We start from the raw sequence: 57,671 nt of genomic DNA, 5'->3' as shown, positions 1-57,671 counted from the left end.
AGGATATTTTTGGCCAGATTAACAAGGCTTCAACCATAGGCAATATCGTGCTAAACACTTACGAAAACTATCAAAAGGCTTTAAATTATGGATTTTATATTACCGAAGAGAGTTCTTTCGGGAAAAAAGTGTCATTGAGTTTCTATTTCGGACTCCGGAAAAACAGTTATACAGGTAAGGAAACTTTGAACGATGAAAATGTGGAGAATCCTATTATGACCTATGATTCGAATTTACAGCTGAATTATAAAATTACAAAAGACTATAGCGTGCAGCTCAGTGGCGATTACAAATCCGCAAGTAACTACCTCCAGGTAAAAACAAAAGGAAACGGAAGCGTTAATTTTGGGTTCAATGGCAGATTGAATAAAAGTTTCACCTATGGTTTTACGGTTCAGGATTTATTTAAAACGGCCAGAACTTTTACCGATATCAACAACAGTTCATTTAGTGGCATATACCAGAATACCTGGAGATCAAGGTATGGTATTATCAGGCTCAACTACAAGTTTGGTGGTGGAATAAAATCCAGGTCGAGGGTTGAGGTTAAAGAGAACGACCGCTATAAATCCAACTAAATACCCGGCATCATCCGGAAGAAAATAACAGTACTCAGATTAAGAACTTAATACTTCCAAAATTGGCAAATTTCATACACTATAGACAACCCGATCAGATGGACTGCGGTCCAACTTGTTTAAGGATGATTGCCCGCCATTACGGGAAACGCCTTAGTTTGCAGCGCCTGCGCGAAACATCCGGAATGAGCAGGAATGGTGTTTCGTTACTCGGAATCAGTGAGGCTGCAGAGAAAAACGGCTTTCGTACAAGTGGTATAAAACTGCCATTGGAGTTGCTGGCCGAAATAGATCTGCCTGTAATCCTGCATTGGGACCAAAATCATTTTGTTGTGCTTTACAAAATCCACAAACGAAAATATTATATCGCAGATCCAGCTAAAGGAATTATCATCTATACACACTCTGAATTTGAAAAACACTGGTTAAGTACACATAGTCAACACCGCTCAGAGGGAGTTGCACTTACATTAGAGCCAACCCCCGAGTTTTATAGTCTTGAAGATGAAGAGAAAAAAGGATTGGATCTTACTTATTTGGTTGGTTATTTAAAAAAATACAGGGCACTTGTTGTTCAGCTGTTTATAGGCCTTGGAGTAGGAAGTATTTTGCAGCTGATTCTTCCTTTTCTTACCCAGAGTATAGTAGATATAGGGATCAACACCAGGAATATTAATTTTATATATCTCATTTTGATCGCTCAAACCATGCTCTTTATCGGAAGAACCGCCGTTGAGTTTATTAGAAGCTGGATTTTGTTACATATCAGTTCAAGGATTAATATTTCGATCCTAACCGATTTTATTATCAAACTGATGAAACTCCCAATGGGATTTTTCGATACAAAGATGATGGGCGATATTATGCAGCGGATGAGCGATCAGGGTAGGATACAAAGCTTTCTTACGGGTTCAACCCTTAATATTCTTTTTTCTATGTTCAATATGCTCGTATTCGGAGCTGTATTGGCCTGTTATAGTGTAACCCTCTTTTCAATCTTTATATTCAGTAGCATTATTTATTCATTTTGGGTTATCTTGTTTTTGAAAAAACGCAGGGCGCTCGACTTCAAAAGATTTGATATTTCTTCAAAAAACCAAAGTACTGTTGTACAGCTGATAAGCGGTATGCAGGAAATAAAGCTCAACAATTGTGAGCAGCAAAAGAGGTGGGAATGGGAAAGGATACAGGCCAAACTTTTTAGATTCAACATCAAAAGTTTGTCGCTAAACCAGGTACAGCAAACCGGAACATTCATCATCAATGAAGGTAAAAATATTATCATCACATTTATTGTAGCTAAAGCAGTAGTAGATGGACACCTTACCCTGGGCGCAATGATGGCTGTACAATATATTGTTGGTCAGCTCAACAGTCCTATCGAACAGTTTGTTGCATTTATCCAGCAGCTTCAGGATGCAAAAATCAGTCTCGAACGCTTAAATGAGATCCATACAATGGATGAAGAAGAACCATCCGAAAGAAGTTTTTATAACGAACTGCCAAATGAAAGGGGTATAACATTAAACAATATCTCGTTCCGTTATCCCGGTGCCGGTCTCGAGCCTACACTTTCAAATCTGACCATCAGCATACCCGAAGGAAAAACTACGGCTATAGTTGGGATGAGCGGGAGTGGAAAAACAACTGTACTTAAACTACTTCTCCGCTTTTACAGCCCCGAATCCGGTGACCTTAAAATAGGTAGAATTCCGATTGAAACAATTGGGTACCGCTTTTGGAGGAGCCAATGCGGAACTGTAATGCAGGATGGATTTATTTTTTCCGATACCATAGCAAAAAACATTGCGGTTGGAGATGAGTATCCAAACATGTTAAAACTGCAGAATGCCATGAATGTTGCAAATATTAATGAGTTTATTGAGGGCCTTCCCCTTGGCATTTATACCAAAATTGGGCAGGAAGGTAATGGGATTAGCCAGGGGCAAAAGCAACGAATCCTGATTGCAAGGGCCGTTTATAAAAATCCAGAATATATTTTTTTCGATGAGGCAACTAATGCCCTCGATGCCAATAATGAAAAGGTAATTATGGAAAACCTCGAATCGTTTTTCAAAGGCAGAACGGTTGTTGTTGTTGCACATAGATTGAGTACCGTTAAAAATGCCGACAAAATTATTGTATTGGATAGAGGTAAAGTAATTGAACAGGGAACACACGATTCTCTTTCGCGGAGCAGGGGCGAATATTATCAACTGGTCAAAAATCAACTCGAGCTGGGAAATTAAAGCAGATATGGAACAAGTAGAAAATTTAAAAGGAAAAGAGATAATACTTCTTCAGGAAATCAGGAGTGAAGAAGTAAGCGATATCATTACAGCCGTTCCCCATTGGATTATCCGCTGCGGAGTTACATTGCTTTTTGGGATTTTGATTATAATCATCCTATGTTCAAACCTGATTTCCTATCCCGAAACCATTAATGCGGAGTTAAAGGTAAAGAGCGTAAATCCACCAATAATCATCACCGCCCAGCAATCAGGAATTGTTAAAACGGTTTTCGCAACTGATGGTGATTTTGTAAAACAAGGAAAAGTACTTGCTTGGCTCGAAAGTCCGGGGAGCCACAACGATATCCTTTACTTAGCAAAAAAAATAGATGAAATTCGGTCAGATTTCCTAAAACGCCCCCAAAGTCCTAATATCGTTTTGCCTAAAGGTTTAAACCTCGGTAGCCTAGAAAAGAGCTACCAGTACCTCAATATCAGCTATCTTAAATTTATATCTGGCCGCAACAATAGTTATTTGAGCAATAAGATCAAAATTTTAGAAAAGGATATCAACCGCTTAAGTCAGAAAATTATCCATAAACAATATAGGTCTGAAGCTGAATTTAAAACACTAGATACCGAAATTACTGAACTGCAGAAAGAATATTCAGCTTTGGCGCAACAAAGAGATGAAGAGCAATTACAATTTAGTCAATCGCTCATTAGCTTTCAGGATGAAATTGGACTGTGGAAGAGTGCGCATATTTTAACAGCGCCATCGGATGGTAAATTAAATTACATAGGGCTTATTCAAACCGGCACAACGGTGGTACAGAACCAGAAAGTTTTTATAATAAACAAAAAGGCCAAAAGCTTTTATGGCGAAATACGGATACCGGAATCAAGTATTGTAAAAATTAAAAAAGGACAACAGGTAATCGTTAAGCTCCACAGTTATCCGTATCAACAATATGGTCTGCTGCGGGGCCGTCTCTCTTCAGTTTCGGAATTTGCATATAACGATAGCCTTTACCTGGCCAGGGTCGATTTTGCTGGTGATAAGAAAGTAAACAACAAAATCATTTTAAAAAATGGCATGTCTGCCGATGTTGAGGTAATTGTACATGAGTATTCCCTGCTGGCACGCTTTATAAATAATTTACAGACAGTTATTAATCAAGATGGTAAATAAGCAGTTCCTTATTTAATGATTTTTAGAATTTTAATTTATAAATAATGAATATTACATACATTATCCTGGCTCATAAAAACCCCAGACAATTACAACGGTTGGTTAATGTTCTTTCGTCTGCAGAAGTAAAATTTGTAATACACGTTGATAAGCGTGCCGATATAGGAGACTTTATGCGGGGTTTTACCGACCTGGATTTTGAGAAAGTGTTTTTCTTGGAGCAGCGATGTGAGAGTGCATGGGGTAGCTTCGAACTGGTTCAGGCAGTTTTAAATGCACTGGGCTTTATCTGCAGTGATCTGCCCTCAACTGATAGGATTGTTTTATTAAGCGGGCAAGACTACCCCATTAAAGGTAACCGATATATCAATAAATATCTAGCTGCGAATCCGCACAGTATTTTTATGGAATACGATTCGGTTCCATATAGAAACTGGAAAGGAGGAGGAGAAGATAGATTTCCGCTTTATGCAGAAATTAGTGAACAGATAAAATTTTATGGTGGCTCGCAATGGATGTCCTTTCCTCTTCCGGTAGCGGAAATAATTCTGGATTTTCTGGCTGTAAACCCCGATTTTATCCGGTATTTTAAATTGGTAAGAATTCCGGATGAAAGTTTCTTCCAAACGTTGTTGTTAAATTGCGGAAATGAGTTTGTTGAGAAAAATCTGGTAAACCGCAACCTGCATCTTATTAAGTGGGAATTCCCTTATGCCCATCCCAAATACCTGGGTGAGGAATACCTAAACATGATGAAGAAGAGCAGGTTTTTATTTGCCAGAAAATTGGAGGCCAGTCGCCCTTCAAGGGTTCTCGACAGAATAGACTGTGAACTGCTCGATATCAAAAAGAAACCTTTAAATCTTCCGGGTTATGCAAAGGCTGCGGTAAACAAAGAAGTTGTACTTTTTTTAACAAATAAAAGCGATCCGGAAACGCTTGCCAGATATAATCGCATTAAAGAAACCCTGCCCAAAAGGTTCAGTTTAATATATCTGCGCCACGAAAAAAGGAATGAATCTGTTTTAGTTCAGGATGAGATGGAGCACTTTATCTTTGATGACGGGATTATGAAAGATCTATCCTTACAGGGAATATTCAAATCTCTTCTTCCAGGTAGCAACCATTTTCCCCTTTTCGGGTTCTATCGTAATAATCCTTACTACAAGCATTACTGGGTAATTGAAGATGATGTTTATTACCATGGCGATATTGGTCAGTTTTTCGATCATTTCAGGAGTTTTGAGTCAGATTTTATCAGCTCCCATATACGCGATTACTGTGATGAGCCGAAATGGCATTGGTGGTACAGTTTGCAAAACAATAAGGGTAAAATAATCCCCGTATCCAGAAGGTTGAGGTCGTTTAACCCAATATACCGGATTTCGAACCGGGCCATTTATTTTTTGGATGAAGCTTTCAAAGCAGGTTGGTCGGGCCATCACGAGGTAGCCATGCCAACATTGCTTAAGGAACATGGCTTTTTGGTAGAAGATTTTGGTGGAAATGGAAGTTACGTGCGTGAGGACTCCTTAGGGAAATTTTATCAAGAATCTATAGCAGCGGCAGGGGGCGAGCTCGACACAGGATCAATGAGGTACCGGCCGGTAATTAGCAAAAGTGAAATTAACAATTCGTTACTGTACCATCCGCTTAAAACCTGAGGTTTGGTAAAAAGAAAGGTATTAAAAATAGTATTATTTAAATATAGCTGCACTTAAAGAAGGATAGGTTTTTGGGGCATTTAATGTAAACAAAAAAGCCGCTTCGCATAGAAGCGGCTTTTCGTAGCCCGTAGGGGAATCGAACCCCTGTTTCCAGAATGAAAATCTGGCGTCCTCACCCCTAGACGAACGGGCCATTTCAGTATTTAAATTTCCAGTTTTCAATTCGCAGTAAACTGCCAACTGAGAACCACCAACTGAATTGGTAGCGGGGACACGACTCGAACGTGCGACCTTCGGGTTATGAGCCCGACGAGCTACCAACTGCTCCACCCCGCACTATCATGTATTTTTAAGGGAAATACCAACCTTCAATTTTGCAGTGTTGAAACTGATAAAAAAAACCGCTCAGCTTTGTAGCGGTTTCGTAGCCCGTAGGGGAATCGAACCCCTGTTTCCAGAATGAAAATCTGGCGTCCTCACCCCTAGACGAACGGGCCATTTCAGTATTTAAATTTCCAGTTTTCAATTCGCAGTAAACTGCCAACTGAGAACCACCAACTGAATTGGTAGCGGGGACACGACTCGAACGTGCGACCTTCGGGTTATGAGCCCGACGAGCTACCAACTGCTCCACCCCGCACTTTACATACAACTCGTTTTTTGTGAATTAAATCCTTAACTCTGTTTCCGAATTGGAATGCAAAGATATAATTCGTTTCTTTGTACTGCAAATTTTTTTTAAAAAATATTTTAATGGCGCATAAAGCAGGTTTTGTTAGTATAATAGGTAAACCAAATGTGGGTAAATCTACCCTTATGAATGTGCTTGTGGGCGAGCGACTTAGCATTATTACTCCTAAGGCGCAAACTACAAGGCACCGTATTTTAGGTATCGTAAATGAAGAAGATTATCAGATCGTTTTTTCCGATACCCCCGGCATAATTAAGCCAAAATACAGTTTGCAGGAAAGTATGATGAGCTTTGTTAACGGATCTTTAACCGATGCTGATGTACTTTTATTTGTAACCGACATTAATGAGGTGCATGATGAAGACGATGTTCTGGATAAAATCCTGAATAAAGATATTCCTACGATTGTGTTGATCAATAAGATAGATCAGGCTACGCAAGAACAGGTAGAAGAGAAAATTGCCTACTGGCAGGAAAAGTTAAATCCGGTTGCGGTTTATGCCATATCAGCTTTACATAAACATAATGTAGATGGATTGTTGGATCGCGTACTGGAGATGTTGCCAGAACATCCGCCATACTACGACAAAGAAGATTTAACCGACCGCTCTGAGCGTTTTTTTGTTTCGGAGATGATCCGCGAAAAAATCTTCATGAATTACCACAAGGAAATCCCTTACAGTACCGAAGTGATTGTAAAGAGCTTTAAGGAGGAGGAAATGAAAAATGGCAAAGGCACCATGATCAGGATTACTGCAGAAATTGTAGTCGAAAGAGATTCGCAAAAAAACATTTTAATCGGCACTGGCGGAAGCATGTTAAAAAAGGTTGGGACCGAGGCACGTTTAGAAATCGAGAAATTTCTAGATAGCAAGGTGTTCCTGGAAATGTTTGTAAAGGTAATTCCCGACTGGAGAAGTAAAAAGAATTACTTAAAAAGCTTCGGTTACGATAATTAATTCCGATTTTTAAGATATGAAGAGAAATCTAACTTTTGTTCTGCTGTTGATCGGTACGGTGGTTTTTGCCCAGGAATCAAACAATGGTAAAAAGTTGTGGGCCAAATCTATCCTTAACGAAAAGGCTCCGGAACTAATTGTTGAAAAATGGATTTCAAAACAGCCTGATACCAAAGGGAAATTTGTGCTGATTGATTTTTGGGCAACCTGGTGCGGGCCATGCCGGGCATATATCCCTGCATTAAACGATATCCAGAAGAAATATGAGGATAAAATTGTAATCATTGGTATTTCTGATGAAGCAGCGGAAAAAGTAGAAGCTTTTAATAATCCAAAGATCAACTATTTTGAAGCCATAGATACTAAAGGAACTGTTAAAGATTTGCTTCAGGTTAAAGGTATTCCGCATGCTATCCTTATTGATCCAAAAGGAGTGGTAAGATGGGAAGGTTTTCCGCTGTTGCAGGGAAATGAATTAACGGAAGATGTAATCAAAGCACTTTTGGAAAAGTATAAAAATTAATATTAATAGCGGTTACGAAAAAATAACCGTACCTTTGCAGCCCGAAATAAATCGGTTAGTAGTTGATAGTCAATGGCTGATAGCCAAATTTTTGAGCAGCTTGCTCAAGGCACCAGGACCGTTAACTACAGCCATTAACTATCAAAAGAAGACCATGAGTAACATTATAGCCATCGTAGGCAGGCCAAACGTAGGCAAAAGTACCCTTTTTAACAGATTAACCGAAAGCCGTAAAGCCATTGTAGACGATATGAGTGGGGTAACCCGCGATAGGCACTATGGCGTGGGCGAATGGATTGATAAACAATTTACCGTAATTGATACGGGCGGTTATGTAGCCAACTCTGAAGATGTTTATGAAGCTGCCATTCGCGAGCAGGTGATGATTGCCATTGAAGAGGCCACCGTGTTGATCTTTATGGTAGATGTAACCACAGGTATTACCGATCTGGATGATGATATAGCCCAGGTATTGCGCAGGAGTAATAAACCCGTTTTTGTTTGCGCAAATAAAGTAGATAATACTGCTCTATATAACGAAATCCATACTTTCTATGGTTTCGGATTGGGCGAAGTATATCCTTTATCATCTATGACGGGCTCCGGAACAGGAGAGTTGTTGGATGAAATTGTTAAAAATTTCGAAGATATTCCTGAAGAAGAAAATCAATTGCCTAAAGTAACCATTGCCGGTCGTCCGAATGTGGGTAAATCTTCTCTCGTTAATGCATTAATTGGTAAAGAACGGAATATTGTGACTGCAAATGCAGGTACAACCCGCGATTCCATCAAAATCCACTACAATCAATTCGGTCATGAGTTTATGTTGATCGATACTGCCGGATTACGTAAAAAGACCAAGGTGAAAGAAAACCTGGAATTTTATTCGGTAATGCGTACCATTAAAGCTTTGGAAGAAGCTGACGTAGTGGTGTTAATGATTGATGCGGTTGAGGGCATTGAAAGTCAGGATATCAATATCTTCCACCTGGCCGAAAAGAACAAAAAAGGCATTGTGATTCTGGTAAACAAATGGGATCTGATCGAGAAAAATACGCAAACAATGAAAGCTTTTGAAGAGCAGATCCATGAGCGTATCCGTCCGTTTACTGATGTGCCGATTATTTTTACTTCGGTATTAAACAAGCAGCGGATTTTTAAAGCAATAGAGGCAGCTTTAGAGGTTTATAAAAACCGCAGCAAGAAAATTCCTACATCAAAATTAAATGATGTAATGTTGCCGCTGATTGAGAAATTCCCGCCACCGGCTTTGAAAGGAAAACACATTAAAATTAAATACATCACGCAGATTAATGCAACTTCGCCAATGTTTGCCTTTTTCTGTAATCTGCCACAGTATATTAAAGATCCGTATAAACGTTTCATCGAGAATAAATTAAGGGAAAACTTCGATTTTTCCGGTGCACCGATCCAGATTTATTTCAGACAGAAATAAGTTAGGGTTGAGGGCTTGAAGGTATAAGGCTTAAGGTCCAAATTCCCATAATTAAAAACAGGGTTGTTTCTTAAAGAAGCAGCCCTGTTTTGTTTTTTTTCATTCTGAATGATCATTTTTTTGCTGATTATTGGAGCTGAATTTATAGAGAGGTCGTCATTCCCAACTTGATTGGGAATCTTAATGCACTAACCTTTAAGATTCTTTTGTTCGTCGAGATTTGTAATCTCGTCGCAATGTTCTGTGGATTTGAAATCCACCAACGATGAAATTGTAGAGCCGGGATTACAAATCCCGACTGCGGTACAGTCCAAAGTACGATTGTCCTTATCAGTGGTCAGAAAATACCCCTACCTTTACCACATGCAAACACAAATACAAAATAGCCAGGCAACAGATATCGATGTCATTTTCGAATTTTATGATTTGGCTATTGCCCACCAAAAGAAAGTATTTAACAAACACTGGCAAGGCTTCAACATGGATATGGTGCAGACCGAAATTAATGAAAACCGTCAATATAAAATCCTCATTGATGGGGTAATAGCCTGTGTTTTTGCTGTTACGTTTAACGATCAGTTGATCTGGGGAGAACGAGATCATGATGCAATTTATATCCATAGGATTGTAACCCATCCTGATTTTAGGGGTTATGCTTTTGTGAAGGAAATTATAAAATGGGCTAAAGATTATGCGGTAGGGAATAACATTAAATTTATTAGAATGGATACCTGGGCGGATAATAAAAAGCTTCTGGAATACTATACCGATTGTGGTTTTAATTATGTTGGGGTAGTAACCATGGAAAAAACAGATGAATTACCAAAACATTATGGAGGAATCAGTTTAAGTTTATTTGAGATTGTATTATAATATGTAATCTTAATATTATAGCTATACAGATAACTCATTTATCCTTCGATGCGACCAGGTTTCAATATTTTACTATCGTCCTGGTTTTTAACGAGGATGAAGGAGATCCAAATTTGTAATGTGGGAATAGGAATGGAAAGTAGATAAAATCGGCATTTTCACGGCCTCCTCTTTGCAAATGAGAATGGTAAACGCGATTACTATTCCATAATTTTCCGTGTCTTCGTTGTAACTTAATAAAGTTGCAAAAAACTAAACAATATTTTTGCAGTAGGCTAAGACTAGTGGCATTGGCCGCGAAGCTCATTTTAATTCGATTTTCCAGCTTAACATATCATCAACTTCACCAATATGGATAAAGTTATTTTTTTCTAGAATGGTATAAGAGGCCACATTGTCCTTTGTTGTGGCAGCAAAAATGGATTTTACTTTAGGCTGTTCCCTGGCCCATTCAATTAATCTTCCAATCGCTTCAGTCATAAATCCTCTGCCTCTGAATTCTTCGTTAGTGCCATAACCGATTTCGATTTCGCCATTTTGGTCGGGTTCACCAACAAAACAGATATCGCCTACCATTCTGTTGTCTGGTTTGGATATAATTGTCCATAAAGTATGGTATAGATAATCCTTGTCTTTATCAAAAACGTTAGGTAAAATCGTCTGTTCCAAAGCTTCACGTAGCGAAGGAGAAATGTTTTTCCTGGTAGGTAGAAGGCCAAATTCTTGTTCTAAAGAATGATCATCTTTAATATATTTTAAGAGCTGATCGTGCGTTAAAGGTTTTAAAATGAGGCGTTCTGTTTCTATCATACTTGGTTTTGTTAGTTAGGCTAATATAAACTTTGGGGTTTTAGCCAAGTGGATTTTTACGCTAAGTTTTTATTAAGTCATCACAGCACAGACTTTTCGAAATGTTTAAGATTACTAATAAACCTTAATCACCTCGCCTGTTATAATACCCAATACACTTTTCTCGTAAGCTTTAATTACTTTTTCCATAGTAACCGGGATTTCTCCGGGGAAAGAATCGAAAAAAGCAGGCGAATCTTCAACCACATTGGGGCTGACGGCATTTATGCGGATTTCGCTTCCGATTTCGCGGGCAGCTGCCAAAATAAATGCATTGAGGCCACCGTTTATGGTACTCAATACAGAACCGGCGGCAACAGGACGTTCAGACAGTATACCCGAAGTTAACGTAAATGAACCACCTTTGTTAATGTAATGCTGGCCAATAAGCACCAGGTTAATCTGTCCCAATAGTTTATCCAGCAAACCGCTTTTAAATACTTCGCCTGTTAATTGATTTACAGGAGCAAAGGGACCTTTTCCGCTTGTACTGATCAGGGCGTCGAAAGGACCGATCTGCTCAAACATATTCTTGATCGATGTTTCATTGGTAATGTCTACCTGAACATCGCCTTTGGTATTCCCCACACGGATGATCTCGTGCTTTGGAGCAAAAGTCTCAGTTACTTTTTTACCCAGCGTACCTGTAGCGCCTACAATGATTATTTTCATTTATCTGTTTAACGTATATACTCATCTTAAACAGCAGGTGTATAGAAATGTTTGTAGTCTCAATCCTGTAAAACCAATTCAGTTTTGAGATCGGCAACCAGAAGGTCAATATGTGATGCTGTTACATTTGGCATGCAGATAATGTGCGAATTTCCCTGCTCGGCGGCAAGCTGCCATTTTTTGCAGATTTTTGCAGATGGGGTAGGGAAGTTTACCGTGATGGCATTGGCATTTCGCCAGGCAGCAATACCCAGCGCTTGAAGTTGTTGTTCGGTATAAGCGGCAGTTGCTAAGCTATGCATGGCCCTGCTTTTCAAACCGGCTATGCCCAAACGTTTAATGGTGTACCATAAAAACAAGGGGCTATGGCCATTTCTGGATCCGGTAATCGTCGTGTCAACGCTCCCGATATAAGCTACCGAACGGGCGATCCGATCGCGGTTAGATTTTTTGGCCACCACCACGCCACAAGGCATCGGAGAACCCAAAAACTTATGGCCGCTAATGGCGATACTGTCTGCGCCATCTTCAAAATCGAATGCTGGCCTGGGCTCAATCAGTGCGCTATAGGTACCAGAAAGCGCTGCATCAGCGTGGATATAATAATGCTGGATAGCCAGTTTTTTTAAAATGGCTTTGATTTTAGACACATCATCACGTGCTTCAGTCATGGTGGTCCCAATATTGGCCATAATAATAACAGGCATGTGGCGGTTCATTCTAATGGTGTACTCAAGATCTTCATAGTCGATTTCTCCGTTTGTCTGCGTGCGGATTACGATATTCGACATATTCAGCAAATGCAGATTCTTCTGCACACTATAATGCGTAGCTTCTGAGTAATAAACCATTGCTTTTGGATGTAGCTCGCGGGCCAGGTATAATCCATATAGATTCCCCTCCGAACCGCCATTGGTTACATAACCCCACCAATTATCGGCGGGTGCACGAAAAAGTTCGGCAAAAAACTGAACCACTTCTTTTTCCAGTTCGCGCGATCCGACACCATAGGTGGAAGTAACAAAAGGATCACCCAGATTATTCATCGGATATTTTAAAAAGCCGGAAAGCGCCTGGTAATCAAAATCCTTGGCTACCGGATAACCTAGAAATAGCTCAGTTTGTTCCTTTACGTTCTCTAAAAGATCGTTTAATGCTTCCTGGTCTTTTGCTTCTAATCTGCTCGTTTCCATAAATGATATGTTTACCGGCAAAATTAATAAAAACAGAATTTAGTATTAATATCTGATTTAAAATCAGAATATTATGTTGTTTTTTAATAATTTAAAGAAATTTAAAATTGATTTATTGTGTTCATTTTACTTTGGAAGCATATAAAATATGGCTATTGAAGGTTAAGGAGTGCCTGCCTTACCGCATTGTCATTCTGGTTTACAGCTTTATAATAGCCCACATCGCCTAAATAATAGCGGCAGAGTAAAGCTTTGAGATCATTTAAGATCACATTCTTTGAATTGTACAATTGAAACCGGTCAATCGTTATGTTTTTGCGTTGCAGGAATCCGATAAAATCTTTGAAGTCATTATCGTTTATGGTAAAGATATTGATGTTCTGTTCTACAAAGCTGGCACTGTACCTGTTAGTCAGTACATTAAATACATAATCAGAAAGCACTTTTTTGTTCACTAAACCAGTGTAAAACTTATTATAGCCTGTAGTGTCTAATTTTACGAATACGTCTGGCTGGATACCACCAACCGGTTTAGCTTTTCTATTGTGTTGAATTACCCCTTCCGTTTTCTCAATAGAATCCTGAAAAGAAGTACGGTCTCCGGTAAGTTCTCCATCCATCATCCGTTCGTCCAACTCATGTTTATAAGCATCATAGCCTTTCTTGTATGATTTTTGGATACTTCTGCCAGAAGGGGTGTAATATCTTGCGATGGTTAAGTTCAATGCAGAGCCATCGCCAAAAGCAAATTGTTCCTGTACCAAACCTTTGCCAAAAGAGCGGCGGCCAACAATAATCCCACGGCCCAGGTCCTGGATAGCTCCTGCAACAATTTCGCTCGCTGAAGCCGTATTTTCATTAATCAAAACAGCCAGTTTGCCATTTTGAAAAGATCCGGTGCCGGTAGAAAAGTAATCAGTTCGGGGCTCATGCTTACCTTGGGTGTATACAATGAGCTTATTTTCTCCCAGAAACTGATCGGCCAGGCCAGTTGCTGCTGTAAAATAACCACCTCCATTGTCGCGCAGGTCGAGAATAAGTTTTTTCATCCCCTTTGCCTTCAGGTTATTCGCTGCAGCAGCAAAATCATTATCCGTATTTGCGCCAAATTTACTGATCCGAACATAACCGGTTTCGTTGTTAATCATGTAAGCAGCATCAATACTGCTGATATTTACTTTACCACGGGTAACCATAATGCGGTTGCTCTGTGATGCGCCCGGGTGTAAGAGCACTACACTTACGCCAGTTCCGGATTTACCTTTAAAACGACCGGTAAGTTGATCTTTAGGCAGGTTTCGTCCGCTTACTATGGCGGTATCAATACTCAAAATCTTATCTCCAAGTTTAATTCCTGCCTGATATGCCGGTCCGTCCTTCACCACCCCTGTAACCATCATGGTATCGTTAAGCATATAATATTCTATGCCTACCCCTTCAAAATTTCCTTCCAGATTATCGGTCATATCCTGCGCATCGGTTGGAGGCAGGTAAACACTATGTGGATCGAGCTGGTGCAGAACGCTATCAATAGGTAAGTTCTGAAGGGAATCCGTATTGATGTCATCAACATAATTACCATTGATGATGTGTAAGATTTCGTTTAGTTTTTCGTCGCTGTTTTCAGCAAGCTGCGTACTTTTTTTAACGCCAAAACCTTGGTCTTTAATGAATTTTATACCCAAAAACATGCCTGCTATTAAGATTATAGAATAGCTTGAAGCGATTAGTATGTTGTTCCTGGTATTTTTTTTCATTGGCGTTACTGCAAATTTATGAAAATTAGCGGGTTGATATATTTTTTAACTGTATTTTCATGTCTTTTGTTTATAATATTTAGCATTAAATAATACCTGCCGCGGTTGGCTAAAATTTATGGCAGATATTTTTTAGATTTTTAACCTAGTTTTTAGAAAGAATTTACCGAATTTTATCAAAATTAAATTTATGAACAGAGTTACCGAGCAAGAATCTAACTATAAACACATCGATCAGATGTCGGTATTAGAGGTTTTGCAGGGCATTAATAATGAAGATAAAACTGTAGCATTTGCAGTTGAGAAATCTTTGCCTCAGATTGAAAAGTTAACGTCGGCAGTGGCCGGGCGGATGAAAAAAGGTGGGCGTCTTTTTTATATAGGTGCAGGTACAAGCGGTCGCTTAGGTGTAGTAGATGCTTCAGAATGCCCGCCTACTTACGGTGTGCCATTTGATTGGGTTGTAGGAATTATTGCTGGTGGAGATACTGCGATTAGGAAAGCAGTGGAATTTGCTGAAGATGACCCGGAGCAAGCCTGGAAAGATCTTCAGGAATTTGATATTAATGAAAAAGATTGCCTGGTTGGCCTCGCAGCATCAGGTACCACGCCCTATGTAGTGGGCGGATTAAAAATAGCTCGTGAACACGGAGTCTTAACAGGTTGCATTGTTTGTAATACCGGCGGACCTATTGCCGCAGCTTCAGATTTCCCGGTTGAAGTAGTTGTTGGCCCTGAATTTATTACCGGCTCTACGCGCATGAAATCCGGTACGGCGCAAAAAATGGTATTAAATATGCTAAGCACCACGGTGATGGTTCAGTTGGGGCGCGTGGTTGGCAATAAAATGGTCGATATGCAGTTAACCAATCATAAACTGGTAGACCGCGGTACACAAATGGTGGCCAATGAACTGAACATTGGTTATGATGAAGCCGCTGAACTGTTAAGCCGTTATGGAAGTGTACGTAAAGCTGTAGAAGCAGGGCATTAAAAATGAGAGAAGGATAGAATGAAAAAGTGTTGTGATGTAGAAATGATCTTAACATTCACTCATCAAAACTCACTCACTCATTCATTAATTAGAAAAAAGTATGCACGAAATTGAGCCTTATTACCAGTGGAGAGATGATTATATTTCGGCAGAAGATGAGCGTTCGCCATTTTATAACACCGAGTATTCAGAACTTTACTTTGATAAGCAGATCTATAACTTTTTGCTACACCCGCAATGGGATGAGTTTGGCTCTAATACCTTATATATGAAGGTTTTGTATGCTGACTATGACCGCAGTTATGCCATTATAGAGTTTATAGGCGAGTGGAACGATGCCATTAATAATGACATTATGTTGCTAAAACGCGATATTTTGGAGATGATGATGGATGAAGGACTTAATAAATTTATCCTGATTGGCGAAAATGTACTGAATTTTCATGCTTCAGACGATAGTTATTATGAAGAATGGTTTCAGGAAGTAGAAGATGGCTGGATTGTTGGGGTGAATTTTCAGGAACATGTAATCAGCGAATTCCGTGATAACAGCATTGATTATTACATTAACTTTGGAGGTGCGTTTGACAATCTGCCATGGCGTACCTTAAAACCTTTACAGTTCTTTAAAAAAGTTGAAGAACTGCTGACAAAAAGATTGAACTAAATCTTTATTTTTATATCATTTAACATACAAAAATTAAAATGGAACAACAAAATTATCAATATCAAAACAACAGTGTTTTCGTTCAGGAAGGATCTGTTTCTAAAAAATTCTTCGCCAACGTTTTCTTATGGATGTTTGTGGCATTGAGTTTATCAACAGTAGCGGCCTATTTATTTGGAACAAATGAGCAGTTTATGCAATACCTGCTAACCGTTAATCCATCTACCGGTAAAGTTGGTATGTCGATTTTCGGGTACATTGCCATGTTCGCGCCACTGGGACTAGTTCTTTTAATGGGATTTGGTTTAAGTAGACTATCATTACCCGCACTAATTGGTGTTTTCGTCCTGTATTCAGTACTGACTGGGGTGAGTTTAAGTTTTATCTTGTTAACTTATACCTCAGGCTCAATCGTGAGCTGTTTTGCGGGCGCGGCGGGAATATTTGGAATTATGGCATTTATGGGATATACAACCAATATTGACCTAAGTAAATTTGGACCAATCTTAATGGTTGGGGTTATTGGTTTAGTGATTGCCAGTGTAATTAATATGTTTATTCAAAGCGAACAGTTTAGTTTGTTTATGGCATTCATTGGTATTGCAATATTTACTGCATTAACAGCCTATGATGTGCAAAAAATCAAAAGAATTGGTGAAGGAATTGAGGCAAATGGCGAACAGGTTCTTCAGGTTGAAAGCAAGAAAATGGCTATTGTAGCTGCATTGTCCTTATACTTAGACTTCTTAAACATATTCCTTTTCCTATTACGCATTTTTGGAAGCAGAAAATAGATCTCAAAAACAAAATAATATTCTTAAGGCTGCGCAGTTTTGCGTGGCCTTTGTAATTTTATTTGGCAGCAAAGCGATAATTTTTGGAATTGATCATGCTTTGTTGCATTTTTGTATGCTTATTAAGAAAGACGGAGGGATTAGACCCAACGAAGTCTTAGCAACCTGTAACCTACAAGGTGCTAAATTCTATTCTGCAAATAGCGGAAACAGATAAGTTTAGGATTACGATTCACGTACCAACTTTTTCAATAAGCCTTTTAGAGACTTGAGACAATAGATTTGAGATTTTAGACATTACGTCTAATCCATTCTCATATCTAATCTCTCATATCTCAAATCTTACAACAGCAAATGGGTATAAGAGAAGAATTAGAGAAACGTATTTTGGTGATCGATGGTGCAATGGGTACCATGATTCAGCGATATAACTTAAGCGAAGAAGATTTCAGGGGAGAGCGATTTAAAAACCATCCTTGTGACGTGAAAGGCAATAACGATTTGCTCAATATCACACGTCCGGATATCATCAAAACGATACACCTGGAGTACCTGGCGGCTGGTGCAGATATTATCGAAACCAATACGTTTAGTACACAGCGTATTTCCATGGCTGATTATCAGATGGAAGACCTTTCTTACGAAATGAGTTATGAAGGCGCACGGGTGGCAAAAGAAGCTGTAAATGAATTTATGGCAGCAAATCCTGATCGTAAATGTTTCGTGGCCGGTGCTATCGGCCCAACAAACCGTACCCTTTCCATGTCGCCAAATGTAAACGATCCTGGTTTTAGGGCGGTTTATTTTGATGAGTTGGAAAAAGCTTATTATGAGCAGGTACGGGGTTTGGTAGATGGTGGTTCGGATGTATTGTTGATTGAAACCATTTTTGATACTTTAAATGCTAAAGTGGCTATTGTAGCCATTAAAAAATATGAAGAGGTAATAGGGCGTAAATTGGAAATCATGATTTCTGGTACCATTACTGATGCTTCCGGACGAACACTTTCCGGGCAAACTGCCGAAGCTTTTTTAAACTCTGTAATGCACGCAAAACCGCTAAGTATTGGTTTTAACTGCGCTTTGGGTGCAAAAGAGATGCGTCCGCATATTGAAGAGCTGGCTACAAAGGCAGGCTGCTATGTTTCAGCTTATCCAAACGCAGGTTTACCCAACGAGTTTGGTGCTTACGATGAGCAACCGCACGAAACGGCCCATCTGGTTGATGATTTTATTGCCTCGGGTTTTGTAAATATTGTTGGCGGCTGCTGCGGTACTACACCAGCGCATATTGGCTGTATTGCTAAAAATGCACGAAAAGCCAAACCCAGAAAATTACCGAAACTTCCGCAATACATGCGCTTAAGCGGGCTGGAGCCCGTAACCATTACCCCAGAAAGCATTTTTGTGAACATTGGAGAGCGTACTAATATTACCGGATCTCCAAAATTCTCTAAACTGATTTTGGGTGGCGATTATGAAGCTGCATTGGCCGTTGCCCTGCAACAGGTTGAAGGCGGTGCACAGATAATTGATGTGAATATGGACGAAGGAATGCTGGATTCGGAAGCCGCCATGACAAAATTCCTGAACCTCATTGCTTCAGAGCCAGATATCGCCAAACTGCCGATTATGGTCGATTCATCAAAGTGGTCGGTGATTGAAAATGGTTTGAAATGCCTGCAGGGGAAAGGGATTGTTAACTCCATTTCTTTAAAAGAAGGCGAAGATAAATTCCGTGAAAGCGCCCGTAAAATTATGCAATATGGTGCAGCGGTAGTGGTAATGGCATTTGATGAGCATGGGCAGGCCGATAATTATGAACGCCGGATCGAAATCTGTAAACGCAGCTATGATATCCTGGTAAACGAAATCGGTTTCCCGCCGGAAGATATCATTTTCGACCCTAATATTTTAACTGTGGCAACCGGGCTGGAGGAACATAATAATTATGCAGTCGATTTTATCAATGCTACCCGTTGGATCAAAGAAAATCTGCCTCACGCCAAGGTAAGCGGAGGGGTTTCCAATATTTCGTTTTCTTTCAGGGGAAATAATGTGGTAAGAGAAGCCATGCATTCGGCTTTCCTTTATCATGCCATCCGCGCAGGTTTAGATATGGGTATTGTAAATGCCGGTATGCTGGAGGTTTACCAGGAAATTCCGCCAGAATTGTTAGAAAGGGTAGAAGATGTACTGTTAAACCGCAGGGAAGATGCAACCGAACGCCTGGTTGAATATGCCGATACGGTTAAAACCAAAGGTAAAGAAGTAGTTAAAGATGAAGGCTGGCGAAAAGGTTCAGTTGAAGAAAGATTATCACATGCCCTGGTTAAGGGTATTGTAGAATACCTGGATGATGATGTAGAAGAAGCCCGGCAGAAATACGACCGTCCGATCCAGGTTATTGAGGGGCCATTGATGGATGGGATGAATATTGTGGGAGATTTATTTGGTGCCGGAAAGATGTTTTTGCCCCAGGTGGTAAAATCGGCCCGGGTAATGAAAAAAGCAGTAGCGTACCTGTTACCTTTTATTGAGCAGGAAAAACTGAACAATCCTGATCAGGACCAGAATTCTTCGGCCGGAAAGGTATTAATGGCTACCGTGAAAGGAGATGTACACGATATTGGTAAAAATATTGTAGGCGTGGTACTGGCCTGTAACAACTTCGAAATTATAGATATGGGCGTGATGGTTCCGGCACAGGATATCATCAAAAAAGCCAAAGAAATAAATGCTGATATTATTGGTTTAAGTGGTTTGATTACGCCTTCGCTGGATGAAATGGTTCACTTTGCCAAAGAAATGGAAAGAGAGGGGTTCACGATCCCGTTGATCATTGGTGGAGCAACTACTTCACGCATCCATGCAGCAGTAAAAGTAGCGCCGAATTATTCAGGGCCAGCTATCCATGTATTAGATGCTTCAAGAAGTGTTACCGTTTGCAGTACCTTGATGAATCCTGAAACGAGAGATGAATATATCGCCGGCATCAAAGCTGAGTATGATAAAGCACGCGAAGCGCATTTAAATAAACGCTCAGATAAGCGCTTTAAGACCTTAGAAGAAGCACGAGCAAATAAATTCAAGATTGATTTTCAGCCCGATTTACCCGTTCCGGAATTTACAGGTACCAGGGTTTTCGATAATTATCCCCTGGAGGAACTGGTTCCATACATCGATTGGACACCTTTTTTTCATACATGGGAGCTCCGTGGTAGTTATCCTAAAATTTTCGACGATAAAAATGTAGGCGATGAAGCAAAGAAACTGTTTGATGACGCACAGGTTCTGTTAAAACGCATCCTCGACGAGAAATTATTAACCGCGAGGGCAGTGATCGGTTTTTGGCCCGCAAACGCGGTAGGAGACGACATCGAGTTGAGAGTTGAGGGTGCTGAGTTGGGAGACTCCAAACCCCAAACTCCAAACTCCAAACTAGTCAAAATCCACACCCTTCGCCAACAGACTGAAAAAGTAGATGGGCAGCCATATTATGCTTTATCGGATTTTATTGCACCAAAAGAAAGCGGAATTCAGGATTATTTTGGTGGTTTTGCCGTAACTGCAGGGATCGGGATTGATGAACTGGTGAATGAGTTCGAATCTAATTACGATGATTACAACAGCATTATGGCTAAAGCGCTGGCCGATCGTTTGGCAGAAGCCTTTGCCGAGCGCATGCACGAACGGGTACGTAAAGAATATTGGGGTTATGCCCAGGATGAAAACTTAAGTAATCAGGAATTGATTAAAGAAGAATACGCAGGTATCCGTCCGGCGCCAGGTTATCCTGCCTGTCCTGAACACACCGAAAAAGGAACCCTGTTCGAATTGCTTGATGCTGAAAATAAAATTGGCCTACGTTTGACTGAAAGTTATGCCATGTATCCAACTGCTGCAGTAAGTGGGTTTTACTTTGCACATCCAGAGTCAAGATATTTTGGATTAGGAAAAATTACCAAAGACCAGATAGAAGATTACGCCATCAGAAAAAATATGCCGGTTGAAGAAGTAGAGCGATGGTTAAGTCCGAATTTAGCTTATTAACACTTCACTTTTGTCATCCTGAGCGCAACGAAGGATCTTTAAGCGAAGTATGAAGATAACTTACAGTTAAAAAATAGAAACTGCCATTATTTATGAGATGCTTCATTAGCATTCAGCATGACAATTAACAAGGTATGAAGATTACAGACCATATAAAAAACGCAAAGGGTAAAACCCTGTTCTCTTTTGAATTATTGCCGCCTATCAAAGGGCAAAGTATCCAATGGATTTACGATGCGATAGAGCCTTTGCTGGAGTTTAATCCGCCTTTTATTGATGTAACTTCACTGCGTGAGGATTATATTTATAAGGAGCAGGCTAATGGTTTGCTACAAAAGGTATCTTACCGTAAACGCCCGGGTACCATTGCCATTTGTGCGGCCATCATCCATAAATATAAGGTTGATGCCGTTCCACACCTCATTTGCGGTGGATTTACCAAAGAAGAAACCGAAAATGCACTGATTGATCTTCAGTTTTTGGGAATCGACAACGTGTTAGCTTTGCGTGGCGATGCGCGCAAGGCAGACGGGAATTTTGTGCCAACCCCCGGTGGACACTGTTATGCTACAGATTTAATTGAGCATATCAAGAACCATAACGAAGGTAAATTCCTGCATGAAGATGTGGAAACCTTTAAGAGCGATTTTTGTATCGGCGTGGCAGGTTATCCGGAAAAACACTTCGAAGCACCCAATATGAATACCGATTTTAAATACCTGAAAAAGAAAGTTGAGGCGGGAGCGGAGTTTATTGTTACCCAGATGTTCTTTGATAACCAGAAATATTTTGATTTCGTAAAGAAATGCAGGGAAAACGATATCAATATTCCGATTATACCGGGTTTGAAGCCTATCAGTACCTTGTCACAGTTAAATGTATTGCCTAAAATATTCCATATTGATTTGCCTGATGAGTTAACCGATGCGCTATCACATGCTAAAAACAACAACGAGGCGAAAGAAATTGGTACTGAGGCCATGATCAAACAATGTAAAGAACTGATTGATTTCGGTGCGCCGGTATTACACTTTTATACCATGGGCCGCCCTGAACAGACCAAACAAATTGCAAAGGCTATTTTTTAGTAAAAAGCCCTCTCAGGTTTCTAAAACCTGGGAGGTCTGATCCAAACCATTATTCGAAATAGCTCCCTGCTCTCGTAAGTTTGCGCATAACATCTGCTCAATATTTCAAATTCTGACAGAACATTAAGTTTAAATTATTGTTTTAATGTAATAGCATCTATATTTGTAACGATGAAATCAGTTAGTCTTAAATATATATTGATGGTCTGCATGGCGCTTGCTTTTTTCGTTAAGGTGAGCCATGTGGTTTCTTATTTAAGCTATTCTGATCGTGATGTTGAGCTTCTATCTACAAATGACGATGCAACTGAAAAGGAAGAAAAGAAAACGGAAAGTGAATTTGCGGTGCAGGAAATTTCATTTAACGGGACCTTGTATTTCCCATTTCATACTTCAAAAAAGGTGATCATACCTGATCATACTTTCCAACTGGCATACTTTCCAGAGGTTTTAACGCCTCCTCCATCCATTTAATACATCTTTTTAGATTTATTTCCTGTTTCGAGAAAACAGAAACAATTTTTATTTCAAAAATTTCAAAATAATTAATAGATATGAAACGAGCAATTTCATTCGCAGTGCTTTTAATCGCTGCCTCTTTAAAAATCAGTGCACAAGAAGTGGTGCAGAATAATGTTAAACCTGTAGAAAATGCTTTAAGCCAGGTTACCAAGCTGGAGCCCGTAAGTTTTAATTATGATAAAACCTGGGCCGAGAAGTTAAAACTATCTGCCAGACCTCAATATGGTTTTGTTGGAGCTGATGCAAAGGCAGCTGTTCCAAATATTGTTTCGGTGCAGTCCAAAGATTACAGTGCAGGAAAAAATGCTTTTAAAAGTGCTACCATCACCAAGGTAGATTATGAAAGTTTAGTTCCGCTTTTGGTAGCCAGCATCAAGGAACAACAGCAACAGATCGAGGCATTAAGGCATGAGTTAAAAATGATAAAATCGCAGGGCGCGAAGTAATTTAGTTGGTCCGGATTTGTAATCCGGACCGATTGTATTCCAGATTTATAATCTGGTTAATTAATATCTAGTCATAAATAAACAACTTCCAGCAGGCCTAAACCACCAGCATATTTTATAGCCGAACTATAGTTGTAATGTTCTGCTTCTGAAACAATTCCTGATTCAATAGGGTTATTATGAATGTAATCTAGTTTTTGATCTTTAAACTCATTTGAATATAAAGCGATGGGATGGAAACCATCCTGCCAAAATTTATATTCTTTGTTTTTGATATGGATTCGGGCAGCAAAGGAAAACTTATCTAATAGCCATTCTCTGCTTTCATTAATTTCTCCAATCGTTTTGACGATCTTTTTAGATGTGAATTTTTTAAAGTCCCTGATAATGTCCGAAAGGTTGTAATTTTCTTTAGCACTCACAATCATATGTAAATGGCTTGGCATTAAACACCAGCTATAAATAATCAATCCTTTTTGTGATTGGCAATATTTAAGACTTTCAATAATAACTTCGGCAAGTTCTTTTCGCGTAAATGCATCAATCCATCCCACTACTGTTGTAGTTATGAAGTAAATGTCGTTTTGATTGGTGCCAGCGTATTCGAAAGCCATAATTCATTTAATCACAAGGATTGTAAGTCCTTAGTTCAAAGTCGGGATTGCAAATCCCGACTAACTTCATACTTGACGCTGGTCCGGATTTGCAATCCGGACTTATTGTACTGCAGATTTGCAATCTGGTTTATAAAATCCTAATCATAAATAAACAACTTCCAGCAGGCCTAAACCACCAGAATAGTTTATAGCCGAACTATAGTTGTAATGTTCCGCTTCAGAAACAATTCCCGATTCAATAGGATTATTATGAATGTAATCTAGTTTTTGATCTTTAAACTCATTTGAATATAAACCAATAGGATGGAAACCATCCTGCCAAAATTTATATTCTTTGTTTTTCATATTGATCCGTGCAGCAAATGAAAACTTATCTAAGAGCCATTCTCTACTTTCATTAATTTCTTCGATTGTTTTTATAATTTTTTTTGATGTAAATTTCTTAAAGTCCCTGATAATATCTGAAAGTTTGTAATTTTCTTTAGCACTCACAATCATATGTAAATGGCTTGGCATTAAACACCAGGCATAAACAATCAATCCTTTTTGTGATTGGCAATATTTAAGACTTTCAATAATAACTTCGGCAAGTTCTTTTCGCGTAAATGCATCAATCCATCCCACTACTGTTGTCGTTATGAAGTAAATGTCGTTTTGATCGGTGACAGCGTATTTGAAAGCCATAATTCATTTAATTACAAGGATTGTAAATCCTTAGTTCAGAGTCGGGATTGCAAATCCCGACTAACTTCATACTTGACTGCTGGTTCGGATTTGCAATCCGGACCTATGGTTCTCCAATTGAAATCTGGTCAATTTATCCTTCTAAGTCTACAATCTCGACCAATCTTTATTATCCTTTAAGCAAATATTCTTTAAATCCTTCAAAATCTATCCCTAACTGATCTGCATGTTTAGGTTTGCTTTCTAACGCCTTTACTTGCACCGGGATTTCAATTTTAGCTGCGATCTCCGCCGGGAAAATATCGGGGAATTTACAGGCATGCGCCGTTGATAAGAAAACAGCGGCACTGTTATCTGCAGGGTTTTCATTTCTGTATTTTTCAATGGCTAAATATGCAATTGCGGTATGCGGACAGGCTACGTAATTTAAATTTTCGTCTATTTCTTTAATACCCTCCAGTGTTTCATCATCAGTGAAACGGTAAGAAGTAACCATTTTTTTTACCGCTTCTACATCTTGATCAAAAAGATCCATAATGCGGACCCAATTGCTAGGCGCACCAACATCCATGGCATTGGAATAGGTTTGGGTTGATGGCCTGGTTTCATAAACACCACTTTCTAAAAAGCGCGGTACTGTGTCATTAACATTGGTAGCGGCAATAAACTGTTTAACTGGTAATCCAAGTTTATAAGCCAGTAAGCCTGCGCCAATATTTCCAAAATTCCCACTCGGAACAGAAAATATCACATCCTCAAAACCTTGTTTTTTAAGTTGGGCGTAAGTGTTAAAATAATAAAATGTTTGTGGAATCAATCGGGAGATATTGATCGAATTTGCAGAAGTCAACCTGAATTTCGCATTCAGTTCACGATCAGCAAAAGCCTGTTTCACCAGTGCCTGGCAATCATCAAATGTTCCTTTTACCTCAACAGCCCTGATATTTTCGCCGTTGGTGGTTAACTGTAATTCCTGTATCGGGCTCACTTTCCCTTCCGGATAAAGGATCGTTACCCTGGTATTAGGCACGCCTAAGAAGCCTAGCGCCACTGCACCACCGGTATCACCCGAAGTAGCAACCAGAACATCCAGCAACTGCTCGCCGTCTTTTAAGAAGTAAGCCATTATACGGCTCATAAAACGGGCGCCAAAATCTTTAAACGCTAACGATGGACCGTGGAAGAGTTCTAAAACAAAGGTTTTATCATCTAATTGAACTGCTGGTGCATCAAAATTAATGGCATCGTTAATTAGTGCTTTTAAATCTTCAGCCGGAATCTCCTCTTTTAATAGCGTAGAAGCTACCTGATAAGCGATTTCAGGTAACGAATATTGCTCAATATTTTGAACGAATTCTGTATCAAGCTGTGGAATTTCAACAGGCATATATAAGCCCTTATCCTGTGGCATGCTATTAAAAACGGCTTCTTTGAAAGAGACACGTAAATCTTTATTATTGGTTGAGTATAGTTTCATTTTAAGGTATAGGGTTTGGGGTGTAAGGTTTAGGGTTAATGGCGCCGAGTATAACCCTACGCCCTAAGCCTTTTACCTTACACCTTCTTTAAATTACGCTAGGTCCTTCGGCATTCACCGGAGAAACAAAAGCTTTGCTATTGATATTTATTTTATGTAAATGTTGTTGTTGCAATTTGGTAATTTTTCTGGCTGTTTCTTCATCCTTTGTTAAGGCGAAAACGGATGGTCCGGAACCTGAAATCCCAAATCCAATTGCGCCGTTCTCTGTTGCCAGTTTTCTCATTTCCTCAAAACCAGGAATCAGGATCGAGCGCACCGGTTCTACCAGAACATCCTGCATACTTCTTCCAATCAGGTCGAAATCATTCATAAATAGCCCGCTCACTAAACCTGCAACATTTCCCCATTGCTTAACGGCATCGCTTAAAGCTACCTTACTGCGAATCATCTGACGGGCATCTTTAGTGGGTACATCAACCTCCGGGTAAACAATTGCAGCATACATGCCTGCAGGAGTGGGTAATGAGATTACATCTAAGGGTTCATAACTTCTCACCAGTACAAAACCACCTAGTAAAGCCGGTGCAACATTGTCGGCATGACCATAACCGCAGGCCAGTTCTTCGCCTTTCATGGCAAAAGGAACCAATTCCTTAACCGTTAGTAAATCGCCCATTAATTTGTTGATGGCAAATAAACCGGCAACGGTACTGGCAGAGCTTGAACCTAAGCCACTGCCAATAGGCATTTTTTTATGCAATTCAATTTCTACGCCTACGTCTAAACGATTGATGTGTTTTAAATAATGCTGAACACTGGCACTTACGGTATTTTTTTCTGCGTCTAAGGGTAAACGTCCTTCATCGCCGGTTATTTGTTTGATCACCACACCTGGTGTATCGGTAAATCGCATTTCAACTTCGTCACCAGGTTCGTTTACGGCAAAACCCAGTACATCGAAGCCACAAACTACGTTTGCAACGGTTGCCGGAGCGAAAACTTTTATACTATTTTTCATTATGGATTGGCTTAGCTATTTGTTTAAAGTTCCTACGTTAATAATATCGGCAAAAACTCCGGCGGCGGTCACTTCGGCGCCAGCACCAGGGCCTTTTACTACCAATGGGCGGGTTTTGTAGCGATCTGTAGTAAAAGAGATAATATTATCACTGCCCGATAGCATATAAAAAGGGTGACTGTCATCTACCATTTGCAGGCTGATTTCTACATTGCCATCTTCCAGTTTACCGATATAGCGTAAAACCTTTCCCTCGCTAGCTGCGGTGTTTTTTAAATTCTCGAAGTAAGCTGCATTGGCCTGTAATTCTGAATAGAAGTCTTCAACAGATGCTGCATTTAAGCAGGCATCAGGCAAAATGTTGTCGATTTTTACATCACTGGCTTCTAATGGATAACCAGCATCGCGGGCAAGAATTAGCATCTTACGCATAAAATCTTTCCCATTTAGGTCGTCACGGGGATCTGGCTCAGTGTAGCCCAGTTCCTGTGCTTCCTTTACTGTTTCGTAAAAACCGGCGTCGCCTTTAAAGTTATTGAAGATATAAGAAATCGTTCCTGATAAAATAGCTTCAATCCGTGCTACTTTATCACCACTCATCATCAGTTCGCGCAGTGTACGGATAATCGGTAAGCCTGCACCAACGTTGGTTTCGTAGTAAAAGTCAACGCCAAATTTACGGGCAGTATCTTTGAATGATTTGTACTGTGCATAATCTGCCGAGTTGCCTTTTTTATTACAGGTAACTACCGAAATACTGCTTTCAAATATGCCCTGGTAAAATTCGATAGGCTGTTCTGCCGCCGTGTTATCAACAAAAACACAGTTGGGCAGGTTCAGGGCTTTCATTTTGGCAACAAAGCCGGCTAAATCTGCCTGTTCACCATCTGTGTTCAGTTCTGTTTCCCAATTTTCCAAAGAAAGTCCATCGGCATTGAAGGTCATTTTGCGTGTATTGCTGATGCCTGTTACCTTCACCTGGAGATCATTATTGGCAGCGAGAAAAGGCATTTGCTCTTTCAACTGATTAAATAGCGTTTTGCCGATGTTTCCGGTGCCTAAACAGAAAACGTTCAATGTTCTTTTCAGCTCGGTAAAAAAGGCATCATGTACTGCATTTACCGCTTTAGATAGATCAGCTGCACTGATAATCACCGAGATGTTGTATTCTGAAGAACCTTGGGCAATTGCCCTTACATTGATACCATTACGACCTAAAGCGCTGAACAAACGTCCGCTCATTCCCGGCGTGCGTTTCATGTTTTCGCCAACAATGGCCAAAACGGCAAGGTTATTTTCAACTTCTGGCAATTCCAGTTTTTTAGCATCCAGTTCCAGCTCAAATTCTTTCTTGATTAAGGAAATGGCCTGCGAAGCATCTGTTGGTTTAACGACGAAAGTAATGCTATGTTCTGATGAAGATTGCGTAATCAATACCACATTGATCTGTTCGCGCGAAAGCAGGGAAAATAACCGCCCGCTAAAGCCAGCTTTACCCACCATACCGCTTCCGGTGAGGTTGATGATGCTGATATGATCAATAGAAGAAATTCCTTTAATGGGTAGATTTGATGTTTTTACATCGCTTTTGATGTAGGTTCCCGCGAAATCAGGCTCGAAAGTGTTTTTGATCACAATCGGAATCCTTTTCATAAAAGCTGGGATCATAGTTGGCGGGTAGATTACTTTAGCCCCAAAATAACTCAGTTCCATGGCCTCGGTATAGCTTAGTTCAGGTAATGAAAAAGCCTTTTTAACCATACGGGGATCAGCAGTCATCATGCCGTTTACATCCGTCCATATTTCTATTTCTTCCGCATTCAATGCGGCACCCCAAACCGCTGCGGTATAATCAGAACCACCGCGGCCCAAAGTAGTAACCCTGCCAGCAGCATTGCTGGCGATAAAACCAGTTACAAAAAGTACCTGGTCTTTATTTTCCTGATAAAAATTGTTGATCAGCAGTTCAGTCAACTCAGTATCAACCTTTGCCTGTCCAAAGTTGCTGTCGGTTTTAATCAGTTCAGATCCATTTACATAAAGCGAACCGCCAATGTTCTGGGACGCAATATGGCTGATCATAAAGGTGGAACAGCGTTCACCATAACTCAAGATCTGATCTTTGGTTTGTAAACTTAATTCACGCAGATTGGTTACGGCCTGCAGTAGATCTTCCAATTCGTTAAAAAAGATCTTCAGACGGGTAAACACCGGGTTTTGTGCTGCCGCAGGCAAAAGGGCGCGGATGACAGCAAAGTGTTTGGCCTCAATTTCTTTTAAATGTGCGTCGTAATCTTCACCACGTTCAGCCATTTCGGCCATATCGGTAAGTAAATTGGTTACACCACTCATTGCCGATAATACAACTACCGGATTATTGTTCTTTTTTTCTTCGCCAACCAGGCGTAAAAGCGTTTTAATGTTCTCGGCCGAACCTACGGATGTGCCGCCGAATTTGAGTACTTTCATTATTGATATGAGGTTTAACTGTTTGTTGCTACGTTCAACGTTGGTTTGAAATGCGCGTTTTTGCAGGTTTCATTCAGCATGGTTTAAAAAAAAAGCGTCCCGATTTTCATCGGGACGCTCTGTGTTTTATGTTTTTTCAATTTACAACAAATTAGCCCCGCTGGTTTATACCGGTGGTAATAATAATCGTTGTAATAATTGAAGTATTAAAATTCATCTTGTCTTGGTGTACTTTATACACCGTAAAGTAGAAGATTATTTTTTTAAAATGCAAATGTTATTTAATTTTTATTTCGAAATTTTTATTAAAACGTTTAAGTAAATGCAATAGCGATATTATCTCGGTCTTCGGGAAATATATTCAAAGGCGCAAAAAAAAAGCTACTGATGGTTTTACAATAAGGTATGGGAGATACTTTTTTATTAAAAAAGGTGCTTCAGTAGTGCTTTGGACATTGCAGCCCTGCTAACCGCTAAAGTCCCGATGGTATTGCTGTTTTACTGTTTGTGAGATCGGGGAGCTTCCGCTTTTATCAGGTTTAATTAACGCGGGCTGTTGCTGCTATCTAAGTTACTCGCCTTTCCAGCGCCTAATTATCCCCTCCCTTGGTTAGCCTGCTCCGATGCTTTTAAGAGTATATCCATAGATGGGACTTAGAGTTGATCTTTTAGTCGAAGAAGCGTCACCTCTTAAATCCTTATAAGTAGGTGTAGTCGTAAGGATTAAACATTACTAAAACCATTTATCTAAATTTACTTAGTGTATATTTTTAATTTTTTTTGTGTTTAAAAAATGGTTTTAATCTATTTAAATTCAGATAATTAAATCATAGTGTATTTGCTACAATATGTAAAAAATTAAGTTTTAAAACTCGTTTTTGTACAGAATAAGTCTTTACCTTTGCGGCACTAACTAACTTATTGTTATGAGCAAAAAGAAACTGCAAACGCCAGATTTAAGCTATTTAAATCTAGGCGATCACATTGCTGTAAAGTACCAATTATCTCCAACGGAATTAATTGATGAAGCCTTATTAAATAAAGAAGGTGTGTTGGCCACTTCAGGGGCACTTGCCGTTGACACGGGAAAATTTACCGGGCGTTCTCCTAAAGATCGGTTTATTGTGTGCGACGACATCACCAACGATCAGGTTTGGTGGGGAGATGTAAACATTAAAATCTCTCCTAAAAAATTCGATCAGCTATTTTATAAGCTAACCAATTATCTGGAAGATAAGAAAATCTATGTTCGCGATTCTTCCGCCTGCGCCCATCCCGAATATGCGATGTCCATCAGGGTAATTACGGAAACGGCTTATCAGAATCTTTTTGCCCATCATTTGTTTATTCGCCCAGCGGAAGATCAATTGGGGGCAAGTCCAGAGTGGACGATCCTTGCTGCACCAGGTTTTCTAGCCGATCCGGTATCTGATGGAACCAGACAGCAGAATTTTTCAGTCATCAATTTTACCAAAAAGATGATTTTGATCGGCGGAACCGGTTATACAGGTGAAATAAAAAAAGGAATTTTTTCTGTTTTAAATTTTATTCTGCCAGTATATCATAATACTTTATCCATGCACTGTTCAGCCAATAGGGGTAAAAATGGCGATACCGCTATATTCTTCGGTTTGTCCGGGACCGGAAAAACCACTCTTTCAGCTGATCCGGAAAGAGGATTAATTGGCGATGACGAACATGGCTGGTGCGAAGATTCGGTATTTAACTTTGAAGGCGGTTGTTATGCTAAATGTGTGGATTTAAGCGAAGAGAAAGAACCACAGATTTTTAAAGCAGTAAAATCTGGATCGCTATTGGAGAATGTTGGTTTTTTCCCGGATACGCAACAGGTTGATTATACTGATATCAGTAAAACAGAAAATACCCGCGTGGCTTATCCAATAGATTATATTGATAATGCCATCTTGCCTTCAATAGGAACTGTTCCTAAAAACATCTTTTTCTTAACTGCAGATGCATTTGGGGTATTACCTCCCATTTCAAAGTTAAATGTAGAGCAGGCGATGTTCCACTTTATGAGCGGTTATACGGCAAAAGTAGCTGGAACGGAAACCGGCATAACAGCGCCTCAATTAACTTTTTCGGCTTGTTTTGGTAAGGCTTTTTTACCGCTGCATCCGTCCAGATATGCCGCATTATTAGGCGAGAAAATGGAAAAACATCAGGTAAACGTGTGGTTAGTGAATACTGGCTGGAGCGGAGGTCCTTATGGCGTAGGGGAAAGGATGAAATTACGGTACACCCGGGCAATGATTTCTGCAGCTTTGGATGGCAGCTTAGATCATAACAGATATAGGCAACACCATGTATTTAGACTGATGATGCCATTAAGTTGCCCTGGGGTGCCGGATGAAATTTTAGATCCCGCTGAAACATGGGATAATCAGGAAGAATACTTTTTAAAAGCCTATGAACTACTAAATGCTTTTACAGAGAATTTTAAGCAGTTCGACCTGACAAAAGTGCCAAAAAGCAGTCACGTGGCGTTAAAATTATGTTAAATGTGCTTTAAAATGCATTTTTTGAACGAAAAATTTGCAATTCGATTTTTTTTTAGTTTTTATTGTGAAAGAATTGCCTCGGCTGGGGCAATTTTTTTGTTATACACGGTGGTGATTTAGCGGAACAAAATTCTAAGTAACGATTTAATTGCTTATTGATTTATTAATTTGTAATTTAAAATCAATTTATAAATTTGTTTTTCGCAACAATATCGAATATGAAACGTTGAGTGTAATACAAAAAGAACAAACAGCTAAAAATTAAAAACAAGAACTAAAACTAAAAATTCAAAAAAAAATGGCAAACGCACCAAAACCAGCAACTGTTAAAAAAGAGAGCTCTTCTAGTGCTTCAAATGTTTTCGCAACATTAGTTATTCCTATTTGTATCGTTATCGGATTCGTGATTTGGAAATATGTATTGGGAGATCCGTCGAACTTTATCGATAACAACAACGAAAACTTACCATTACCAAACAACTATCCAGGTACAGCTTACAAAGGAGGTCCTATTGTTGCCGTTTTGATTGGTTTATTATTAACAACAATCGTTTTCTCTATCGAGCGTTTAATCGTTATCGGTAAAGCCAGTGGTAAATCAAGCTTAGATACTTTCATTATTAAAGTAAAAGGTTTATTAAATTCAGGTAATATCGAAGCAGCTAAAGCTGAATGCGACAAACAACAAGGTTCAGTTGCTAACGTAATTAAATCTGGTTTGAAAAAATACAGTGAAGTTGAAGCGGATACTAATATGGATGTTGAGCAATCTATCGTTGCTATCCAAAAAGAAGTTGAAGAAGCTACAGCTTTAGAAATGCCAATGTTAGAGCAAAACTTAACCATCATCGCTACTTTGGTATCAATCGGTACTTTGATCGGTTTATTGGGTACAGTAACAGGTATGATCCGTGCATTCGCCGGTTTAGCTAACTCTGGTGCTCCGGATCAGGCAGCATTAGCGGTAGGTATCTCTGAGGCCTTGATCAATACCATGACAGGTATCTCGGTATCAACTTTAGCGATCATCATGTATAACATCTTAACATCTAAAATTGATAAGTTAACTTACGCAATCGATGAGGCTGGTTTCAGCATCGTTCAAACGTACGCTAGTTCGCATAAATAAGAATTTTGAAAAAATTTTTACCGGCTTTATGGAAAACCGGAAAAAAGATCATCATTATTAAAACTAGTAAAAAAAATTATGCCTAGAATTAAAGTAAAAAGAACAAGTACAGTAACAGACATGACCGCAATGTGCGATGTGGCGGCATTGTTGCTTACGTTCTTCATTTTAACTGCTACGGCAAGACAACCAGAACCCCTAGCTGTTTCTACACCCTCATCTACATATGAGTTTAAGGTGCCGGTAGAAAACAATGCGATATTGACCATTGGCCAGGGAAAAGTTTTCTTTGAAGTAGCAGGACCAAAAGTAAGAGAAAAAACATTGCAGCTGATGGGCGAACAATATGGTGTAAAATTTACACCAGAAGAAACGGTTAGATTCTCAGGGATCGGAAGTTTCGGTGTTCCTATTCAAAGCTTAAAGCAGTTAATTGCGATGAACGCGGGCGACCGCATGAAACCAGGCATTCAGCCAGGTATTCCTGCTGACTCAACCGATAATCAATTAAATGCTTGGGTGCTGAATGCACGTAAGGCTACAAAAGAAATCAACAATCAGGATATGCGTATCAGTATCAAAGGTGATGCTAAAGAAGAGTATCCAGTTGTGAAAAAGATTATTGATGTACTTCAGAAACAAAGTGTAAACAAATTTTTGTTGGTTACTAATTCTGAAGCTAAAAAGAAGAAATAAGAAATGGCAGAATTAAACACGGGCGGGAAGAAAGCCACGCCAAGGGTTGATATGACCCCAATGGTGGATCTAATGTTTCTTTTGGTAACTTTCTTTATCTTAACAACAGTAATCTCTACGCCACAAGCGATGGATATTGCAAAGCCAGATAAAAACGAGAAGTTACCTGAAAATAGATTAGAGCTGAAAGCAAGTAAAACGATGACCATTTTATTGGGTAAAAACAATAAAGTAGCTTGGTACATGGGAGTAGCTGGCGAAAGCGCACCAACAATTGAATCAGGTTCACAGATTGAAGATGCTATCGTAAAAAATAGAAAAGCAGCTGATGCTTCGGGTGTTGCGGGCGACTTCGTTGTACTTGTAAAACCAACATCAGGTTCTACCTTTCAGAACTTTGTGGATATTATGGACGAGTTAGAGATTCTTAAAGTAAAGGTTCGTCAGATTGATGATGATAATATCCTTGATAATGAGAAGCAGTTCATGAGAGAAAAGGGAATTTTATAATCAAATAAAACCAATTTTATGTCGAAGTTAGATATATTCAGAAAAGAATGGCTTGAAGTGGTTTTTGAAGATAAAAACAAAAGCTATGGTGCGTATCAATTGCGTAAAACCAATGGTGCTAATACTACAAGAGCCTTAATTATTGGATCTATTGTCTTCCTGATTTTATTTTTTACTCCAAAAATCTATAGTCTTATCAAAGGCTCAATGGATCAGCAAGAGGAACAGGTAAAAGCACAGGAAGTGATTTTAGCTCCACCACCACCGGTAAATCCGGAAACACCTCCACCGCCACCGGTAGAGCCACCGCCACCAAAGGTTGACCAGGTGAAAATGCCACCTCCAATTGTAAAACCTGATATTGAGGTTCGTGATGAACCACCTACGGTTGAAAAATTGAAGGAAGCTGATCCAGGTCAGAGAGATATCAAAGGTGATCCGACCGCAGAGATTAATATCGCTGAACCGGTAGGAGAAGGACCCAAAAGAGAAGCTGCTGTTGCGGTTGATGATAATAAAGTTTACGATTTTGTTAGTATCGAGAAACAGCCAGAATTCCCGGGAGGTATTTCTAAATTCTATGGCTACTTAAGTAAAGCAATAAAATACCCGCCAATGGCACAAGAAAACAACGTTCAGGGTAAAGTATTTTTATCTTTCGTTGTGGAAAAAGATGGTAAACTAACTGATATCACAGTTACCCGTGGTTTGGGTAGCGGAACTGATGAAGAAGCCATCCGTGTATTGAAAGCAAGTCCACGTTGGAATCCAGGTATCCAGAATGGTAAGCCGGTAAGGGTAAAATATAACATCAACGTTAACTTTACATTGAACTAATCGTAAATGTTAAATTTCGATATCTTTAAGCAAAAATCGCCTAAACAGCGGTTTTTGCTCATTTTAGGCCTTATCATGTTTATCTTTTATGTAATACTTGGTATCGCATTTATATTTTATAAACCTATTGCACTTCGGTTGAGTGCCATTCCGGAATGGGGGCGGATTACAATTGGTATCTTCCTTATTATTTATGCTTTTGTAAGACTTTTAAGCCTTGGTAGGCGCGATTAATCATTTAATGAAAAAAATTCTTTTAATATTTTGTGTACTGGCTTTATTGGTATCCTGCAAGCGCAAAAATAAGACGGCTGCTGTTAAAGAAACGAGAACAAGTGGTACATTAAAAATATTGGTTGATGAAAGTGTTGGACCGATTGTTCAGAATCAGATCGATATTTTTAGTTTAGATTATCCGGATGCCAGATTTCAGGCTACAGTTAAACCTGAAGAAAAATTATTACCTGCTTTTTTGAATGATAGTGTAAGGGTGATCGTTTTGCCAAGATTGTTAACCAAGGCAGAAGAAAAATATTACAACCAACGTCAGATTAAAATCAATACTTCGCGTTTTGCTATTGATGGTATTGCTTTAATTACCAACGGAGGCAATATCGATAGTACAATTAACGTTAAAGAGGTTATTGATATTTTGCAAGGGAAGAAATCAGATAAAAAACTGGTATTTGATAATGCTTATTCCAGTACCTTTCAGTATTTTAAAGAGTTGGCCCATATCAGCCAGTTTCCAGCTACAGGTGTTTATTCAAAAAATTCTAGCAAAGAAGTAATTAAACTTATTGCAGAAGATAAAAATTTTATTGGTATTTTAGGCGTAAATTGGATTACGGGCAAAGATACAGAGCTAGGCGAATACCTTTCGAAGATAAAAGTGTTGGGTGTGAAGAATTTGAAAGGTAAGGCGGGAGATGATCAGTTCTATAAACCAACTCAAGATAACTTGATTAATGGCGTTTATCCTTTCTTAAGAAATATCAATATCATTGATTGTGAAGGAAGGGACGGTTTAGGCACAGGATTTGCAACATGGTTAAGAAGTCAGAGAGGGCAATTGATTGTACTCAAATCTGGACTTGGCCCACATAAATTAATGCCGAGACAAATTAACCTGACTAAAGGAAATTAAATTAAAAATTATAAATTGAACCACGAAGTAAGTCTATAGAGGCACTTCATTTTTATTAAATAAAAAACAGGATATCCGATGAAAATTTTAAAGAAAGCAATAACCTTAAATGTAGGTTTGGTGTTGATGGGTTCTGCAGTTTTTGCTCAAAGTTTAAATGACGCGAAAAAAGCCATCGACGCGGAGCAATATCAAAAAGCATCATCAATGCTTAAATCGTTGGTGAGTTCAAAAGCTTCAGATGGTGATAATTATTACAATCTTGGTTTGGTTTATTTAAAAACCGGTTATATTGATTCAGCTAGGGCCGTATTTAACAAAGGGCTTACCGCTGATCCTAAAAACAACCTAAACTTAATTGGTTTGGGCGAAGCAGATTTATTATCTAATGATCCAACATCTGCAAAAACTAATTTCGATAAAGCTGTAGCATTGGCTTCTAAAGATTACAAAACTTATTTGTATATCGGTAGGGCTTATTTAGCACAGGATAAACCAAGTGATGATGTATCAAAACCTGACTTTACCAATGCATTAGCCAATATCACTAAAGCTGATGAATTGGATTCAAAAGATAAGGATGCTGACGTTTTCCTGGCTCAAGGTGATGCTTATGCCTTACAAAAGAAAAACTCTGAAGCATTAGGCCCATACATGCGTGTGAATGATGTCGATCCGAACAACAGGAGAGCTAAAACGCAAATCGGTAAGATGTATAAAGAATCCAGGGCTTTTCCTGAAGGAGAAAAAGAACTACAGGATGTAATTGCAGCTGATCCAAATTATGGTCCGGCTTACCGTGAGTTAGGCGAGTTATATTTACAATGGAGTAGCTTTGGTGTTGATAAAGAGAAAGCAGCAAAAGCAATTGAGAATTATAAAAAATACATGGATTTAACCGACAAATCTTTAGAATCTCAATTGCGGTATGCTCAGTTCTTATTTTATGCGAAAGATTATAAAACATTAGAGCAAGTAGCTTCATCGTTACAGGTTCCTGCAAATGACCCTAAAGGTAATGTTGTTGCCAGGATGAAAGGTTGGGCAGCTTATGAAAATGGTAACTACCCTCAGGCATTAACAAGCTTGACAGAATTTTTTGCGAAAGAAAAGGATAAATCTAAAATTTTAGCTAATGATTACCTTTATTTAGGTAAAGCTCAGTTAAAGGCTGGACAGGATAGTTTAGGTGTAAATAATATTATTGAAGCAGCTAAAATCGATTCAACTAATGCAGATGCCTTGGCTGAAGCAGGTTTAGCGCTATATAAAGCTAAAAAATATGGTAAAGCTGCTGAAATTTATACTTTAGCAACTAAATATAATCCAAATGGTAAAGGTTCGTTAACCAATTACTACTATATTGGTCAAACCAGGTTCTTGGAAGGATATTTTGCACAAAGAGAAAAAAAACCTTTAAATACAGCTGCATTAGTTGAGGCTGATTCAGCGTTAAGTCACTTAAATAAAGTTTCTCCTGAATTTGCATTGGGTTATTTTACAAGGGCTAGGATTGCCAATCTTTTAGATGATAAGGCAAATCCAAAATATGCTTCAATTCCATTGTTTGAAAAGTATATTAGCTTAGTTAAACCAGAAGAACAGGCAGCCAATAAAACAAACCTTGTAGAAGCTTACGATTATCTTGGTGCGTATTATGCTGATAAAGATAAAGCTAAAGCCATTGACTTTTTAAATAAAAGTATAGCGCTAGACCCTCAAGGTCCTTTTGCCTCAGCGAAACTTAAAGAATTGCAATCACCTGCTGCGGCTTCAAAAGCCAAAGGTAAAGGCAAATAATTTTAAAGTTAAATAATTTAGAAAAGGCAGAGTTTGGTTACTCTGCCTTTTTCTTTTACTTTTGCATCACAAAAATAGAAATTATGCAAGCGCAAAGTTCAGCTATAGATTTTTTACCAATTATATTTCAGGTGATTGTTGCTTTAGGTTTTGTAGTAACTACCTTGGTTGCTACCCACTTTTTAGGGCCGAAACGCAAAACCAGCGATAAACTGGAGACTTTTGAAGCGGGGGTAAAATCAATAGGTAATGCACGCCAGCCTTTTTCAATCAAATATTTCGTAGTAGCCATCCTCTTTGTATTATTTGATGTAGAGGTGATCTTTATGTATCCCTGGGCAGTTAACTTCCGTGCATTAAAAATGGATGGAATGATTGAGATGTTCATCTTTATGGGTACATTGTTGCTTGGTTTTATCTACGTAATCAAGAAAAAGGTTTTAGACTGGAACTAATCAGTTTGCAGGTATCAGTTCACTTATCAGTTTACAATTAGCAGTTAATTATCGCCAGTTTAATAACTGTAAACTGAAAATTGCCAGCTATAAACCGGGAGGTGTATCACTTACACTAACCTATAGCGGTTTTTTTATTTAGAAAGGTTCTAAATCAGGTAAAGCTCGCTTTTTTGCCTTTAAAATATTGTAAATTTGTTGCTCATTCTTTGAAGGGATGAGCATTTTTTGTTTATAAACATGAGTGAAATTAATATAGTTGATGCGCCTCCAGGAACCGAAGGGCCTGGCTTTTTTGCCACCTCTTTAGATAAGGTGATTGGTTTGGCCCGGTCAAATTCATTATGGCCTCTACCTTTCGCAACTTCTTGTTGTGGGATTGAGTTTATGGCAACCATGGGTTCTCACTACGATTTAGGTCGCTTTGGTGCTGAGCGTTTGAGTTTCTCTCCCCGTCAGGCAGATGTGTTAATGGTTATGGGTACCATTGCGAAAAAGATGGCTCCGGTATTAAAGCAGGTTTATATCCAGATGGCAGAACCACGTTGGGTAATGGCAGTTGGAGCCTGTGCGAGTAGTGGTGGTATTTTTGATACTTATTCGGTATTACAAGGCATCGATGAAGTGATTCCCGTGGATGTTTATGTTCCGGGATGCCCGCCAAGACCAGAAGCCATTTTAGATGGTTTCCAGCGTATTCAGGATTTAGTGAAGAACGAGTCGGGCAGAAGAAGAAATTCTGATTATTACAAAGAACTCTTAGGTCAATACGGCATTAAATAATGGAAGAAACCACGCTAAATAACGACATACACGTTAAACTGACTGAAAAGTTTGGCGAAAAGGTTACTGCTGTTTGTGAGCCTTATGGTTTATTAACTTTTGTAACTTATAAAGATGTTATCGTAAATGTGCTTTCACATCTTAAAGAAGAATTAAAATTCAATTTCCTTACTGATATTACAGCGGTTCATTATCCTGGTAAAGATCATGGTATTGCAGTGGTTTACCATTTGCATAATATGGTTGAAAAAGTAAGGGTTAGAATTAAAGTGTTCATTTCAGAGCAGAACCCAACTATCCCTACGGCAACAACTTTATGGAAAGGTGCCAACTGGATGGAACGTGAAACCTACGATCTTTTCGGGGTTAAATTTGAAGGCCATCCTGATTTACGCCGTATTTTAAATATGGATGACTTGGGCGTTCACCCGATGTTGAAGCAATATCCATTGGAAGATCCGAACAGGGTAGATAAAAAAGACGAATTTTTTGGAAGGTAAACTATGAATCATAACCATCCGGTATTTACAGATAACGACCCGCAAAGTGAGCTGGTAACCCTAAACTTAGGCCCAACCCACCCTGCAACCCACGGCGTTTTTCAAAATGTTCTGCAGTTGGACGGCGAACGTATTGTAAGCGGCGTTTCCACTATTGGCTACATACACAGGGCTTTCGAAAAGATTGCCGAGCATCGCCCGTTTTATCAGATTACACCACTTACCGACCGTTTAAATTATTGTTCTTCGCCTATTAACAATATGGGCTGGCACATGACGGTTGAGAAGTTGTTAAATATTCAGATACCGAAACGTGTAGATTATCTTCGGGTAATTATCATGGAACTTTCGCGTATTGCAGATCATATTATTTGTAATACGATTATCGGTCAGGATACAGGAGCTACCACCACTTTCCTATATCTTTTTCAGTTCCGTGAGCATATTTACGAAATCTTTGAGGAAGTATGTGGTGCACGTTTAACCACAAATATAGGGCGTATTGGTGGCTTTGAAAGAGATTTCAACGATATCGCCTTTGCCAAAATCGATAAGTTTTTAAAAGAATTTCCTAAAGCATTAAAAGAATTCGAAAATCTGTTAACGCGTAACCGTATTTTTATTGACAGAACGGCTGGCGTTGCAGAAGTGAGTAAAGAAACTGCTTTAGAATATAGCTGGACTGGCCCATTGTTACGCGCAACAGGCGTGGATTATGATGTTCGTGTAAGCGATCCCTATTCTTCATATCAGGATTTTGATTTTGAAATACCTGTTGGTACAAGCGGTGATATTTACGACCGATATTTGGTACGTAATGAAGAGATGTGGCAAAGTGTCCGCATTATTGAACAGGCCGTTGTGAAGTTAAAAACAGAACCAAAGGGTATTTTTCACGCCGATGTTCCTGAATTTTACCTTCCTCCAAAGCAGGAAGTTTACAACAATATGGAAGCGTTAATCTATCACTTCAAAATTGTGATGGGCGAAATTGATGCGCCGAAAGCAGAAGTTTATCACGCTGTAGAAGGTGGAAATGGTGAATTAGGGTTCTATCTGATAAATGATGGTGGCCGTACCCCATACCGTTTGCACTTCCGCAGACCAAGTTTTATAAACTACCAGATGTTTGCACCGATGAGCGAAGGCATGTTATTGTCTGACGCCATTATCAACATGAGTAGTATGAATATTATTGCAGGAGAATTAGATGCTTAAAGTAGAAGAACAAACACCTGTAGTGTTTTCATCAGAATTGCTGGCCAAATTTGATGAAGTAAAAAGCCGTTATCCAGAAGGAAAACAAAAATCAGCTTTATTGCCATTATTACATTTGGTGCAGGCTGAGTTTCTTTGGGTGCCTACTTCAGCTATGGATCAGGTTGCTGAATATTTAAACATTCAGCCGATTGAAGTTTATGAAGTAGCTACATTTTATACCATGTATTTTCTAAAACCGCAAGGTAAATACGCCCTGGAGGTTTGTCGTACCGGTCCATGTTGCTTGGTGGGTGCCGAGAAAATACTAAGCCACCTGGAAAACAAATTGGGTGTTAAGGAAGGAGAAGTTACTCCTGATGGTTTATTCAGCTTTAGAGGGGTTGAATGTTTAGCTGCCTGTGGTTATGGCCCGGTGTTGCAGATTAGCCCGGAGTATACTTTCTATGAAAACTTAACTACCGAAAGTGTAGATAAATTGATTGAAGATTTAAAAAATAAGATTTGAGAAACTAGATTTGAGGTATGAGACCAGGCATTTGTCTGACATATCATATCTCACATCTCATATCTATAAATAATGAGCCGTAAATTATTACTTGAGCATATAAACGTACCAGGCATCAATACACTTGACGTCTATCGCCAGAAAGGCGGGTACCGTGCTGTGGAAAAAGCCCTGAAAACCTTAACCCCGGAAGAGATTGTAGAAGAGGTTAAAAAATCAGGTTTACGCGGTCGCGGAGGTGCAGGTTTCCCAACGGGAATGAAGTGGAGCTTTTTGGCTAAACCAGAAGGTGTTGCACGTTATTTGGTATGCAATGCCGATGAATCTGAGCCAGGAACTTTTAAAGACCGTTATCTGATGACTTACATCCCTCATGCGTTAATTGAGGGAATGATTGTTTCCAGTTTCGCTTTAGGTGCAAAGGTTTCTTACATCTATGTCCGTGGTGAGATGATGCCTCAGATCCGTATTTTAGAAAAGGCAATTGCCGAAGCTAAAGCTGCCGGATGGTTGGGTAAAAACATTTTAGGAACCGGATACGATTTAGAATTATACGTTCAACCGGGTGGTGGTGCCTACATTTGCGGCGAAGAAACTGCCTTGTTAGAATCATTGGAAGGTAAAAGAGGTAATCCACGCATTAAGCCACCATTCCCCGCTATTGCTGGTTTGTATGGTTGCCCTACTGTGGTTAACAATGTTGAATCTATTGCAGCTGTAGTGCCGATTATCAATGATGGTGGCGATGAATATGCTAAAATCGGTATTGGCAGAAGTACGGGTACAAAATTAATATCAGCATCTGGTAATTTGGTAAAACCAGGCGTTTATGAAATAGAATTGGGTTTACCGGTAGAGGAATTTATCTACTCTGATGAATATTGTGGTGGTATTGCCAATGGCAAACGCCTTAAAGCAACAGTTGCAGGTGGTTCATCTGTACCTGTTTTACCGGCTAACCTCACTTTAAAATTAGCTAACGGAGAGCCTCGTTTAATGAGCTATGAATCACTATCAGAAGGTGGCTTTGCGACTGGAACAATGTTAGGTTCAGGTGGTTTCATTGCTTTTGACGAAGATCAGTGTATCGTTCGTAATACCTGGAATTTTTCTCGTTTTTATCACCATGAAAGCTGTGGACAATGTTCTCCTTGCCGTGAAGGTACAGGATGGATGGAAAAAGTATTGCACAAAATTGAACACGGACATGGAACCATGGAAGATGTTGATCTATTGTGGGATATCCAACGTAAAATTGAAGGAAATACGATTTGTCCGTTGGGTGATGCAGCAGCCTGGCCGGTAGCAAGTGCGATCCGTCATTTTAGGGATGAATTTGAATGGCACATTAAGGAACCGGTGAAGAGCCAGAGCCAAAATTACGGTATCGCAAATTATGCAACACCGATTGAGAAAGCTCCGGTAACGGAAGAGAAATAAAAGGTCGCAATTTGCGGCCTTGGAAAGTTATTTAATTGAAGCCGGTCGCAATTTTCGATCAGTTGGATATTTAATAAAACCTAAGATCACAATTTGTGATCTTAGAAAATAAACTTGTAAATGCCGAAGCAAGACACATCAATAATTCCTAATGAGATAATTGTAAACAAAATTTATCTTTTTAGAGGAGTTAAGGTGATGTTAGATTCTGATTTAGCAGAACTCTTTGGTGTTGAAACTAAGCGATTAAAAGAACAGGTTCGAAGAAACATAGAAAGGTTCCCTGAACATTTTATGTTCGAATTGACAAAAGAAGAAAATGAAGTCTTAAGGTCGCAAATTGCGACCTTAGAACAAGGGAAATATTCAAAGTATCTTCCGTTTGCATTTAGCGAGCATGGTATTTTGCAACTATCAAACGTTTTAAAAAGTAAACAGGCGGTAGAAGTAAGTATTAAAATTATTGATGTTTTTGTACAGCTTAGAACAATGGTTTTAAGTAATACAGAAATAAGGTTAGAAGTAGAAAAGATTAAAAAGAAGGTAGATAATCAGGATAAAAACATTGAAGTAATCTTCAGGTATTTTGATGAACTATTGGAACAGAAAGCACAACCAAGAAAAGAAATTGGTTATAAAATCCCGAAAGGGAAATAATAAATAAAAAAAGATTGCTTCGTGCCTCGCAATAACGGTAGAAGTTAAAAAAAAGTAAAAGAATATCATTAACCATGAGTGAAAAAGTTAAGGTTACGATAGATGGGATAACAGTAGAGGTTGATAACGGAACAACCATTCTAAATGCTGCAAGGCAGATTGGAGGCGATATTGTTCCGCCAGCCATGTGCTATTATTCTAAACTGCAAGGCAGTGGCGGTAAATGCCGCACCTGTATTGTAAAGGTGACTAAAGGTTCGGAGAAAGATCCTCGTCCAATGCCTAAGTTGGTAGCTTCCTGCCGTACAACCGTAATGGATGGGATGGAGGTACTTAACATTACTTCTCCGGAAGTTTTGGAAGCACGAGCAGGTGTGGTGGAGATATTATTGATTAACCACCCTTTAGATTGTCCGGTTTGTGACCAGGCAGGTGAATGTGATTTGCAGAATTTGGGTTACGAGCATGGTTTACAAAAAACACGTTATGAGTTTGAGCGCCGTACTTTCGAACGGATAGATATAGGCGATAAGATTCAGTTGCACATGAACCGTTGCATTTTATGCTATCGTTGTGTTTTTACTGCAGATCAGATTACCAATAAACGTGTTCACGGTATCTTAAATCGTGGCGATCATTCAGAAATTTCTACTTATATCCAACAGGCGGTTGATAACGATTTTTCAGGAAACGTAATCGATGTCTGTCCGGTTGGTGCTTTAACTGATAAAACTTTCCGTTTTAAAAACCGCGTTTGGTTTACCAAACCTGTTGATGCACACCGCGATTGCGATCACGAAAAGTGCAGTGGTAAGGTAACACTTTGGTATAAAGGAGCAGATGTTTTGCGTGTTACAGCCCGTAAAGATCAGTTTGGCGAAGTAGAAGACTTTATTTGCAATACTTGCCGCTTTGATAAAAAAGCAACTGCTGATTGGGTAATTGAACGTCCAACACACATTGATGATACTTCGGTAATTGCATCTAACCACTACGAAACATTAAAACCTTTGCACGTAATTCAGCCAAATGAGGCTTTACAGGCTGCAAATGAAATTGAATTACATAAAACAGTTAAATACTAATGGATAGCGCTTTTGTTATAGAAAAATTTATCCTGGTAGCTGTAATTTTCGGCATCAGTTTAGTTATTGCCATGTATTCTACCTATGCTGAACGTAAGGTTGCTGCATATTTGCAAGATCGTTTAGGTCCGGATAGAGCCGGCCCCTTTGGTATTTTACAACCCCTGGCAGATGGTGTTAAAATGTTCATGAAGGAGGAGATTATCCCCGCTTCATCTAACAGGTGGTTATTTATCGTTGGTCCTGGTTTAGCATTACTTTGTGCCTGTATTGGTACCGCTGTAATTCCATGGGGTAGTCCAATGGAAATTGGTGGTAAAATTGTTCCGCTTCAGGTTGCCGATATTAACGTAGGTGTTTTATACATTTTTGGTGTAGTATCCTTAGGTGTTTATGGTGTAATGATTGGTGGATGGGCCTCAAACAATAAATATTCTTTATTAAGTGCCATTCGTGCGGCGTCACAGAATATCAGTTATGAGATTGCAATGGGATTATCAATCATTGCTTTGCTTTTAATGACTAATACCTTAAGCTTAAAAGAAATTGTTGATCAGCAACATGGATTAAACTGGAACGTTTGGTACCAGCCACTGGGATTTTTAATCTTTATGGTTTGTTCTTTTGCCGAAACCAACCGTGCACCTTTTGATTTACCGGAATGTGAGACCGAATTGATTGGAGGTTACCATACCGAGTATTCGTCAATGAAATTGGGATTTTACCTTTTTGCAGAATATATCAACATGTTCGTATCATCGGCAGTAATGGCAGCCTTATATTGGGGCGGCTATAACTATCCTGGTATGGATTACGTTGCTGCGCACTTAGGTCCAACCTGGGCGCCACTTATTGGTACAGCTGTTTTCTTTGGTAAAATTGTTATGTTCATCTTTTTCTTTATGTGGGTACGTTGGACAATCCCTCGTTTCCGTTACGACCAATTGATGAATTTAGGCTGGAAGGGTTTAATACCATTGGCTATTGCCAATATTATAATAACAGGTATTGTGATTGCGATTATTGAGAAGTTTTAATTATGGAATCATTAAGTAATAAGAAAAAAGTACTGGAACAAAAGCCTTTGAGCTTTATGGAGCGGATGTACCTCCCGGCAATTGCCAAAGGCATGGGCATTACCATCAGTCACTTATTTAAAAAAGAGGCTACCGTAAGATACCCTGAAGTAGAACGCGAATTTTCGACTAACTTTAGAGGGATGCACTCGCTAAAACGTGATGAGAATGGTAAAGAACGTTGTACTGCCTGTGGCCTATGTGCTTTATCTTGTCCGGCTGAAGCCATTACCATGATTGCTGCAGAACGTAAGCCTGAAGAAAAACATTTATACCGCGAGGAAAAATATGCAGCCACTTACGAAATCAATATGTTGCGCTGTATTTTTTGTGGTTTATGTGAAGAAGCTTGTCCAAAAGAAGCTATTTACCTAGACGGCCCGATTGTACCTGCTGATTATTTACGTAAGGATTTTATTTACGGAAAAGATAAGTTGGTAGAGGCACCACTGGAAATGAAAAAATAAATAATGGTTCGTGAGGACACGAACACTATAACTAAGATAATCGTCATGCTGAATTTATTTCAGCATCTTCTCTACAAGACCCTGAAATAAATTCAGGGTGACGAAAACATATTAAATAAATAAACAATTAATGAGTACACAAGTATTCTATTTCGTAGCCACATTAAGTATCATCTTTTCGCTGCTGGTGATTTTTGCAAAAAATCCGATCCACAGTGTGTTGTACTTAATCCTTACCTTTTTTACCTTCACCGTTCACTATGTATTGCTAAACGCACAGTTTTTAGCAGTGGTAAACTTTATTGTTTACATGGGGGCAATTATGGTACTTTTCTTATTTGTACTGATGTTGCTTAACCTGAATAAGGACACCGAACCTAGTAAGTCGCCGCTGATTAAAATCGTCGGGGTGATTGCCGGCGGTTGTTTGGTGGTTACCTTAATCGGTTCTTTAAAATCAGCAAGTATTTCCAGTCCATTGATTTTAAAAAATCCGGGATTGGGATTGGTAGAAAATCTTGGTAAGGAGCTTTTTGGCCCATTCTTATTACCATTCGAATTGTCATCTCTATTACTATTGGCAGCAATGGTAGGAGCCGTTTTATTATCTAAAAGAGATGAGGTAGAAGCATAATGGAAAACTTAACATCACAACTTCAGGGCGTTCCGCTAAATCACTACATCTATTTAAGCGCCATTATTTTTTCTATTGGCGTAATCGGTGTACTTACCCGTAGAAATGCCATCGTAATCTTTATGTCAGTAGAGCTGATGCTTAATGCCGTTAACTTATTGTTAACCGCTTTTTCTGTGCATAGCAACGATCCATCCGGACAGGTTTTCGTATTTTTCATTATGGCCCTGGCAGCTGCAGAGGTTGCAGTTGGTTTAGCCATCATCGTTATGGTTTACAGAAATACAAAATCGATAGATATTAATGTTTTAAATCGCCTTAAGTGGTAAATATATAATAAGAATGACAATAGAACAATTGATTTGGTTGGTTCCGTTACTACCTTTTTTAGGTTTTGTAATTAATGGGCTGGGCAGAAACTCTTTATCTAAAGGACTTGTTGGCATCATCGGAAGTGGGGTAATCCTTGCCTCTTTTGTAATCAGCTTAGTTATTTTCTTTAGTTTACAAGGCGATACACAAAAATCTCACGAAGTATTTTTATTCGATTGGATCAGTGCAGGTGCATTGCACATTCCATTATCTTTTCTGGTAGATCCTTTAAGCGCTATCATGCTTTTGATCATCACCGGAATTGGTTTCCTGATCCATCTGTATTCAACCAGCTATATGCATGATGATGCTGGTTTCGGTAAGTTTTTTGCTTACCTAAATTTGTTTGTGTTCTTCATGCTGTTATTGGTATTGGGTTCAAACTATATTGTGATGTTTATCGGTTGGGAGGGTGTAGGTTTATGCTCTTACCTGCTAATCGGCTTCTGGTATACCAATAGTGCTTATGCATCAGCAGCTAAAAAAGCTTTTGTAATGAACCGCATTGGCGATTTGGGCTTTTTGTTAGGTGTATTTTTAATCTTCAATACTTTTGGCAGTGTAGAATTTGCTAAAGTTTTCCCTCAGGCAGCTAGTGGAAGTACAGATACCTTGGTTTTAATCACCATTTTATTATTTATCGGTGCCTGTGGTAAATCAGCTCAATTGCCCTTGTTTACCTGGTTACCGGATGCAATGGCCGGACCAACACCAGTTTCAGCGTTAATTCATGCTGCAACAATGGTAACGGCAGGTATTTATATGATTGCACGTTCTAGTGTATTATTTGATCTGGCACCACTTACCCAGCACATTATTGCCATTATAGGTGCAGCAACAGCTTTAGTAGCCGCTATCATTGCATTAACACAAACGGATATTAAAAAGGTATTGGCTTATTCAACCGTATCACAACTGGGATATATGTTTTTAGGTTTAGGCGTTGGCGCTTATACCGGTTCATTCTTTCACGTATTAACCCACGCATTTTTTAAAGCATTATTATTCTTGGGTGCAGGTTCTGTAATTCATGCCATGCATCATGAACAAGATATGCGCCATATGGGCGGATTGAGAAAGAAACTTCCGGTTACTTTTTTAACCATGATGATCGGTACGATTGCCATTGCAGGTTTACCGCCATTCTCGGGTTTCTTCTCTAAAGATGAAATTTTGGCACATGCTTTCCAGGCTAGTCCGATACTTTGGGGAATTGGGGTTTTAACCGCGTTTTTAACGGCGTTCTATATGTTCAGAATGATGTTCCTGACTTTCTCTGGAAAATACCGCGAAACACATCATGAAGAAAGCCACGTACACGAATCGCCAGCAGCAATGACTTTACCTCTGATTATTTTAGCTGTTCTTGCTGCAATTGGTGGAGCAATTAATCTTCCTCACGTTTTTGGTGGTAACGAATGGTTGGCGCATTGGCTATCAGGTGCAGGTGTTGCACAGCATGAATTGGAGCTAAGTCACTCTACTGAATACTCATTAATGGCTGTTTCGGTTGCGGCAGCTGTAATAGCTTTATTGTATGCTTATACCAGGTATGTTAAAGGAGCTCGGGTTCCTGTTGCTGATGAAGCACCGCGTTCAGCATTGGCAAAACTATCCTACAACAAATTTTATTTAGATGAGATTTATGATTTCATCATTACCAAACCGTTGGATGCCCTATCAAGATTCTTTTACAGGATTATCGACAATAAATTTATTGATGGAATTGTAAATGGATTGGGATGGAGCACCAATGAAGCCAGTAAAGGTATTCGTTTATTGCAAAGTGGAAACGTAGGTTTCTATATATTTATGATGGTATTTGGTATCATCGCATTGCTATTGTATACATTTTTCTACATATAAAAAGGGTTCAAAATAAATAATGGAACAACTTTTACTACTTATATTTCTACCGCTTGCAGGTGCAATTATTACGGCACTTGCTGGTAAGTCGGCAAAAATCGTTTCTACCGTATTTTCGGTAGCTTCTTTAATGCTGGCTTTGGTTATTGCCTGCAATTTCATTCCGGATGCAAGTACCCAGTTTGAGGTTAACCTGCCATGGATTGCTGATCTGGGGATTAATTTCCATGCAGGTATTGATGGCATCAGCCTGCTGGTGGTATTACTTACCAATTTACTGGTACCGATCATCATTTTATCAAGCTACAACCATCAATATAAAAATCCGGCTGCATTTTATGCATTGATTTTATTCATGCAAACGGGGTTATTATTGGTATTTACCGCATTAGATGCTTTCTTGTTTTATATCGGATGGGAAGCGGCATTAATTCCAATCTATTTTATCTGTGCTATTTGGGGGGGAAAAGACCGCATCCGGATCAACATGAAGTTTTTTGTGTATACCATTGCTGGTTCATTGTTTATGTTGATGGGGATTATTTATCTCTATCTTCAAAACCCTGCGCACAATTTTAACATTCAGGCCTTTTATGCTTTAAACTTAGACAGTGCACAACAAGGATGGATTTTCTGGGCTTTCTTCATCGCTTTTGCGATCAAGATGCCGGTTTTTCCTTTCCATACCTGGCAGCCTGATACCTATACTGCAGCGCCTGCACAAGGAACCATGTTGTTATCAGGTATTATGTTGAAAATGGGTATTTATGGTGTAATCAGATGGTTATTGCCAATTGTTCCGGCAGGTGTTCATGATTGGGGACAGTTGACTATTATTTTATCAATCATCGGTATTGTTTATGCTTCGCTGATTGCTTTTACCCAAAAAGATGCTAAACGTTTAGTTGCCTATTCATCTATCGCTCACGTTGGATTAATATCAGCAGGTATCTTTGCTTTTAACCAGCAAGGTATGCAAGGTGCAATGGTGCAGATGTTGAGCCATGGTATTAATGTTGTTGGTTTATTTTTTGTTTTAGATATCATCTTCTCGCGTGTTAAAACCAATAAAATTGAAGAGTTGGGCGGAATTGCCAAAGTAGCACCTCAGTTGGCGATTACATTCTTAATTATCGTGTTGGGAACAGTGGCTTTACCAGGAACGAATGGATTTATTGGTGAGTTTTTATTGTTGATGGGTGTTTACAACTACGGTATCTGGGCTGCTGCCATTGCCGGTTTAACCATTATATTTGGTGCGGTTTACATGTTGCGCATGTATCAGAACGTCATGTTGGGACAAACCAATAGCTTAACCATCACTTTTACCGATATCAAAGGAACCGAAAAATTGGTTCTTTATACCATATGTGCATTAATTATTGTTCTGGGTGTTTATCCAAAACCGGTTTTGCATTTAACAGAGGCATCTGTACAACATTTATTAGAACAGGTAAATCAAAAATTAAACACAGTAAATTAAGCAATGAATATTATTATAACCATTAGTATAACAGCTTTTGTAGTGCTTTATGCAGGTTTGTTTAAGGCAAAAAAAGCATTACTACCACTTACCGTTGTTGGCTTACTTACTGCATTGGGATTTACTTTTTCTGCATGGAATGGTAATGCTGTTCATTTCGGAATGATGCAGACAGATAACTTTGCACTGGCATTTTCAGGAATATGTATTGTCGGTACACTCTTAATCTTCTTGTTGACACAGAACTATTTCCACGCCAAAAGCGATAACATAGCCGAGTATTATACCTTGATTCTTTTCGCACTAGCGGGTATGATCATGATGGTATCGTATAAAAATATGGCCATGCTGTTTGTAGGCCTGGAAATCATGTCGGTGAGTTTATACATTTTGGCGGGTATACGTAAAACGGATTTTGCCTCTAACGAAGCTTCATTAAAATATTTCCTGATGGGGGCTTTCTCAACCGGTTTCCTGTTATTTGGAATAACCTTAGTTTATGGTGCAACTGGCTCTTTTGATTTAGATAAAATACAGGCTTACTTGGTCAATAATCAGGCAGTTTCACCCATATTTTATCCTGGGGTAATTCTGATGATGATTGGCTTGAGTTTTAAGGTTGGTGCTGCTCCGTTCCACTTCTGGACCCCAGATGTATATGAAGGTGCGCCATCGTTAATTACCACTTTTATGAGTACAGTAGTTAAAACTGCAGGTTTCGCGGCGTTCTTAAGGTTATTTGCTGATGCTTTTGCTCCACTCCACGAGTTTTGGGTTGCGCCATTGATGGTAATCGTTTGTTTAACTTTATTCATAGGCAATATAACGGCGCTGTTCCAGAAGAACTTCAAGCGTATGTTGGCATATTCAAGTATTTCGCATGCAGGTTATTTAATGTTCTCGTTAATTGTACTAACCAAAAACTCAGGAAATAATGTGCTGGTTTATGCAGCGGCCTATACTTTCGCTTCAATTATCGCCTTTGCTGTATTAATTTTGGTTAAACAAAAAACAGGTAGCGATAGCTTTGAGAGCTTTAATGGCCTGGCAAAACGGAATCCGTTAGTTGCATTGTGTTTAACCATAGCGATGCTTTCATTGGCAGGTATTCCTCTGACAGCGGGTTTTATTGGAAAATATTTAATGTTCCTGAATGTAATGACAGAGTATAAAACCCTGCTTGTGGCATTTGCGATTTTAAATGCACTGGTTGGCTTCTATTATTATTTTAGGGTAATTGTAGCCATGTGGTTTAAAGATGGTGCAGAGACAGAGCTTTCAACACCTTCTCAATATAAAGTTGTTTTGTTGGTTTCTGTAGCAATAACATTGGTATTGGGTATTTATCCTGCAATTATTTTAAACCTCATATAGGTATGTTGTAGTTTAATAATTATTTGTAGTTTTACGAATAATTGAATATGCACGATTTTTGGAATAACCTGCATCAGCTACTTGATCCCGAGAAATTATTGAGGGAGGGCGGATTCTATTTAGTCATATTCGTTATCTATGCAGAAACAGGGCTGTTTTTCGGCTTTTTCCTTCCTGGTGATTATTTATTGTTTTTGGCAGGAATGTTTGTGGCGACCGGCAAGCTGGATGTAAACATTGCAGTACTCCTGGCTGGGTTATGTGTAGCAGCCATTTCCGGAAATTTTACAGGTTATTGGTTCGGACGTAAAACGGGTCCGGTATTGTATACCAGAAAAGACAGTTTCTTTTTTAAAAAGAGATATTTAAAAGCCGCAAAGGAATATTATCAGAAACAAGGTGCCTTTGCGTTAATAATGGGCAGATTTGTACCTATTGTTAGAACTTTTGCACCGATTTTTGCAGGAGTTGTGAAACTGGATTTTAAAAAATTTGCTTTATATAATATATTGGGTGGCGTACTTTGGATCTGTTCCTTAACTTTGCTCGGTTATTTTTTAGGCAGAAGATTTGAAAAAGAAATCAACGATTATTTATTATATATTATTATTGGCTTTATCCTTATTACAACTATTCCATTATTAATTACCTTTGTAAAAAGTAAAGTAGTGAGTGGCACTGAAGAGGATAAAACAGATTTAAATTAAAAATGGCAAAAGACGATCATCACGCGTGGCATAGCGTATCTCCTGGACACAATGTTCCAGAAATTGTAAACGCAATTATTGAAATTCCTAAGGGCTCGAAAGCGAAATATGAAATAGATAAAGAATCTGGCTTGATTAAGTTAGACAGGGTTCTTTTTTCATCTGTTATGTATCCCGCAAACTATGGCTTTATTCCGCAAACCTATTGCGATGATAAAGATCCATTAGATATTTTGGTACTTTGTTCAGTAGATGTGTATCCAATGACATTGATTGAGGCGAAAGTAGTTGGTGTAATGCATATGGTAGATAATGGTGAGCAGGATGATAAAATCATAGCTGTCGCTGCTCACGATATGTCGGTAAACTATATCAACGATTTAGATGAGTTGCCTCCGCACCAAATGAAAGAAATTGTTCGTTTCTTTCAGGATTATAAAGCATTAGAAGATAAAAATGTAACTATCGAACATTTACTTGGTGTTCGCTATGCGCATAAAGTAATAAAAGAAAGCATAGAACTTTATAACACAACATTTAGAGAATTAGCATAATGGATTTACCCACGGTCTGTTTGTTTTTAAATTTAGAGCTTAGTGCAATCCTGCCTACAAACGGAGTTTTGGCTGCGGTACAGGAAACTGATACCACTGCTGTTGGCTGGAGATTATTCCTAGCGTTATTTTTGGTGTTGCTTAACGGATTTTTTGTTGCAGCAGAGTTTGCAATTGTAAAGGTTAGGGCATCACAGATTGAAATTAAAGCAAAAACAGGCAGTCGGGTTGGCAAAATGGCCAAAGGGATTATCCATAATCTCGACGGATATTTAGCCGCCACACAGCTAGGCATAACGCTTGCATCACTTGGCTTAGGTTGGGTAGGTGAAGGCGTTATGCATACCATTTTTAAGAATCTCTTCGATAGTTTAGAATGGGGTTTAAGCGATGCTTCTATTCACACTGCATCTACAATTGTAGCCTTTTCGCTCATCACAATCATGCATATTGTCTTTGGAGAATTGGCACCGAAATCTTTCGCTATCCAAAGGCCTGTAGCCACAACGCTTTTCGTTTCTGTACCGTTGCAGCTATTTTACGTGGTATTTAAACCATTCATTTGGACACTGAACAGTCTTGCGGCCATTATTCTTAAACCATTTGGCATTGACACATCTGCTGGTCACGAGTCAATCCACAGTACCGAAGAGTTACAGTATCTGCTTGATCAGGGCAAAGAAAGCGGTGCATTGGATAATAACGAACATGAGCTGATTAAAAATGTATTTGATTTTAATGAGCGTGTGGTAAAGAATATCATGGTACCACGAACGAAAATCTCTGGTATTGAGCTAACTTCCCCAAAAGAAGAAGTGATTGATACGATTATTAAGGAAGGATATTCGCGTTTGCCTGTTTACGATGATATTATGGATAAGATTGTTGGAATTATCCATGCGAAAGATATTTTACCTTTAGTTGCAGCCGGTAACCAGCACTGGACATTAAAGGATATCATCAGAAAACCATATTTTGTTACCGAAACTAAAAAAATTAACGATCTGATGAGCGAGCTGCAAAGTAATCGCATACAGATTGCGATTGTATTAGATGAGTTTGGAGGTACAGCAGGTATGGTTACCTTAGAGGATATTGTAGAAGAACTTGTAGGAGAAATACAAGACGAATACGATGAAGAAAAACCATTGGTAGAAAAGGTTTCTGATAATGAATTTATCGTAAATGCATTTGCCACCGTGTATGATGTGAACGAATATCTACCTCACGATTTGCCAGAGGATGAAGATTTCGATACTATTGGCGGATTGGTTTCCCATATTTTTGAACGTATTCCGGAAGTGGGTGAAAGCAACGAATCATATGGTTACCTGTTTACCATCTTAAAAAAAACAGAGCAAAATATCGAAACCATTAAATTAGAACTGGTAATCAATAAAGAAGATATGGTTGATAATCATTAATTTCAACAATGCATATTTTTTATACACCGGATATCACCCAAAATTCTTATACACTAAACGAGGAAGAGAGCAAACACTGTATTAGGGTGCTTAGGCTAACCATCGGAGATATTGTTAATTTAGTAGATGGGAAAGGTGGTTTTTATACTGCTGAAATTGCCTCCGATAATCCCAAGAAGGTTTCTTTGTCTGTTTTAAAGGTAGAAACGGAATTTCATAAAAGAAATCATTATTTGCATATAGCTGTCGCACCAACGAAAAATATCGATCGGATAGAATGGTTTTTAGAAAAAGCTACAGAGTTGGGTATTGATGAAATTACACCTGTTATCACTGATCGGTCGGAGCGAAGGGTAGTTAAGGAAGATCGGCTTAATAAAGTCATTACATCTGCCGTAAAACAATCTATTAAAGCTTATCATCCTAAATTAAATGATGCCATCTCTTTTGAAGTTTTTTTAAGGGAACCTTTTGATGGCCATAGGTTAATTGCGCATTGTATCGATAAGGGAGAAAAACAATATATATCCAAACTGGTTGCACCGCATCAAAAGTATTTAATTCTTATTGGTCCTGAAGGGGATTTCACACCAAATGAAGTTGATTTAGCTTTGAACAAAGGCTTTAAAGCATTAACTTTAGGTGATAACAGGTTGCGCACAGAAACTGCGGCTTTATCTGTTTGTTTTGAAATCAATTACCTTAACCGATAGTCAGTTTGAAGTTTTCAGTTTGCAATTTTCAGTTTTCAAAACGTGTAAAGTTTTTAACTTTATGCTTTGGTCTTTTAGCCATAGGCTTCGGCCTTACTGCTTTTATTCCGCCCACTTACCGTATGGCTAAATTAAAGTATAATGGCGGTGGCGATTGGTATGCAGACAGAACAGCTTTACCCAATTTAATTGCCTATTGTAATGCCAATTTGAAAACTAACTTTTATCCTGAAGAAAGTATAGTAGAAGCAGGATCGAGAGAGATTTTCAATTATCCGTTTATTTACATGACTGGACATGGAAATGTTGTTTTCAGCGATCAGGAAATCAGAAACTTGAGGCAATACCTTACAGGTGGCGGGTTTCTTCATATAGACGATAATTATGGCCTGGATAAATTTATAAGGCCGCAAATGAAAAGGGTATTTCCTGAACTTAATTTTGTAGAGTTGCCAGCTAACCATGCTATTTATAATCAAAAGTTTAAATTTACCGGAGGCTTACCCAAAATTCATGAGCACGATAATAAACGCCCGCAAGGATTTGCTCTAATTTACAAGGGTAGGATAGTTTGTTATTATACCTATGAGTGCGATTTAGGGAACGGCTGGGAAGACTTTGGTACTTATCCTGAAGATACGCAGGAAACACGAACCAAAGCGTTAAAAATGGGTGCAAATTTGGTGCAGTATGCTTTAACACAATAAGCCATGTATAAAGTAAAAGTAAACGATCAGTTTTTATTTGAGGTTGAGAACAAGCATTCATCTTTTTTAGTGAATGGAGAGCAGATTCAGCTCGATCTAAGTACAATCGGCCAGGGCAATACACACGTGTTATACCAAAACAGGTCTTTCAATACGGAACTTGTTGACATCAACAAGAGTGGAAAAACCTGTAAAATAAAGGTAAATGGAAATATTTATCAGATCAGTATTGAAGATCAGTTTGATGTTTTACTAAAGCAACTTGGCCTCGATAATCTGACCACAAATAAAGTTTCTGAGATTAAGGCTCCTATGCCTGGTTTAGTATTAAAGGTTTTGGTTAACGAAAATGCCGAGGTTAAAAAAGGAGATAATCTTTTGGTATTGGAAGCGATGAAAATGGAGAACATTTTAAAATCATCAACAGATGGGGTGCTTAAAAAGATCCTGATTAAGCAGGGGGATAAAGTAGAGAAAAATCAGATTTTGGTACAGTTTAAGTAGTTAGGCTCGTTCACACTAAGCTATTTGTTGGTGTCGTCACCCTGAACCGAGCATTAGCGAACTCACCGAAGGTAATCTATTTCAGGGTCGTTTCTCTTGAGTAGATAGATCTCTCCATTTCACTGCGTTTCAGTTTAGATGACGAGTTTTCGAGAGGGTGTAATTGAGTCGGGAACTGAACATTTTCGTTTAAGTTAGATCGCAATACATAACAAAAAAGTCCCGATTTAGACTGCCCCCAAAAAGTTAGACACTTATTGGGGGCATTTTTATGACAAAAAACAGAAAGCACGGAACGGAATTTAAACTGCAGATTATTAAAGATTATCAAAAGGGAAACTCAGTTACTTCCTTATCTAAGAAATGGAATATATCAAGGTCATTGATAACTAAATGGACTGACCATTATCTCTTATCTGGCGCAAAAGGATTGCTAGCTAAGCGTTATGATTACTATACAACATCATTTAAGTTAAAGGTGGTTAAATTTTCTAAGAATAAGGGACTATCTTTGCGTGACTGTTGTCTTCAATTTAATATTCCTACACAGAGCACATTATCATCCTGGATATCGAAGTATGAACAAATGGGAATATTAGGTCTCAGGGAGCAGAAAGGTAGGCCTTCAACGATGAAAAAAGATAAACCAGCAGCTAAAAAAGATAAACCACTTACCAGATTGGAGGAACTTGAAAAAGAGAACCTTTATCTGAGGGCCGAAAACGACTTCTTAAAAAAGCTCGACGCCTTGACTCGGGAGAAACAAACACAGCAAAGCAAAAAGCGTTAGTGATTTGTGAGTTAAGGCATCAATATCCATTGGATATCTTATTGAGTATATCAAAAACTGCCAGAAGCAGTTACTATTATCATGTCAAAACAATTTCAGTGTTGAATAAGCATGAATGTGCTAAAAAAGAGATCAGGAAGATCTATAATGACCATAAAGGACGGTATGGTTACCGAAGAATTACCTTAGAAATGAAAAATAGGGGTCATATTATCAATCACAAAACCGTGTCGAAACTGA

General features: G+C 38.9%; 55 protein-coding genes, 4 tRNA genes and 1 riboswitch (1 of these 60 running past the window's edge). Of the genes, 46 read left to right on the top strand and 13 right to left on the bottom strand.

The features are described 5' to 3' along the window. The 4 genes from ACFE6N_RS00295 to ACFE6N_RS00280 all read left to right on the top strand — a co-directional run. Window positions 1–578, top strand: partial view of an outer membrane beta-barrel protein gene (locus ACFE6N_RS00295; protein WP_378932593.1) — the final stretch only. The gene continues 1,855 nt to the left of window position 1, outside the view; 578 of the gene's 2,433 nt are visible here — the last part of the coding sequence; its start codon lies off the left edge, out of view; the stop codon is at window positions 576–578. A 62-nt stretch (window positions 579–640) separates the two neighbouring features. After that, window positions 641–2,827, top strand: a complete 2,187-nt coding sequence (locus ACFE6N_RS00290; RefSeq protein WP_378932590.1) for a peptidase domain-containing ABC transporter — start codon at window positions 641–643, stop codon at window positions 2,825–2,827. Between the two features lie 7 nt (window positions 2,828–2,834). Beyond that, window positions 2,835–4,001, top strand: coding sequence for an HlyD family secretion protein (locus ACFE6N_RS00285; RefSeq protein WP_378932588.1), 1,167 nt, complete (start codon window positions 2,835–2,837; stop codon window positions 3,999–4,001). A gap of 44 nt (window positions 4,002–4,045) precedes the next feature. Further along, complete coding sequence (locus ACFE6N_RS00280) at window positions 4,046–5,665, top strand: beta-1,6-N-acetylglucosaminyltransferase (protein ID WP_378932585.1); 1,620 nt, start codon at window positions 4,046–4,048, stop codon at window positions 5,663–5,665. Window positions 5,666–5,789: 124 nt separating this feature from the next. Here ACFE6N_RS00280 and ACFE6N_RS00275 read toward each other — a convergent pair. From ACFE6N_RS00275 to ACFE6N_RS00260, 4 genes are all read right to left on the bottom strand, one after another. Then, window positions 5,790–5,861: transfer RNA gene (locus tag ACFE6N_RS00275), tRNA-Glu, on the bottom strand. A gap of 67 nt (window positions 5,862–5,928) precedes the next feature. Further along, window positions 5,929–6,004: transfer RNA gene (locus tag ACFE6N_RS00270), tRNA-Met, on the bottom strand. A gap of 89 nt (window positions 6,005–6,093) precedes the next feature. After that, a tRNA-Glu gene (locus ACFE6N_RS00265) sits at window positions 6,094–6,165 on the bottom strand. 67 nt (window positions 6,166–6,232) lie between these two features. After that, a tRNA-Met gene (locus ACFE6N_RS00260) sits at window positions 6,233–6,308 on the bottom strand. Window positions 6,309–6,421: 113 nt separating this feature from the next. Here ACFE6N_RS00260 and era point away from each other — a divergent pair. The 4 genes from era (at window position 6,422) to ACFE6N_RS00240 (ending at window position 10,170) form a co-directional block, all read left to right on the top strand. Further along, a complete protein-coding gene (era, locus tag ACFE6N_RS00255; RefSeq protein ID WP_378932582.1) occupies window positions 6,422–7,318 on the top strand; it encodes a GTPase Era in 897 nt (298 codons plus the stop codon). A 16-nt stretch (window positions 7,319–7,334) separates the two neighbouring features. Next, the gene (locus ACFE6N_RS00250) at window positions 7,335–7,841 is read left to right on the top strand and encodes a TlpA disulfide reductase family protein (protein ID WP_090984458.1); all 507 of its coding nucleotides are present in this window, start codon (window positions 7,335–7,337) and stop codon (window positions 7,839–7,841) included. 154 nt (window positions 7,842–7,995) lie between these two features. Further along, window positions 7,996–9,297 carry a ribosome biogenesis GTPase Der gene (gene der / locus ACFE6N_RS00245; RefSeq protein WP_090984664.1) on the top strand — a complete coding sequence of 434 codons (1,302 nt, stop codon included), beginning with the start codon at window positions 7,996–7,998 and terminating at the stop codon, window positions 9,295–9,297. 363 nt (window positions 9,298–9,660) lie between these two features. Next, the gene (locus tag ACFE6N_RS00240; RefSeq protein ID WP_378932578.1) at window positions 9,661–10,170 is read left to right on the top strand and encodes a GNAT family N-acetyltransferase; all 510 of its coding nucleotides are present in this window, start codon (window positions 9,661–9,663) and stop codon (window positions 10,168–10,170) included. A gap of 303 nt (window positions 10,171–10,473) precedes the next feature. Here the strand turns inward: ACFE6N_RS00240 and ACFE6N_RS00235 are convergent, their stop codons facing one another. The 4 genes from ACFE6N_RS00235 to ACFE6N_RS00220 all read right to left on the bottom strand — a co-directional run bounded on the left by ACFE6N_RS00235 (window position 10,474) and on the right by ACFE6N_RS00220 (window position 14,641). Beyond that, window positions 10,474–10,980 (bottom strand): GNAT family N-acetyltransferase, encoded by a 507-nt coding sequence (locus ACFE6N_RS00235; RefSeq protein WP_378932575.1) that lies wholly within the window; start codon window positions 10,978–10,980, stop codon window positions 10,474–10,476. A 114-nt stretch (window positions 10,981–11,094) separates the two neighbouring features. Beyond that, window positions 11,095–11,691, bottom strand: a complete 597-nt coding sequence (locus ACFE6N_RS00230; RefSeq protein ID WP_378932572.1) for a short chain dehydrogenase — start codon at window positions 11,689–11,691, stop codon at window positions 11,095–11,097. A gap of 59 nt (window positions 11,692–11,750) precedes the next feature. Further along, complete coding sequence (locus ACFE6N_RS00225; RefSeq protein WP_378932569.1) at window positions 11,751–12,884, bottom strand: histidine decarboxylase; 1,134 nt, start codon at window positions 12,882–12,884, stop codon at window positions 11,751–11,753. A 152-nt stretch (window positions 12,885–13,036) separates the two neighbouring features. Further along, the gene (locus ACFE6N_RS00220; protein WP_378932566.1) at window positions 13,037–14,641 is read right to left on the bottom strand and encodes a S41 family peptidase; all 1,605 of its coding nucleotides are present in this window, start codon (window positions 14,639–14,641) and stop codon (window positions 13,037–13,039) included. A 190-nt stretch (window positions 14,642–14,831) separates the two neighbouring features. Here ACFE6N_RS00220 and murQ point away from each other — a divergent pair, with 190 nt between their 5' ends. The 7 genes from murQ to ACFE6N_RS00185 all read left to right on the top strand — a co-directional run bounded on the left by murQ (window position 14,832) and on the right by ACFE6N_RS00185 (window position 23,205). Further along, window positions 14,832–15,635, top strand: a complete 804-nt coding sequence (murQ, locus tag ACFE6N_RS00215; RefSeq protein ID WP_378932563.1) for an N-acetylmuramic acid 6-phosphate etherase — start codon at window positions 14,832–14,834, stop codon at window positions 15,633–15,635. Window positions 15,636–15,735: 100 nt separating this feature from the next. Continuing rightward, on the top strand, window positions 15,736–16,302 hold the full coding sequence (locus ACFE6N_RS00210) for a hypothetical protein (protein ID WP_090984443.1): 567 nt from the start codon (window positions 15,736–15,738) through the stop codon (window positions 16,300–16,302). Between the two features lie 38 nt (window positions 16,303–16,340). Beyond that, complete coding sequence (locus ACFE6N_RS00205) at window positions 16,341–17,096, top strand: Bax inhibitor-1/YccA family protein (protein WP_378932560.1); 756 nt, start codon at window positions 16,341–16,343, stop codon at window positions 17,094–17,096. Window positions 17,097–17,212: 116 nt separating this feature from the next. Next, a riboswitch (SAM riboswitch) is annotated at window positions 17,213–17,316 on the top strand. Between the two features lie 134 nt (window positions 17,317–17,450). Beyond that, window positions 17,451–21,149 (top strand): methionine synthase, encoded by a 3,699-nt coding sequence (gene metH / locus ACFE6N_RS00200; protein WP_378932558.1) that lies wholly within the window; start codon window positions 17,451–17,453, stop codon window positions 21,147–21,149. A gap of 134 nt (window positions 21,150–21,283) precedes the next feature. Then, a complete protein-coding gene (gene metF / locus ACFE6N_RS00195; RefSeq protein ID WP_145857489.1) occupies window positions 21,284–22,237 on the top strand; it encodes a methylenetetrahydrofolate reductase [NAD(P)H] in 954 nt (317 codons plus the stop codon). 171 nt (window positions 22,238–22,408) lie between these two features. Then, the gene (locus tag ACFE6N_RS00190; protein WP_378932555.1) at window positions 22,409–22,711 is read left to right on the top strand and encodes a hypothetical protein; all 303 of its coding nucleotides are present in this window, start codon (window positions 22,409–22,411) and stop codon (window positions 22,709–22,711) included. An 80-nt stretch (window positions 22,712–22,791) separates the two neighbouring features. Continuing rightward, window positions 22,792–23,205: a tail fiber domain-containing protein gene (locus ACFE6N_RS00185; RefSeq protein ID WP_378932552.1), complete on the top strand. Its 414-nt coding sequence runs from the start codon at window positions 22,792–22,794 to the stop codon at window positions 23,203–23,205. A gap of 71 nt (window positions 23,206–23,276) precedes the next feature. On the opposite strand, the gene ACFE6N_RS00180 is transcribed toward ACFE6N_RS00185, so the two are convergent. The 5 genes from ACFE6N_RS00180 to thrA form a co-directional block, all read right to left on the bottom strand. Continuing rightward, entirely contained in the window at window positions 23,277–23,819 is a 543-nt protein-coding gene (locus ACFE6N_RS00180) for an REP-associated tyrosine transposase (protein WP_378932550.1), read from the bottom strand. Window positions 23,820–23,963: 144 nt separating this feature from the next. Continuing rightward, window positions 23,964–24,506 (bottom strand): REP-associated tyrosine transposase, encoded by a 543-nt coding sequence (locus ACFE6N_RS00175; RefSeq protein WP_378932547.1) that lies wholly within the window; start codon window positions 24,504–24,506, stop codon window positions 23,964–23,966. Between the two features lie 169 nt (window positions 24,507–24,675). Further along, window positions 24,676–25,983, bottom strand: coding sequence for a threonine synthase (gene thrC / locus ACFE6N_RS00170; protein WP_378932545.1), 1,308 nt, complete (start codon window positions 25,981–25,983; stop codon window positions 24,676–24,678). 88 nt (window positions 25,984–26,071) lie between these two features. Continuing rightward, a complete protein-coding gene (locus tag ACFE6N_RS00165) occupies window positions 26,072–27,004 on the bottom strand; it encodes a homoserine kinase (protein ID WP_090984422.1) in 933 nt (310 codons plus the stop codon). Window positions 27,005–27,019: 15 nt separating this feature from the next. Then, complete coding sequence (gene thrA, locus ACFE6N_RS00160; RefSeq protein WP_378932542.1) at window positions 27,020–29,473, bottom strand: bifunctional aspartate kinase/homoserine dehydrogenase I; 2,454 nt, start codon at window positions 29,471–29,473, stop codon at window positions 27,020–27,022. A gap of 926 nt (window positions 29,474–30,399) precedes the next feature. Between thrA and pckA the strand changes: the two genes are divergently transcribed. The 31 genes from pckA to ACFE6N_RS00005 form a co-directional block, all read left to right on the top strand. Further along, a complete protein-coding gene (gene pckA / locus ACFE6N_RS00155; protein ID WP_378932538.1) occupies window positions 30,400–31,995 on the top strand; it encodes a phosphoenolpyruvate carboxykinase (ATP) in 1,596 nt (531 codons plus the stop codon). Window positions 31,996–32,293: 298 nt separating this feature from the next. Further along, entirely contained in the window at window positions 32,294–33,124 is an 831-nt protein-coding gene (locus tag ACFE6N_RS00150; protein ID WP_090984417.1) for a MotA/TolQ/ExbB proton channel family protein, read from the top strand. Between the two features lie 78 nt (window positions 33,125–33,202). Next, window positions 33,203–33,820 (top strand): biopolymer transporter ExbD, encoded by a 618-nt coding sequence (locus tag ACFE6N_RS00145; RefSeq protein ID WP_090984413.1) that lies wholly within the window; start codon window positions 33,203–33,205, stop codon window positions 33,818–33,820. A 3-nt stretch (window positions 33,821–33,823) separates the two neighbouring features. Next, window positions 33,824–34,330, top strand: a complete 507-nt coding sequence (locus ACFE6N_RS00140) for a biopolymer transporter ExbD (protein ID WP_090984411.1) — start codon at window positions 33,824–33,826, stop codon at window positions 34,328–34,330. Between the two features lie 18 nt (window positions 34,331–34,348). Beyond that, entirely contained in the window at window positions 34,349–35,167 is an 819-nt protein-coding gene (locus tag ACFE6N_RS00135; RefSeq protein ID WP_378932533.1) for an energy transducer TonB, read from the top strand. Between the two features lie 6 nt (window positions 35,168–35,173). Next, entirely contained in the window at window positions 35,174–35,401 is a 228-nt protein-coding gene (locus ACFE6N_RS00130; RefSeq protein WP_378932531.1) for a hypothetical protein, read from the top strand. Between the two features lie 7 nt (window positions 35,402–35,408). Continuing rightward, window positions 35,409–36,314 (top strand): PstS family phosphate ABC transporter substrate-binding protein, encoded by a 906-nt coding sequence (locus ACFE6N_RS00125; RefSeq protein ID WP_378932528.1) that lies wholly within the window; start codon window positions 35,409–35,411, stop codon window positions 36,312–36,314. 78 nt (window positions 36,315–36,392) lie between these two features. Next, on the top strand, window positions 36,393–38,114 hold the full coding sequence (locus ACFE6N_RS00120; RefSeq protein ID WP_378932526.1) for a tetratricopeptide repeat protein: 1,722 nt from the start codon (window positions 36,393–36,395) through the stop codon (window positions 38,112–38,114). 83 nt (window positions 38,115–38,197) lie between these two features. After that, complete coding sequence (locus ACFE6N_RS00115; protein ID WP_090984401.1) at window positions 38,198–38,569, top strand: NADH-quinone oxidoreductase subunit A; 372 nt, start codon at window positions 38,198–38,200, stop codon at window positions 38,567–38,569. Window positions 38,570–38,809: 240 nt separating this feature from the next. Then, the gene (locus ACFE6N_RS00110) at window positions 38,810–39,352 is read left to right on the top strand and encodes an NADH-quinone oxidoreductase subunit B (RefSeq protein ID WP_378932523.1); all 543 of its coding nucleotides are present in this window, start codon (window positions 38,810–38,812) and stop codon (window positions 39,350–39,352) included. Beyond that, window positions 39,352–39,852: an NADH-quinone oxidoreductase subunit C gene (locus ACFE6N_RS00105; protein WP_378932520.1), complete on the top strand. Its 501-nt coding sequence runs from the start codon at window positions 39,352–39,354 to the stop codon at window positions 39,850–39,852. Before ACFE6N_RS00110 ends, ACFE6N_RS00105 begins: the two co-directional genes overlap by 1 nt. Before the next feature lie 3 nt (window positions 39,853–39,855). Then, on the top strand, window positions 39,856–41,070 hold the full coding sequence (locus tag ACFE6N_RS00100) for an NADH-quinone oxidoreductase subunit D (protein WP_090984396.1): 1,215 nt from the start codon (window positions 39,856–39,858) through the stop codon (window positions 41,068–41,070). Continuing rightward, window positions 41,063–41,578 carry an NAD(P)H-dependent oxidoreductase subunit E gene (gene nuoE, locus ACFE6N_RS00095; RefSeq protein WP_145857475.1) on the top strand — a complete coding sequence of 172 codons (516 nt, stop codon included), beginning with the start codon at window positions 41,063–41,065 and terminating at the stop codon, window positions 41,576–41,578. Before ACFE6N_RS00100 ends, nuoE begins: the two co-directional genes overlap by 8 nt. Window positions 41,579–41,650: 72 nt before the next feature. Further along, window positions 41,651–43,018, top strand: a complete 1,368-nt coding sequence (gene nuoF, locus ACFE6N_RS00090; RefSeq protein ID WP_378932517.1) for an NADH-quinone oxidoreductase subunit NuoF — start codon at window positions 41,651–41,653, stop codon at window positions 43,016–43,018. 120 nt (window positions 43,019–43,138) lie between these two features. Beyond that, a complete protein-coding gene (locus ACFE6N_RS00085) occupies window positions 43,139–43,675 on the top strand; it encodes an ORF6N domain-containing protein (RefSeq protein ID WP_378932514.1) in 537 nt (178 codons plus the stop codon). A gap of 74 nt (window positions 43,676–43,749) precedes the next feature. Then, on the top strand, window positions 43,750–44,760 hold the full coding sequence (locus ACFE6N_RS00080; RefSeq protein ID WP_090984390.1) for a 2Fe-2S iron-sulfur cluster-binding protein: 1,011 nt from the start codon (window positions 43,750–43,752) through the stop codon (window positions 44,758–44,760). Then, window positions 44,760–45,797 (top strand): NADH-quinone oxidoreductase subunit NuoH, encoded by a 1,038-nt coding sequence (gene nuoH / locus ACFE6N_RS00075; RefSeq protein WP_134204253.1) that lies wholly within the window; start codon window positions 44,760–44,762, stop codon window positions 45,795–45,797. The genes ACFE6N_RS00080 and nuoH overlap by 1 nt, the downstream gene beginning before the upstream one ends. 2 nt (window positions 45,798–45,799) lie before the next feature. After that, the gene (locus ACFE6N_RS00070; protein WP_090504254.1) at window positions 45,800–46,303 is read left to right on the top strand and encodes an NADH-quinone oxidoreductase subunit I; all 504 of its coding nucleotides are present in this window, start codon (window positions 45,800–45,802) and stop codon (window positions 46,301–46,303) included. Window positions 46,304–46,433: 130 nt separating this feature from the next. Continuing rightward, window positions 46,434–46,937 carry an NADH-quinone oxidoreductase subunit J gene (locus ACFE6N_RS00065; protein ID WP_090984387.1) on the top strand — a complete coding sequence of 168 codons (504 nt, stop codon included), beginning with the start codon at window positions 46,434–46,436 and terminating at the stop codon, window positions 46,935–46,937. Continuing rightward, complete coding sequence (nuoK, locus tag ACFE6N_RS00060; RefSeq protein ID WP_055908793.1) at window positions 46,937–47,266, top strand: NADH-quinone oxidoreductase subunit NuoK; 330 nt, start codon at window positions 46,937–46,939, stop codon at window positions 47,264–47,266. Before ACFE6N_RS00065 ends, nuoK begins: the two co-directional genes overlap by 1 nt. Before the next feature lie 13 nt (window positions 47,267–47,279). Then, entirely contained in the window at window positions 47,280–49,175 is a 1,896-nt protein-coding gene (nuoL, locus tag ACFE6N_RS00055) for an NADH-quinone oxidoreductase subunit L (RefSeq protein ID WP_378932508.1), read from the top strand. Window positions 49,176–49,194: 19 nt separating this feature from the next. After that, window positions 49,195–50,658 carry a NuoM family protein gene (locus tag ACFE6N_RS00050; RefSeq protein ID WP_378932505.1) on the top strand — a complete coding sequence of 488 codons (1,464 nt, stop codon included), beginning with the start codon at window positions 49,195–49,197 and terminating at the stop codon, window positions 50,656–50,658. Between the two features lie 3 nt (window positions 50,659–50,661). After that, window positions 50,662–52,032 (top strand): NADH-quinone oxidoreductase subunit N, encoded by a 1,371-nt coding sequence (locus ACFE6N_RS00045; RefSeq protein WP_378932502.1) that lies wholly within the window; start codon window positions 50,662–50,664, stop codon window positions 52,030–52,032. A gap of 47 nt (window positions 52,033–52,079) precedes the next feature. Continuing rightward, on the top strand, window positions 52,080–52,739 hold the full coding sequence (locus ACFE6N_RS00040) for a DedA family protein (protein WP_378932500.1): 660 nt from the start codon (window positions 52,080–52,082) through the stop codon (window positions 52,737–52,739). 2 nt (window positions 52,740–52,741) lie between these two features. Continuing rightward, complete coding sequence (locus ACFE6N_RS00035) at window positions 52,742–53,293, top strand: inorganic diphosphatase (protein WP_025146339.1); 552 nt, start codon at window positions 52,742–52,744, stop codon at window positions 53,291–53,293. Next, window positions 53,293–54,717: a hemolysin family protein gene (locus tag ACFE6N_RS00030; RefSeq protein WP_090984379.1), complete on the top strand. Its 1,425-nt coding sequence runs from the start codon at window positions 53,293–53,295 to the stop codon at window positions 54,715–54,717. Before ACFE6N_RS00035 ends, ACFE6N_RS00030 begins: the two co-directional genes overlap by 1 nt. An 8-nt stretch (window positions 54,718–54,725) precedes the next feature. Beyond that, entirely contained in the window at window positions 54,726–55,430 is a 705-nt protein-coding gene (locus tag ACFE6N_RS00025; RefSeq protein ID WP_378932495.1) for a 16S rRNA (uracil(1498)-N(3))-methyltransferase, read from the top strand. 122 nt (window positions 55,431–55,552) lie between these two features. Next, window positions 55,553–56,137, top strand: a complete 585-nt coding sequence (locus ACFE6N_RS00020) for a DUF4159 domain-containing protein (RefSeq protein ID WP_378933821.1) — start codon at window positions 55,553–55,555, stop codon at window positions 56,135–56,137. Between the two features lie 3 nt (window positions 56,138–56,140). Continuing rightward, entirely contained in the window at window positions 56,141–56,641 is a 501-nt protein-coding gene (locus ACFE6N_RS00015) for a biotin/lipoyl-containing protein (protein ID WP_378932493.1), read from the top strand. 271 nt (window positions 56,642–56,912) lie between these two features. Continuing rightward, window positions 56,913–57,431, top strand: coding sequence for a helix-turn-helix domain-containing protein (locus tag ACFE6N_RS00010; protein ID WP_378932490.1), 519 nt, complete (start codon window positions 56,913–56,915; stop codon window positions 57,429–57,431). Then, on the top strand, window positions 57,431–57,671 hold a 241-nt coding region (locus tag ACFE6N_RS00005; protein ID WP_378932487.1), incomplete at its 3' end, for an IS3 family transposase. The genes ACFE6N_RS00010 and ACFE6N_RS00005, both read left to right, overlap by 1 nt.

Source organism: Pedobacter sp. BG31, from assembly GCF_042464845.1.
Taxonomy (GTDB): domain Bacteria; phylum Bacteroidota; class Bacteroidia; order Sphingobacteriales; family Sphingobacteriaceae; genus Pedobacter; species Pedobacter suwonensis.
This window is presented reverse-complemented; position numbering and strand designations above follow the sequence as displayed.

What these genes read in the sequence shown, in the direction of transcription:
- ACFE6N_RS00285 (WP_378932588.1), top strand. Translation starts at nt 2,835, where the DNA reads ATGGAACAAGTAGAAAATTTAAAAGGAAAAGAGATAATACTTCTTCAG.
- ACFE6N_RS00280 (WP_378932585.1), top strand. Translation starts at nt 4,046, where the DNA reads ATGAATATTACATACATTATCCTGGCTCATAAAAACCCCAGACAATTA.
- era (WP_378932582.1), top strand. Translation starts at nt 6,422, where the DNA reads ATGGCGCATAAAGCAGGTTTTGTTAGTATAATAGGTAAACCAAATGTG.
- ACFE6N_RS00250 (WP_090984458.1), top strand. Translation starts at nt 7,335, where the DNA reads ATGAAGAGAAATCTAACTTTTGTTCTGCTGTTGATCGGTACGGTGGTT.
- der (WP_090984664.1), top strand. Translation starts at nt 7,996, where the DNA reads ATGAGTAACATTATAGCCATCGTAGGCAGGCCAAACGTAGGCAAAAGT.
- ACFE6N_RS00240 (WP_378932578.1), top strand. Translation starts at nt 9,661, where the DNA reads ATGCAAACACAAATACAAAATAGCCAGGCAACAGATATCGATGTCATT.
- ACFE6N_RS00235 (WP_378932575.1), bottom strand. Translation starts at nt 10,980, where the DNA reads ATGATAGAAACAGAACGCCTCATTTTAAAACCTTTAACGCACGATCAG.
- ACFE6N_RS00230 (WP_378932572.1), bottom strand. Translation starts at nt 11,691, where the DNA reads ATGAAAATAATCATTGTAGGCGCTACAGGTACGCTGGGTAAAAAAGTA.
- ACFE6N_RS00225 (WP_378932569.1), bottom strand. Translation starts at nt 12,884, where the DNA reads ATGGAAACGAGCAGATTAGAAGCAAAAGACCAGGAAGCATTAAACGAT.
- ACFE6N_RS00220 (WP_378932566.1), bottom strand. Translation starts at nt 14,641, where the DNA reads ATGAAAAAAAATACCAGGAACAACATACTAATCGCTTCAAGCTATTCT.
- murQ (WP_378932563.1), top strand. Translation starts at nt 14,832, where the DNA reads ATGAACAGAGTTACCGAGCAAGAATCTAACTATAAACACATCGATCAG.
- ACFE6N_RS00210 (WP_090984443.1), top strand. Translation starts at nt 15,736, where the DNA reads ATGCACGAAATTGAGCCTTATTACCAGTGGAGAGATGATTATATTTCG.
- ACFE6N_RS00205 (WP_378932560.1), top strand. Translation starts at nt 16,341, where the DNA reads ATGGAACAACAAAATTATCAATATCAAAACAACAGTGTTTTCGTTCAG.
- metH (WP_378932558.1), top strand. Translation starts at nt 17,451, where the DNA reads ATGGGTATAAGAGAAGAATTAGAGAAACGTATTTTGGTGATCGATGGT.
- metF (WP_145857489.1), top strand. Translation starts at nt 21,284, where the DNA reads ATGAAGATTACAGACCATATAAAAAACGCAAAGGGTAAAACCCTGTTC.
- ACFE6N_RS00190 (WP_378932555.1), top strand. Translation starts at nt 22,409, where the DNA reads ATGAAATCAGTTAGTCTTAAATATATATTGATGGTCTGCATGGCGCTT.
- ACFE6N_RS00185 (WP_378932552.1), top strand. Translation starts at nt 22,792, where the DNA reads ATGAAACGAGCAATTTCATTCGCAGTGCTTTTAATCGCTGCCTCTTTA.
- ACFE6N_RS00180 (WP_378932550.1), bottom strand. Translation starts at nt 23,819, where the DNA reads ATGGCTTTCGAATACGCTGGCACCAATCAAAACGACATTTACTTCATA.
- ACFE6N_RS00175 (WP_378932547.1), bottom strand. Translation starts at nt 24,506, where the DNA reads ATGGCTTTCAAATACGCTGTCACCGATCAAAACGACATTTACTTCATA.
- thrC (WP_378932545.1), bottom strand. Translation starts at nt 25,983, where the DNA reads ATGAAACTATACTCAACCAATAATAAAGATTTACGTGTCTCTTTCAAA.
- ACFE6N_RS00165 (WP_090984422.1), bottom strand. Translation starts at nt 27,004, where the DNA reads ATGAAAAATAGTATAAAAGTTTTCGCTCCGGCAACCGTTGCAAACGTA.
- thrA (WP_378932542.1), bottom strand. Translation starts at nt 29,473, where the DNA reads ATGAAAGTACTCAAATTCGGCGGCACATCCGTAGGTTCGGCCGAGAAC.
- pckA (WP_378932538.1), top strand. Translation starts at nt 30,400, where the DNA reads ATGAGCAAAAAGAAACTGCAAACGCCAGATTTAAGCTATTTAAATCTA.
- ACFE6N_RS00150 (WP_090984417.1), top strand. Translation starts at nt 32,294, where the DNA reads ATGGCAAACGCACCAAAACCAGCAACTGTTAAAAAAGAGAGCTCTTCT.
- ACFE6N_RS00145 (WP_090984413.1), top strand. Translation starts at nt 33,203, where the DNA reads ATGCCTAGAATTAAAGTAAAAAGAACAAGTACAGTAACAGACATGACC.
- ACFE6N_RS00140 (WP_090984411.1), top strand. Translation starts at nt 33,824, where the DNA reads ATGGCAGAATTAAACACGGGCGGGAAGAAAGCCACGCCAAGGGTTGAT.
- ACFE6N_RS00135 (WP_378932533.1), top strand. Translation starts at nt 34,349, where the DNA reads ATGTCGAAGTTAGATATATTCAGAAAAGAATGGCTTGAAGTGGTTTTT.
- ACFE6N_RS00130 (WP_378932531.1), top strand. Translation starts at nt 35,174, where the DNA reads ATGTTAAATTTCGATATCTTTAAGCAAAAATCGCCTAAACAGCGGTTT.
- ACFE6N_RS00125 (WP_378932528.1), top strand. Translation starts at nt 35,409, where the DNA reads ATGAAAAAAATTCTTTTAATATTTTGTGTACTGGCTTTATTGGTATCC.
- ACFE6N_RS00120 (WP_378932526.1), top strand. Translation starts at nt 36,393, where the DNA reads ATGAAAATTTTAAAGAAAGCAATAACCTTAAATGTAGGTTTGGTGTTG.
- ACFE6N_RS00115 (WP_090984401.1), top strand. Translation starts at nt 38,198, where the DNA reads ATGCAAGCGCAAAGTTCAGCTATAGATTTTTTACCAATTATATTTCAG.
- ACFE6N_RS00110 (WP_378932523.1), top strand. Translation starts at nt 38,810, where the DNA reads ATGAGTGAAATTAATATAGTTGATGCGCCTCCAGGAACCGAAGGGCCT.
- ACFE6N_RS00105 (WP_378932520.1), top strand. Translation starts at nt 39,352, where the DNA reads ATGGAAGAAACCACGCTAAATAACGACATACACGTTAAACTGACTGAA.
- ACFE6N_RS00100 (WP_090984396.1), top strand. Translation starts at nt 39,856, where the DNA reads ATGAATCATAACCATCCGGTATTTACAGATAACGACCCGCAAAGTGAG.
- nuoE (WP_145857475.1), top strand. Translation starts at nt 41,063, where the DNA reads ATGCTTAAAGTAGAAGAACAAACACCTGTAGTGTTTTCATCAGAATTG.
- nuoF (WP_378932517.1), top strand. Translation starts at nt 41,651, where the DNA reads ATGAGCCGTAAATTATTACTTGAGCATATAAACGTACCAGGCATCAAT.
- ACFE6N_RS00085 (WP_378932514.1), top strand. Translation starts at nt 43,139, where the DNA reads ATGCCGAAGCAAGACACATCAATAATTCCTAATGAGATAATTGTAAAC.
- ACFE6N_RS00080 (WP_090984390.1), top strand. Translation starts at nt 43,750, where the DNA reads ATGAGTGAAAAAGTTAAGGTTACGATAGATGGGATAACAGTAGAGGTT.
- nuoH (WP_134204253.1), top strand. Translation starts at nt 44,760, where the DNA reads ATGGATAGCGCTTTTGTTATAGAAAAATTTATCCTGGTAGCTGTAATT.
- ACFE6N_RS00070 (WP_090504254.1), top strand. Translation starts at nt 45,800, where the DNA reads ATGGAATCATTAAGTAATAAGAAAAAAGTACTGGAACAAAAGCCTTTG.
- ACFE6N_RS00065 (WP_090984387.1), top strand. Translation starts at nt 46,434, where the DNA reads ATGAGTACACAAGTATTCTATTTCGTAGCCACATTAAGTATCATCTTT.
- nuoK (WP_055908793.1), top strand. Translation starts at nt 46,937, where the DNA reads ATGGAAAACTTAACATCACAACTTCAGGGCGTTCCGCTAAATCACTAC.
- nuoL (WP_378932508.1), top strand. Translation starts at nt 47,280, where the DNA reads ATGACAATAGAACAATTGATTTGGTTGGTTCCGTTACTACCTTTTTTA.
- ACFE6N_RS00050 (WP_378932505.1), top strand. Translation starts at nt 49,195, where the DNA reads ATGGAACAACTTTTACTACTTATATTTCTACCGCTTGCAGGTGCAATT.
- ACFE6N_RS00045 (WP_378932502.1), top strand. Translation starts at nt 50,662, where the DNA reads ATGAATATTATTATAACCATTAGTATAACAGCTTTTGTAGTGCTTTAT.
- ACFE6N_RS00040 (WP_378932500.1), top strand. Translation starts at nt 52,080, where the DNA reads ATGCACGATTTTTGGAATAACCTGCATCAGCTACTTGATCCCGAGAAA.
- ACFE6N_RS00035 (WP_025146339.1), top strand. Translation starts at nt 52,742, where the DNA reads ATGGCAAAAGACGATCATCACGCGTGGCATAGCGTATCTCCTGGACAC.
- ACFE6N_RS00030 (WP_090984379.1), top strand. Translation starts at nt 53,293, where the DNA reads ATGGATTTACCCACGGTCTGTTTGTTTTTAAATTTAGAGCTTAGTGCA.
- ACFE6N_RS00025 (WP_378932495.1), top strand. Translation starts at nt 54,726, where the DNA reads ATGCATATTTTTTATACACCGGATATCACCCAAAATTCTTATACACTA.
- ACFE6N_RS00020 (WP_378933821.1), top strand. Translation starts at nt 55,553, where the DNA reads ATGGCTAAATTAAAGTATAATGGCGGTGGCGATTGGTATGCAGACAGA.
- ACFE6N_RS00015 (WP_378932493.1), top strand. Translation starts at nt 56,141, where the DNA reads ATGTATAAAGTAAAAGTAAACGATCAGTTTTTATTTGAGGTTGAGAAC.
- ACFE6N_RS00010 (WP_378932490.1), top strand. Translation starts at nt 56,913, where the DNA reads ATGACAAAAAACAGAAAGCACGGAACGGAATTTAAACTGCAGATTATT.